Source organism: Geodermatophilus sp. SYSU D00525, from assembly GCF_054050475.1.
Genome location: NZ_JBJGZK010000012.1, coordinates 56,490 through 111,185 on the forward strand (window position 1 = coordinate 56,490; position 54,696 = coordinate 111,185).

Sequence of the window (54,696 nt, forward strand, 5' to 3'; positions counted from 1 at the left end):
CAAGGCCGACATCCTCAGCTGCAACCGGTCCTACACGCAGCGGCACCTGGGCGGGCAGGCCGAGCAGCGCTGGTGCCTGCACTGCGACAAGTGCCTGTTCACCTTCCTCTGCTTCGCCGTCTTCCTGACCCCCGCCGAGGCGCAGGACGTGTTCGGCGGCAACCCGCTGGCCGACGTCGCGCTCGCCGACGGGTTCCGCAGGCTGTGGGCCACGGAGAAGCCGTTCGACTGCGTGGGCGAGCGGGCCGAGAGCGCGGCCGCGATGGCGCACCTGGCCGCCAGCCGGTCGTGGGGGGACGCGCCGGTCGTGCGGGCACTCGGTGCCGAGGCCGCGGCCGCCGCGGAGGTGACCGGCGCGACCGTCGCGCGGTTCCTCCCGCCCCGCGGCGAGCACGCCATCCCGGAGCGGTTCCTGGCGTCGCTGCAGCGCGTGCTCGCGGACGCCCGGTCCGCCGTCGCGTAGCCCGGCCGCAACTAGGCTCGTCGGCGTGACGACCGAGCACGGTCCCGCGCCGCTGGCCGAGCGGCTGCGGGCACAGGGGCTGCGGCTGACCCCGCAGCGCCAGCAGGTGCTGGCCGCTGTCGCCGCGCTCGACCACGCCACCCCCGAGGCCATCGGGGCCCGGCTGCGCGAGGAGGCCGGGCCCGGCGGCGCGGCGCCGGACACCTCGACCGTCTACCGCACGCTGGAGCTGCTCGAGCGGCTCGGCCTGGTCTGGCACACCCACGTCGCCAAGGGCGCGCCGGTCTACCACGCCTCCGAGCACCCGCACCTGCACGTGGTCTGCGCCACCTGCGGGGAGATCTCCTCGGCCGACCCGGCGCTGCTGGAGCAGGCCGCGGAACGTCTGGCCGCCGACCTGGGTTTCACCCTGGACGTGGGGCACGTCGCGCTGTCGGGCACGTGCCGCCGATGCAGGGACGCCGGGACGGAGAACGCATGACCACCACCTCACCGCTGGCCGCACGGGCGGGCGCCGTCGTCGCCGAGGGCGCGACCGTGGCCACCCACTTCGGCGACCCGCTGCGCGAGCAGCGGCTGCTCGCCGAGGGCGCCGGGCTCGTCGACCGCAGCGACCGCGACGTGCTCACCGTCCCCGGCGCCGACCGGCTCACCTGGCTGCACAGCCTCACCAGCCAGCACCTCGAGCGGCTGGCCGACGGCACCGGCACCGAGGCCCTGGTCCTCTCGCCGCACGGCCACGTCGAGCACCACCTGGTCCTCGCCGAGCTCGCCGGCACCACCTGGGCCGACGTCGAGCCGGGCACGGGCGCGGCGCTGCAGACCTTCCTCGACCGCATGCGGTTCATGCTGCGCGTCGAGCCCGCGCTGGTGACCGCCGACCGGGCGCTGCTGTCGCTGGTCGGCCCGCGCTCGCCCGAGGTCCTCGCCGCCGCCGGGCTGCCCGCCCCCGAGACCCCGTACGCCGTCGTCGCGACGCCCGACGGCGGCTGGGTGCGCCGGATGCCGCCCCTCGGCGACGGCGGCGCGACCGCGTTCGACCTGCTCGTCCCGCGCGCCGGGATCGCCGACCGCGCCGACGCGCTGACCGCCGCCGGTGCCGGGCTCGCCGGCCTGGACGCCTACGAGGCGCTGCGGGTGGAGGCCCGCCGGCCGCGGCTGGGCGTCGACTCCGACCACCGCACCATCCCCAACGAGCTGGAGTGGCTGACCACCGCCGTCCACCTCGAGAAGGGCTGCTACCGCGGGCAGGAGACGGTCGCGCGCGTGCACAACCTCGGCCGCCCGCCGCGGCGGCTGGTCCTGCTGCACCTCGACGGCGTCAGCGAGGACCTGCCCGTCCCAGGGACGCCGGTGACCTCCGGTGCCCGCGAGGTCGGCCGCACCGGCACGGTCGTGCGGCACCACGAGCTCGGCGTCGTCGCGCTGGCGCTGGTCAAGCAGTCGGTGGCCCCCGGGGCCGAGCTCGCCGTCGGCGGGTCGCGCGCCGCGGTGGACCCCGACGACGCCCCGGCCACGGTCGACGACACCCGGGCCGCGGCCCGCGACCGGGTGCGCGCGGTGCGGTCTGCCACCATCGGGCGGTGACCTCCGCAAGCTCTGGCCCGACCCCCGCCGGCGGCGCGGCCGTCGACGCGCTGCTCGACCCCGGCTTCCTCGCGGGCGTGGAGTCCCGCCCGATGGGCGAGGTGCGCGAGCTGCGCCGCCGCGCCGAGCAGGAGGAGGTCAACCTCTCCTACACGCGGCGGCTGCTGCAGGGCCGGCTCGACATCGTCCGCCGCGAGCTGCAGCGCCGCGCCGAGCACGACGGGCGCTCGCTGGTCGACCTGCTGCCCGAGATCCTCGCCGAGAAGGGCCGCGGCCCCGCTCACGGTCTCGGCCGGCACCAGACGGTGCAGCCGGCCGCGCCCGAGGAGTACGAGTCCTGGGTCACCGCGCTGACCCCCGACGTCGACCTCTCCGCCGTCCCCGACCTCGACGACGCCGACCTCGAGCGGGCCGCCCGCGCGCTGGCCGCCGCCGAGGGGTCGCTGTCCGAGCGGCGCCGCGGCGTGCAGCAGGTGATGGACGCCCTCGCCGGCGAGCTGGCCCGCCGGTACCGCAACGGCGAGGCCGACGTCGCCGCGCTGCTCGCCAGCGAGGGCCGCCACTGATGGAGGACGCCTCCACCCCGTCCTGGCCGGACGCGCCGGTCCTCGTGGAGGTCTGGCGCTCGGGGTTCCTGGAGTCCGTCCACCGCGGCGCGGTCGTCGTCGTCGGTCCCGACGGCGGGGTGCGCTGGTCGGCCGGTGACGTCGCCCGCCCGGTCCTGCCCCGCTCGTCGAACAAGCCGGTGCAGGCGACGGCCTACCTCGCGGCCGGCTGGCGGCCGCGCTCGGGCGAGGAGCTGGCCATCGCCGCCGGCTCGCACGCCGGCGAGGACGGCCACCGCGACCTCGCCGCCTCGGTCCTCGCCGCCGCCGGCCTCGGCCCGGACGCGCTGGGCTGCCCGGCGGCGCTGCCCGGGCACGAGCCGACCCGCGCCGCCTGGCTGGTCGCCGGCCGCGAGCCGGAGCGGCTGGCGTTCAACTGCTCGGGCAAGCACGCCGCGATGCTGGCCTCCTGCGTCGCCGCCGGCTGGCCGACCGAGGGCTACCTCGACCCCGGGCACCCGCTGCAGCAGGCCGTCGAGGCGCGCCTGTCCGACGCGGCCGGCGAGCAGGTGGCCGCCGTCGTCGTCGACGGGTGCGGCGCGCCGCAGCACGGGCTGTCCCTGACCGGGCTGGCGCGCGGCGTCGCCTCGCTGGTGGAGGCGCCGTCGGGCAGCCCGGAGCGGGCGGTGGCCGACGCGATGCGGGCGCACCCCTGGTACGTCGCCGGCACCGGCCGGGACGACACCGACCTCATGACCGCCGTCCCCGGGCTGCTGGTCAAGGGCGGGGCCGACGGCGTGCACGTCGCCGCGGTGCCCGGTCGCGGTGCGGTCGCGTTCAAGCTCGACGACGGCGGCGACCGCGGGCGCACGCCTGTCCTCGCCGCCGCGCTGCGCCGGCTCGGGGTGGACGCCGGGGCGCTCGCCCGGTGGTCGGTCACGCCCGTGACCGGCGGCGACGGCGTCGTCGGCGAGATCCGGTCCGCGGCGGTGCTCGCCGCCTGACGGCGACACGCCGGGTGTGAGGGGACTCACGCCCCGGTGCTTGCTCCTGCGCTTGCAGCTGCTAGCACCCGTGGTTAGCGTCGGAGATGTGCAGACCCCTGGCGAGTTCGTGAGCGGTCAGGTGAGGTCGGTCCGCGAGAAGGTGGACCAGCTCGCCGGCAGCGTCGCGGAGACCGTCGCGGCCGAGGCCCAGCAGGTCTCGGCGGTGCGCTCGCAGGTCGGGGAGTACATCCGGGAGCAGCGCAGCGCCGCCCGGGTGTCCCTGCGCGAGCTCGCCCGCACCGCGGGGGTGAGCAACCCCTACCTCTCGCAGGTGGAACGGGGGCTGCGCAAGCCGTCGGCGGAGATCCTCGCCGCCATCGCCAAGGGTCTGCGGATCTCCGCCGAGTCGCTCTACGAGCAGGCGGGGATCCTCGACCGGCGGGCCGGCAACCCCGACACGGTCGCGGCCATCCGGTCCGACGACCAGCTCTCCGAGCGGCACAAGGCCGTGCTCGTCGAGCTGTACGAGACCTACGTCCGCGAGTACGCGGCGTCGCACACCAGCACGCGCACCACCAGCCCGAGCACCGCCCCGGGTGCCACGCCCGGGTCCGACCCGACCCCCTCCAAGGAGTCCGCATGACCACCGCCACCACCCTGCTGGAGCAGGTCGCCGAGCGCGGCCGCCGTCAGTTCCTCGTCGCCGTCGGCGCCGGTGACCTCGCCGTCGAGCAGGCCCGCACCGTCCTCGCCTCGCTGCGCACCCTCCCCGGTGAGGCCCAGGTCCAGGTCGACCTGGCCACCAAGGAGGCCCGCACCCGCGCCGAGCAGGCCGCCGACCGCGCCCGCGAGGCCGTGTCCCAGGCCCGCGCCAACAGCCGTCAGCTGGCCACCGCCGTCCGTCCGGACGCGGTCGTGAGCACCGTCTCGACCCTGGTCGAGCAGGCCCGCACCCAGGCCGCCGCCACCGTCGAGCAGCTGGCCGAGCGCGGCGCCGACGTGCTGCAGGAGCTGCGCCGCCAGCCCGGCTTCCGCCGCTTCGTGGTCCGCGCCGAGCAGGCCGTCGACGTCGTCGAGGACGCCGTCGAGGAGGTCATCGAGGAGACCGCCGAGGCCGTGAACGAGGCCTCCGACGAGGTCACCTCGCTGGTCCAGAAGGCCGCCTCGAAGACCACCAAGGCCGCCGCCAAGGCCGAGGAGGCCGTCGACCAGGCCGCCGACCAGGCCAAGGCCGCCATCGAGGAGGGCGCCGAGGCCGCCGACGAGGCGACCGCCAAGGCCGCCCGCAAGCCGGCCAAGCGCACCACTGCCGCCCGCGGCAAGGCCACCGGCACCTCGACCCGCGTGACCCGCACCGGCAAGACCACCGACTGAGGAAGGCCCTCCTGCCCCCCGCCGCCCGCACGCCCGCGGCGGGCCCTGCAGGAGGTCCACGCGAGACCAGGGCCCCGGAGCTGCCACCGCGCTCCGGGGCCCTGTCGCGTCTCCGGGGGGAGACGTCCCCCGCGGAGGAGGCCGTGACCGCGTCCCGGCGGGTACCCTGCGGGCATGGGGTTCGACTGGGCCGTTCTCGAGGGCCTGCGGCTGGTCCTGCTGGCCGTCGCGGCCTGGGCGTTCGTCGACGCCGTCATCCGCCCGGCCGCCGGCTACGTCGCCGCCGGCAAGCTGAGCAAGCCGGCCTGGGCGGCGATCACGGCGCTCGCCGCGGTGGTGATCTACCTGCAGGGGCCGATGACCTTCCTGGGCCTGCCCGCGGTGATCGCCACCGTCGTCTACCTGGTCGACGTGCGGCCCGCGGTCCGCGGCGTGCAGCGCGGCAACAGCAGCTGGTGAGCCGGCCCGCCGGGACGGCGGGTCACCAGCGGTCGTCCGCGGGCATCAGCACCCACAGGACGAGGTACGCGATGAACTGCGGCCCCGGCAGGATGCACGAGACCACGAACGCCAGCCGCAGGGCGCCGACGGAGATGCCGTAGCGGCGGGCGATCCCGGCGCACACGCCGGCGATCATCTTGTTGCGGGTGTCGCGGGCGAGACGGCGCGGAGCCGGTGCGGGGTACGTCATGACCCGACACTAGGCGCGGCCGGCCGTCCCGGGCATCGGGGAAGACCCTGGTCAGCGGCCGAAGACCCCTGGGGGAGGCTCCGGTGAGGGGACGGCGCCGTCGTCGTGCACCGGCTGCGCCTTCCCGGTGAACCGGGCGAGGTCGGCGCCGGCCACCACCCGCGCCGGCATCGGGTCGCCCGCGCAGCGCCGGGTCAGCCCGGCCACCGGCAGCTCCGCGTCGGAGGCCACCGCCACCAGGTTGCCGAACCGGCGCCCGCGCAGCGTGCCCGGCTCGGCCAGGAGGGCGACGGAGCCGAAGACGGCGCACAGCGTGGCCACCTGACCGCGGGCGAAGCGCAGCGGCGGGCCGTCGGCGACGTTGGCCGCCAGCACCCCGCCCGGCCGCAGCACCCGGTGCGCCTCGGCGGCGTACCCGACCGTCGTCAGGTGCGCGGGGGTGCGGGCGCCGGCGAACACGTCGCTGACCACGACGTCGGCGCTCGCCGTCGGCAGGGCCGCCAGGCCGGCGCGGGCGTCGGCGGCACGGACCCGCACGCGGGCGCCGCGGGGCAGCGGCAGGTGGGCGCGGACCAGGTCGGTGAGCCGCTGGTCGAGCTCCACGACCCGCTGCCGCGACCCGGGGCGGGTCACCGCGACGTAGCGGGCCAGCGTCAGCGCGCCCCCGCCGAGGTGGACGACGTCGAGCGGCTCGCCGTCCGGCGCGGCGAGGTCGAGCACGTGACCCATCCGGCGCACGTACTCGAACTCCAGGTGCGCGGGGTCGTCGAGGTCGACGTGCGACTGCGGCGTGCCGTCGACCATCAGCACCCAGGAGCCGTCGCGGTCGGCGTCGCCGAGCAGCTCGGCGGTGCCGCCGTCGACCTCGGTGGGGCCGGGCGGGAGCACCTCCGGCCGGGGACGCCTCACCGGGGCGCCACCGCGGACCAGCGGACGGTGAGCTCGCCGTGCCGCCAGCGCCGGGTGCTCCCGACCAGCGGCCAGCCGTCGTCGGCCAGGGCCTGCACCGCGGCGAGCCAGCGCTGCCGCGGGCCGAACGTCGACAGGCCGGCCGCCGACGCCCACGCGGCGTCCAGGGCACGCAGCAGGTCGTGCACCGGCCGGCCGGGGACGTTGTGGTGGATGAGCGCCTTGGGCAGCCGCTCGGCGAGGTCGGAGGGGCGGTCCAGGTCCGCGACCCGCGCGGCCAGCGTGAGCGTCAGCGGCCCGTCGGCGTCCAGGGCCACCCAGGTCGCCCGCCGTCCCCACTCGTCGCAGGTGCCCTCGACCAGCAGCCCGCCGGGCCCCAGGGCGGCGCACATCGTCTCCCACGCCCGGGCGGCCGACGCCTCGTCGTACTGGCGCAGCACGTTGAACGCCCGCACCAGGACCGGCTGCAGCCCGGCGAGCTCGAACCCGCCGACCCGGAAGTCGACCCGCGGCGGTTCGCGGTCCCCGGCGACGGCGGCGACGCGGGCCGGGTCGATCTCCAGGCCGACCACCTCGAGCCCGGGGACCTCCGGGCCCAGCCGGTCGGCCAGCTCCAGCGTGGTGACCGCCGAGGAGCCGTAGCCGAGGTCGACCACCAGCGGACGGGCCGCGTCGCGCAACCGCGGCACCTGGGTGGCGGCCAGCCAGCGGTCGACCCGGCGCAGCCGGTTGGCGTTCGTGGTGCCCCGCGTGGGCAGGCCCAGCGCCCGCGCGCGGCCGGCGGCCAGCCGGGGGTGGGCCTTCCGCGGCGCCAGGTTCGCCCGGCGCTTGTGCTCGCTGCCCCCGTCGCTCACCGGCCCCGAGGGTAGTCGGCCCGCCGGGCGGGCCGGACCGCGCGGCTACCGTGGACGGGTGCTCGCCCGTTCCGACGCCCGTCTCGCCGACCTGACCACCCTGGGGGTCGGCGGCCCCGTCGAGCGGCTCGTCGAGGTCACCGACGCCGCCGAGCTGGTCGCCGCCGTGCGGGAGGCCGACGAGGCCGGGCGGCCGCTGCTGGTCCTCGGCGGGGGGTCGAACCTGGTCGCGCCCGACGAGGGGTGGGCCGGCGACGTCGTCGCGGTGCGCAGCCGCGGGGTCGAGCGGCGCGGCGAGGTCCTCGAGGTGCAGGCCGGCGAGGACTGGGACGACCTGGTCGCGCTCACCGTGGCGCAGGAGCTGGCCGGCATGGAGGCGCTGTCGGGCATCCCCGGCTCGACCGGCGCCACCCCGGTGCAGAACGTCGGCGCCTACGGCCAGGAGGTCGCGCAGACGATCACCGAGGTCCGGGTGTACGACCGCGCCGAGAAGCGCGAGCGCACGCTGACCAACGCCGAGTGCGCCTTCGCCTACCGCGACAGCCGGCTCAAGCGCGAGCCCGGCCGGTTCGTCGTCCTCACCGTGACCTTCGCGCTGGACCCCGGGCCGCTGTCCCGTCCGGTGGGCTACGCCGAGCTGGCCCGGCGGCTGGGCGTGGACCTCGGCGACCGCGCGCCGCTGGCCGACGTCCGCGCGACGGTGCTCGAGCTGCGCCGCGGCAAGGGGATGGTCGTCGACCCGGCCGACCCCGACACCCGCAGCGCCGGGTCGTTCTTCACCAACCCGATCGTCCCCGCCGGGCAGGCGGTGCCCGGCTGCCCGAGCTGGCCGGCCGGCGACGGGCTGGTCAAGCTCAGCGCCGCGTGGCTGGTGCAGTCGGCCGGCTTCGGCCGCGGCACGCGGGAGGGGCGGGTCGGGACGTCGTCGCGGCACAGCCTCGCCCTGACCACCGAGCCCGGCGCCACGGCGGCCGAGCTCATGGCCTTCGCCGACCGCGTCGTCGCGGCGGTCCGCGAGCGCTTCGGCGTCACCCTGGTCCCGGAGCCCACCCGGCTGTGAGGCAGGGCCGGTCTGGCCGGTGGTCCTGGTCGGCGACCGGGGCCGGGTCCGGACGCGGCTGGGTCAACCGCGCGGCTGCGGGGTAGTCGTCGCCCGGAGGTCCCCGTGGACGGCGACTTCCCGTCAGTTGCGGTCGGGGCCCCACCGTGCGGTGCCCGACCTCACCGCACAGGGCGGGGCCGGGCACCGCGAGGTGAGGTCGGCTGCGGGGAGCCGGCGGGCTCAGTCCTCCTCGCGGTGCACCTTGTGCTGCGCGGCCTGCGCGCGCGGGCGGACGACGAGCAGGTCGACGTTGACGTGGTGCGGGCGGGTGAGCGCCCAGGCGATGCAGTCGGCGACGTCCTCGGCCACCAGCGGCTCGCGCACCCCGCGGTAGACGGCGTCCGCCCTCTCCCGGTCGCCGACCCGGTTGAGGGTGAACTCCTCGGTCCTGACCATCCCCGGCGCGATCTCGATCACCCGCACCGGCTCGGCGACCAGCTCCAGCCGCATCGTCTCGGCCAGCGTGTGCACGGCGTGCTTGGCCGCGGTGTAGCTGGCGCCGCCCTCGTAGCTGACCAGCCCCGCCGTCGAGCCCACGAACAGCACGTCCCCGGCGCCGGACGCGCGCAGCGCGGGCAGCAGCGCCTTGGTCAGCCGGACGGTGCCGAGCACGTTGACGTCGTAGGTCCGCGCCCACGAGTCCAGGTCGGCCTCGGCCACCGGCGCGGCGTCGAACGCCCCGCCGGCGTTGTTGACCAGCACGTCGACCTGCGGCAGCGCGGCCGCGAACGCCTCGACCGACGCCGGGTCGGTGACGTCCAGCGGCAGCGCGCGGGCGCCGATCCGCTCGGCCAGCCCGGTGAGCCGGTCCAGCCGCCGGGCCCCGACGACGACGTCGAAGCCCTCGGCCGCCAGCCGGGCCGCGGTGGCCGCGCCGATCCCGCTCGAGGCGCCCGTGACGACGGCGGTGCGGCCGCTCCCCGGCAGCTGGCGCGGGCCGGAGGAGGAGATCTCGGCAACACCGGTCATGTGGTCATCCTGACCCTGTTGCAGGATGGAGAGCCGACAGGGGTGCCGCACCGGCGCCCGGGGCGGCGAGGCGGGAGGTCGTGGGTGCCTGCTCGCCGCCTCCTCCCTCCGCGCGCGCCGCGGCGGGTGGCGACCATCTCGGTGCACACCAGCCCGCTCGACCAGCCCGGCGCCGGCGACGCCGGCGGCATGAACGTCTACATCGTCGAGGTCTCCCGCCGGCTGGCCGCCCGCGGCATCGCCGTCGACGTGTTCACCCGCGCCACCTCCAGCGACCTGCCGCCGGTGGTCGAGATGAGCCCGGGCGTGACCGTGCGGCACGTCAGCGCCGGCCCGTTCGAGGGCCTGGGCAAGGAGGAGCTGCCCGGCCAGCTGTGCGCCTTCACCGCGGGCGTGCTGCGCGAGGAGGCCCAGCACGAGCCGGGCCACTACGACGTCGTCCACTCGCACTACTGGCTCTCGGGCCAGGTGGGCTGGCTGGCGCGCGACCGGTGGAGCGTGCCGCTGATCCACACCGCGCACACCCTCGCCAAGGTGAAGAACGCCGCGCTGGCCGACGGCGACCGGCCCGAGCCGCGCGCCCGCGTGATCGGCGAGGAGCAGGTGGTCGCCGAGGCCGACCGGCTGGTGGCCAACACCGACGAGGAGGCCGACCAGCTCGTCGAGCACTACGGGGCCGACCCGCGCCGCACCCTCGTCGTCCCGCCGGGCGTGGACCTCGACCGGTTCACCCCCGGCGACCGCACCGCCGCCCGCCGCGCGCTGGGCGTGCCCGCCGACGCCGTCGTGCTCACCTTCGTCGGCCGCATCCAGCCGCTCAAGGCGCCCGACCTGCTGCTGGCCACCGCCGCCCGGATGCTCGAGGACGACCCCGCGCTGCGCTCGCGGCTGCGGGTGCACGTCGTCGGGGCGCCGAGCGGGTCGGGTCTGGAGGCGCCGCGGCAGCTCGAGGAGCTCGCCGCGCACCTGGGCATCGCCGACCTGGTGCGCTTCCTCCCGCCGCAGCCGCCGGACCGGCTGGCCCTGCACTACCGCGCCGCCGACGTCGCCGTCGTCCCCAGCCACAACGAGTCCTTCGGCCTGGTCGCGCTCGAGGCCCAGGCCTGCGGGACGCCGGTGGTCGCCGCGTCGGTCGGCGGCCTGCGGACGGCGGTCCGCGACGGCGTGTCCGGCGTCCTGGTCGACGGGCGGGACCCGGGTGCCTACGCCGCGGCGGTCCGCGCGGTCCTCGAGCGCCGGCAGCTGATGGGGGCCGGCGCCCGCCGGCACGCCGCCGCGTTCTCCTGGGACCGCACCGCCGACGCGCTGGTGGCCGCCTACTCCTCGGCGGCCGCGGAGATGGCCGCCGTCGCCCGGCGCGGCCGCGCCCTCGGCGCGCTGCGGCCGGTCGCCGGGACGCAGGTGGCCTGGTGAACGAGGAGGCGCGGTGAGCGAGGGGACCGGGGAGGCGCCCTCCGCCCGCGCCGAGGTCGTCACCGCGCTGGACGCGGTCATCGACCGGACCCTGCGCGACGCCGACCTGGTGCACGAGCACCCGGCGCCCGGCCGCTGGCTGGTCGACCTCCCGGGCACCAAGAAGCTCAAGACGGTCTGCGGGCTCATCGTCGGCGAGCACGCGCTGCGCATCGAGGCGTTCGTCTGCCGGCAGCCCGACGAGAACCGCGAGCAGCTGTGGACCTACCTGCTGCAGCACAACGCACGCATGTACGGCGTCGCCTACTCCGTCGACCGGGTCGGCGACGTCTACCTCACCGGCCGGGTCCCGCACGCCGCGGTGACCCCGGAGGAGCTCGACCGGCTGCTCGGCGCGGTCCTCAGCTACGCCGACGACCACTTCAACACCATGCTCGAGATCGGCTTCGGCACCTCGATCCGCCGGGAGTGGGAGTGGCGGGTCAAGCGCGGGGAGTCGCTGCGCAACCTGGAGGCCTTCGCCGCGTTCGCGCAGCAGGGCCGGACGGAGGCCCCGGCCGACGGCGGGGGAGCGTCCTCCGCGGACGGGGGATGACCACCACCGGGCGGGCCGCGGCGGCGCCGGCCGCCGAGGAGCGCCCCGGCCACGCCCGGCGGTGGTGGGTGCTGGGCACGATGACCGTCTGCCTGCTCGTGGTGATCACGGGCAACACGACGCTCAACGTCGCCATCCCGACGCTGCAGCGGGAGCTCGGCGCCACCCAGGGCGAGCTGCAGTGGGCCGTCGACGCCTACATCGTGGTCTTCGCCGGGCTGCTGTTCTCCTGGGGCGTCATCGGCGACCGCATCGGCCGCCGGCGGGTGCTGCTCATCGGCCTCACCGTCTTCGCCGGCGGCTCGGTGCTGGCCGCCTTCTCCGACAGCCCGCTGGAGCTCATCGCCTGGCGGGCGGTCATGGGCGTCGGCGGGGCCGCGGTGCAGCCGACGACGCTCGCCGTCATCACCAACGTCTTCCCGCCGGGCGAGCGCGGCCGCGCCATCGGCATCTGGGCGGCCACCGCCGGGCTCGCCGTCGCCGGCGGCCCGCTGGCCAGCGGCCTGGTGCTGACGCACTTCTGGTGGGGCGCGATCTTCCTCATCGGCGTGCCGGTCGCCCTGGTCGGCGTCCTCGGCACGCTGGCGTTCGTGCCCGAGTCGCGGGACCCCGACCCCGGCCGGCTCGACGTCCCGGGCGTGCTGCTGTCGATCGCCGCCCTGGCCGGGCTGGTGTACGGGATCATCCACGGCGGCTCGGGCGTGGGCTGGGGGACGCCGGGGGTGCTCGTCCCGCTGGTCGGCGGCGCGCTGCTCATGGTGCTGTTCGTCTGGCTGCAGCGGCGCTCGACGCACCCGGCCCTCGACGTCTCGCTGTTCCGCAACCCGGCGTTCTCCGCCGCGGCCGCCGCGCTGGGCTTGAACTTCTTCGCCCTGATGGGCGCCACGTTCTACCTCGTCTACTACCTGCAGGGCGCCCGCGGCTACGACCCGCTGCAGTCGGGTGCCGCGCTCATCCCGGTGGCGCTGGGGATGGCGGTGATGGCGCCGCGCAGCTCCCGGCTGGCCGAGCGGTTCGGCGCGAAGGCCGTCTGCGCGACCGGGTTCGGGCTCATCACGCTGTCGTTCCTGGGGTTCCAGCTGCTCGACCAGGCCGCGCCGCTGTGGCTGTTGCTCACCACGCTGACCGTGCAGGGCCTGGGCATGGGCGCGGTCATGGCCCCGGCCACCGAGTCGATCATGTCGGTGGTGCCGCGGGAGAAGGCCGGCGCGGGCGCGGCGGTCAACAACACGGTGCGCCAGGTGGGCGGGGCGCTCGGCGTCGCCATCCTCGGCTCGGTGCTGGCGACCGCGTACGCGGCCAACGTCCGCGGCGCCGTCGACGTGCTGCCGGCCGCGCTGCGCGACGAGGCGAGCACCTCGATCGCCGCGACCCTCGAGGCGGCCGGGGCGACGGCGGAGGAGGCGCGGGCCGCCGGGGAGACCGAGGCCGCCGCGGCCGCCGAGGCGCTCGCCGACACCGCCCGCGACGCGTTCGTCGCGGCGATGCACCTGACCGCCGTCGGCACCGCGGCGGCCGCGGCGGTCGCCGCCGTCGTCGTCCTGGTCTGGCTGCCCGGGCGGCGCGAGACGGGCACACGGGCGACCTGACGGGCCTAGCGTGGGTGCGTGCAGGAGCCGCCCGCCGCGCAGGAACGGCTGGGCCGCGCGCTGATCGGCGTGGTCGTTGCGTCCGGCCTGGTCTACCCGCTGCTGCTGTGCGCGGTGCAGCTGGTGCTGGCTCAGCTGTACGTCGTCGACGTCGCCGCCACCGCGCTGTGGCTGGCGTTCGCGCTGACCTGCAGCGTGGCGCTGGTGGCCGCCGTCCGCTGGGGTGCCGCCCGCCGGGTGCGCAGCCCGTGGCTGCTGCTCGGGCTGGCCCCGCCGGTGCTCTACGAGGCCTGGGTGGTCTGGCCGCTGCTGGCAGGATGAGCGGTGTGACGACGCCTGCGGGACACGAGCCCGGCACCCTGGTCCTGCTCCGCCACGGCGAGAGCGAGTGGAACAAGGCCAACCTGTTCACCGGCTGGGTGGACGTCGAGCTGTCGGAGAAGGGCCGGGCCGAGGCCACCCGCGGCGGGCAGCTGCTGGCCGAGCACGGCCTGCTGCCCGACGTGCTGCACACCTCGCTGCTGCGGCGGGCGATCACCACCGCGGAGCTGGCGCTGGCCGCCGCCGACCGGCAGTGGATCCCGGTGCGCCGCTCGTGGCGGCTCAACGAGCGGCACTACGGCGCGCTGCAGGGCAAGGACAAGGCGGCCACCCTCGCGGAGTACGGCGAGGAGCAGTTCATGACGTGGCGGCGCTCGTACAGCACCCCGCCGCCGCCGATCGCGCCCGACAGCGAGTACTCGCAGGACGCCGACCCGCGCTACGCCTCCCTGCCGCCGGAGGTCCGCCCGGCCACCGAGTGCCTGGCCGACGTCGTCGTCCGGATGCTCCCGTACTGGTACGACGCGATCGTCCCGGACCTGCGCAGCGGCGGGACCGTGCTGGTGGCCGCGCACGGCAACAGCCTGCGGGCGCTGGTGAAGCACCTCGACGGCATGGGCGAGGACGAGGTGGTCGGGCTCAACATCCCCACCGGCGTCCCGCTGCGCTACGACCTGGACGCCGACCTGCGGCCGGTGAAGCCGGGCGGGGAGTACCTCGACCCCGAGGCCGCCGCGGCCGCGATCGAGGCGGTCAAGAACCAGGGCAGGAAGTAGCCCCCACGACGCACGAGGGCCTCCCCACCGCGGTGGGGAGGCCCTCGTGCGTTCGTGCGGCGGTCAGACCGCCTGCATGTCCCGCTCGCCGGTGACGAGGAAGACCACCCGGCGGGCGACGCTGACGGCGTGGTCGGCGAAGCGCTCGTAGTAGCGGCCGAGCAGGGTGATGTCGATGGCCGACTCCATGCCGTGCGTCCAGCCGGGGCTGAGCAGCTCGGTGAACAGCTGGCGGTGCAGCTGGTCCATGAGGTCGTCGTCCTTCTCGAGCTGCGCGGCGCCCTCGACGTCGAGCTTGGCGATGACGGCGCCGACCTGCGTGACCAGGCTCTGCGCGACGTGACCGGCCTCGAGGAAGATCGGCCGCACCTCCGGCGGGACGGCGGACTCCGGGAAACGCATCCGCGCGAGCTTGGCCACGTGGACGGCGAGGTCGCCCATGCGCTCGAGGTCGCCGACGATGCGCATCGCGGTGGTGACCGTGCGCAGGTCGGTGGCGACCGGCTGCTGGCGGGCCAGCAGGGTGAAGCAGCGCTCCTCGATGCTCTCGCGGACGGCGTCGATGTGCTGGTCGCCGGCGATCACCAGGTCGGCGAGTGCGACGTCGGCGTCGAGGAGTGCGGTGGTGGCCTTGCTCATGGCAGAGCCGACCGAGTTGGCCATCTCCACCAGGCAGTGGTTGATGTCCTCGAGCTCTTCGCGGTAGTGCTCGCGCACGGGTCCTCCTCGTCGGCCGGCCGTCCACCGGGTGCCGCCGTCCGGACACCATCTGCTCGGTGCGCCGTCCTGACGATCCCGAGGGTAGGTGCTGACGGGACACCGGACGGGCCGGGTCGGTGAACGAGGGGGCACGCGGGCGTGAACAGTCCTCCTACCCGGTCGCGGCACCACTCACACGGGGGATGACCGGGTCCGGACGCGGCCTAGCATCGGCCCCGTGAGCACGCTGGTCGCCCTCGTGGCCGGCTTCGTCGTCGGCGCCGTCGTGGCGGCCGTCGTCGTGCTGCTCTCCAGGCGCCGCGCCGACGGGACCGAGCGCCCGGGGGACGAGGACGACCGGGGTGCGCCGTCCGAGGCGCTGCTCGCCCGCCGGCTGCTCGACCTCATGGACCCCGCGGTCCTCCTGCTGGACAAGGACGACGCCGTCGTCGTGGCCAACCCCACCGCGCGCGGGCTCGGCATCGTCCGCGAGCGCCGGCTCGTCGTCCCCGCGCTGCAGGACCTCGTGAAGGAGGTCCGCCGCCGCGGGCACCGGCGCGCGGACGTCACGCTCCCCGGCGAGGTCGTCGGCGCCGGCGCGCGGCTGGTCGGCGCGCACGGCGTCCGGCTGGACACCCCGCCCGGCGAGGTCGCGCCCTCGGCCGTCCCCGGCCCCGTGGCGCTGGTCCTCCAGGACGTGACCGAGGCCCGCCGGGTCGAGGCGGTCCGGCGCGACTTCGTCGCCAACGTCGGGCACGAGCTCAAGACCCCCGTCGGGGCGCTGGGCCTGCTCGCCGAGGCCATGCAGGGCGCCGCCGACGACCCGGAGACCGTGCAGCGCTTCGCCGCGCGGATGGCGCACGAGGCCGACCGGCTGGCCCGGCTCGTGCGCGAGCTGATCGACCTGTCCCGCCTGCAGGGCGCCGAGCCGCTGCCCGAGCTCGTGCCCGTCGACGTCGACACGGTGCTCGCCGAGGCCGTCGACCGCACCGGCCTGGCCGCGGCGGCGAAGGGCATCACGATCGCCGTCGGCGGCGCCCACGGGCTGGTCGTGCGGGGCGTCGAGGCCCAGCTGACGACGGCGGTCACGAACCTGCTGGCCAACGCGGTCGCCTACAGCCCCGAGAACACGAAGATCGCCGTCGGGGCGCGGGCGCGCGGCGGGTTCGCCGAGGTCGCCGTCACCGACAGCGGCATCGGCATCCCGCGGGCCGACCGGGAGCGGGTCTTCGAGCGCTTCTACCGCGTCGACCAGTCGCGGGCCAGCAGCACCGGCGGCACCGGGCTGGGCCTGGCGATCGTCAAGCACGTGGCCAGCAACCACGGCGGTTCGGTCAGCGTGTGGAGCGAAGAGGGCCTCGGCTCCACCTTCACGCTGCGCATCCCCCTGGCGGTCGAGGACCGCCGGGAAGCTCCCGGCGCGGCCACTGACGCCGCGCGGGTCCTCCAGGAAGGACGGTCATGACCCGAGTGCTCGTGGTGGAGGACGAGGAGTCCTTCTCCGACGCGCTGTCCTACATGCTCGGGCGGGAGGGGTTCGAGGCGGTCGTCGCCGCCACCGGCCCCGACGCCCTCGCCGAGTTCGACCGCGCGGGCGCCGACGTCGTCCTGCTCGACCTCATGCTCCCCGGCCTGCCGGGCACCGAGGTGTGCCGGGCACTGCGTTCCCGCAGCAACGTCCCGATCATCATGCTCACGGCCAAGGACTCCGAGGTCGACAAGGTCGTCGGCCTGGAGCTCGGCGCCGACGACTACGTGACCAAGCCGTACTCGGCGCGGGAGCTGGTCGCCCGGATCCGGGCGGTGCTGCGCCGCGGCGGCGACGTCGACGCCCCGGCCGACGGCGCGCTGGAGGCCGGCCCGGTGCGGATGGACGTCGAGCGGCACGTGGTCGCCGTCGACGGCGAGCCGGTGGCGCTGCCGCTCAAGGAGTTCGACCTGCTCGAGCTGCTGCTGCGCAACGCCGGCCGCGTGCTGACCCGCGGCCAGCTCATCGACCGCGTGTGGGGCTCGGACTACGTGGGCGACACCAAGACCCTCGACGTCCACGTCAAGCGGCTGCGCGCCAAGATCGAGCCCGACCCGGCCAACCCGAAGCACCTCGTGACGGTGCGGGGCCTGGGCTACAAGTTCGAGCAGTGACCGGAGGACCGGCACCTCGCCGGGCCGGGGCCGGCCGGGGTCACTGACCCCGGCCGGTCTCCTCCTGGAGCTCGTCGATCCGCCGGGACGCGTCGGCCTTGGTGATGTCCTCCGGCACGTCCTCGCCGGCCGGGCGGGCCAGCGTGTGCAGATAGCTCTTCTGCGCCCCGGTGGCGGGCTCGTCGCCGGTCACCCAGTCCGACGGGTCCTTCTCGGCCGTCGGGTCGCCGGCCTGGCCGCTGTTCACGTTCGATTCGCTCATGTGTTCGATGCTAGGCGCGGGTGAGCTCCGCCGCAGGTCGAGCGGCCTGCCCGGCCCGGGCGGCCTGCGCGGCCTCCCAGCGCCGGCCGGTGCGGTAGACGTGCACGCTCCCGCAGGAGGGGCACTCGACCGACAGCGCGATGTGGGTCGGGTGGTTGACGACCGACCGGATCCGCCGTTCGGCGACCAGCTCGTCGGTCCGGGTCACGGGGCAGGTGATCAGCAACATGGGACGAGCGTGCTCCGCGGCCACTGCCGGGACGAGTGGCAGGGGTGACATGGATCGCGTCTTTCCTGCCATCATGTCCCCGTGACCGGATCCGACCGCCCGCTCGTCGTCAGCCTGCTCGCCGGGGACGGCGTCCTCGGCGCCTTCGGCCTGGGCGTCGCCGCCGAGGTCTTCGGCTACGACTACCGCCGCTTCGGCATGCCGCGCTTCGACTTCGCGATCGTCACCGACCACCCGGGCGTCGTCCGCACCGACACCGGGCTGTCGCTGTACGTCGAGCACGGCCTCGAGCGGCTGGCCGTCTCCGACATCGTGCTGGTGACCGCGTGGGAGAAGCTCTCGGCGCCCGTCCCGCCGGCGGTGGTCGACGCGCTGCGTGCCGTGCACGCCCGCGGCGCCCAGATCGTCAGCCACTGCACCGGCGCCTTCGTCGTCGCGGCGGCCGGGCTGCTCGACGGCAGGCGGGCCACCACGCACTGGCGCTACGCCGGCGAGCTGGCCGCCCGGTACCCGTCGGTCGACGTCGACCCGCGGGTCCTCTACGTCGACGAGGGCCGGATCATCACCGGCGCCGGGACGGCGAGCGGCGTGGACGCGCTGCTGCACCTGGTCCGCCGGGAGTGGGGCGCCGCGGCGGCCAACGCCCTGGCCCGCGAGATGGTCGTGCCGCCGCACCGCGACGGCGGGCAGGCCCAGTACATCGACGAGCCGGTCGCGCGCTGCGAGGACGACCTGCTCGGCGTCGTCCTGGACTGGGCGCGGGCGCACCTGGCCGAGGACATCAGCGTCGAGGCGCTGGCCCGGCGCGCGCTCATGAGCCCGCGCAGCTTCGCCCGCCGGTTCAAGGCCACGACCGGCACGACGCCGCACGCCTGGCTGCTGTCCCAGCGGCTGGCCGCGGCCGAGGCGCTGCTCGAGGAGAGCGACGCCCCGGTCGAGGAGATCGCGCGGCTGGTCGGCTTCGGCACCGCCGCCGGCTTCCGCGAGCAGTTCAGCCGCCGCCGCGGCGTCTCGCCGCGGGCGTACCGGCAGACCTTCCGCACCGGCGGTGCCCGGGTCGAGCTGGTGCCGGCGGGCGAGGACCCCGCCGCCTAGCACCCCGCCCGTGCGGCGAGGCGGGCGGCGAGCCACGCGTCCCGGCCGGCCAGCGCGGCCCGCGCCATGCCGGTCGGGTGGTGGGTGAACCCGTGCGGGGACTCCGGGTGGACGCGGACGTCGACGTCGTTGCCCGCCGCGGCGAGCCGGGCCGCCATGACCAGGTTGTCCTCGAGCAGGACGTCCCGCGCCCCGACGACCGCCAGGACCGGCGGGAGGCCGCGCAGGTCGCCGAAGACGGGCGACACGTCGGGCAGGGTGCGGTCGGCGACGTGCCCGACGTAGGCCTCGAGGAACCACTCGCCGGCGATGCGCCGGCCCGCCGGGGTGCGCCCGCTCAGGTCGTAGGTCCCGAACTGCAGGACGGCGCCGGCGACGCGGTCCGCGAGGCCCCGGTCCCGGAGCCGGAGCAGCGTGGTCACGGCGAGCGTGGCGCCGGCCGAGCTCCCGCCGATCGCCAGGACACCGGTGCCGAACCGGTCGCGGGCGTGCTCGACGAGCCACAGCGCGGCGGCCTCGCAGTCGTCCGGAGCGGCCGGCCAGGGGTCCTCGGGCGCGAGCCGGTAGCCGACGCTGACCACCGCGATCCCCAGCGCCGCGGCCAGGGCCTCGCCGCGCGCGTGCCCGCCCGCGGTCTGCCCGAGACAGAAGCCGCCACCGGGCACGTCGAGGTACACGCCGCGCACCGCCGCCGACGACGGCACGGTGACCCGCAGCGGGATCCGCCGACCGGCGGCGTCCACCACGTGCTCGACGGTCCCCGCTGCCGGAGGTGGGGGAGGGACGTGCGCGGCACGGGCCTCCCGCAGCTCCTCCGCGGACGCGGGGCCGCGCCGCTCGCCCCGCGCGGCGTAGAAGGCGCGGCTCTCCGGGACGTGCCTCGCCAGGTCGGCTGGCACCAGCCCGGCCAGGCCGGCCCGCACGCGCGCGTCAGCCCAGGGGGACGGGGCGCGCGACGCCGACGAGGGAGTCCAGCCGGCCGGCGTTGCTCGGCGCGAGCGGGCTGCGCACCACCTGGGTCAGCGCGAACCCGGCCCGGGCCAGCAGCACCGCGTGCGTGCGCGGGGTGAAGTGCCAGATGTGCTCGGCGGGCTTGAGCGTCCACCAGCGGGTGCCGAGCAGCCGCGCCGGCAGCGACGAGACGTAGGGCGTGGAGAACAGCACCACGCCGTCGTCGGCCACCAGGGAGCGGGCGGTGCGCCAGAAGTCGAGCGGGTCGGGCACGTGCTCGACGGTGTCCCACGCGCAGACGACGTCGAACCCGGGCTCCAGCGGCGCCTCGGCGAGCTGGCCGCAGAACACGTCGAGCCCGAGCACCTCGGCGGCGTGCTTCGCGCCGGTGCGGGACAGCTCCACCCCGCTGGTCTGCCAGCCGGCCCGGCGCGCGGCGTCGAGGAACAGGCCGTAGCCGGCGCCGACCTCGAGCAGCCGGCCGCCGGCGGCGCGGCCGCGGACCCGGTCGAGCAGCGCGAGCCGGCCGGCGGTCCAGGTGCGCTGCAGCAGCATCGCGGGGTCGAACCGGCGGGGCTCCTGCGCCGCCCCGCCCTCGACGGCACCGCCGTACACGCCGCCCTCGAAGTAGCCGACGTCGTCGTAGAGCCGCTGCAGCGCCTCCGGCCGCAGCCGGGGGCTGATGAACACCAGGCCGCAGGACGGGCAGCGGACGACACCGAACGGGGAGAGGTCGTGCACGAGCCGGCCGGGGACGCCGCAGAGGCAGCACTCGACCGCCTCGGTGTCCTCGGGGGTCCAGGTCACCGGGCCGGGGGTCACCGGGGCGCTCACGCCGGTCAGCCTACGGAGCCTCCGGCGATCCCCCCGGGACCGGTCCGCGCCGCGCCGACCGGCGGGTCGGCCGCGCCGGCGGCGCCGTCGGCGAGCTCGCCGTGCTCGGGGTAGCGCTGGGTGATCAGCGCGGTGAGCTTCCGCCGCACCGCCGCCGACACCAGCCCGGCGCCGTCCGGGCCCCCGTCGGCGCCGAGCAGTTCGCCCGGCACGACGACGTAGCGGTCGGGCGCGGCGTCGGCCTGGGAGAGGAAGGCCGCCCGCACCGCGTCGGCGTCGGCGCCCGCGGGACCGGCGGTGACGGGGGAGTCGACGACCACGGTGAGGTCGGGCAGCAGCCCGCGGGTGGCCCACAGCGAGGTGCGGAAGATGCGGTCGGCGTCCAGGCCCTGTCCCGCGCCGTGGAAGGCGATCGAGGTGTCCACGTAGTGGGTGCACACCACGACCTCGCGCCGCTGCAGCGCCGGGCGGATGACCGTGGCCACGTGCTCGGCGCGGTCGGCGGCGGCCAGCAGCGCCGCGGTGTAGGCGGCGACCGGGTGGCCCTCGCCGTCGGTCGCGCCGGCCGCCTGGGGCGCCGGCGGGTAGAGCAGCGTGCGGACCTGCCGGCCCAGCGCCGTGTCGCTCGGCTCGTGCGTGGCCACCACCGGGCAGCCGGAGTCGCGCAGCACCTGGGTGAGCTCGGCGGTGTAGCGGCGGGTGAGGTCGCGGTCGGCGCCCTCGACGACCACGAACAGGCCGGTGCCGCTGGCCGAGGCCGACAGGATGTCCGAGCTGCCCCACAGCAGCCGGAACACGTCGCGGGGGCGGGTGCCCGGCCGGCCGCGGGGGACGACCTGGCGGACGGCGTAGGCGCTGACCAGCAGCGCGAGGACGCCGCCGATCAACAGCGTGAGGCCGGGCCCGGTGAGGCTGAGCATCAGCTCGCCCACGCGCAGGTCGTGGTTGCCGAGCAGGCCGGCCAGGCCCGGGCCGACGGCGACCGACAGCAGCAGGACGATGCGCACCGACGACACGACGAAGGCGAACACCCGCCCGCGCAGCCGGTCCTCGACCTCGAAGCCGATGAGCGTGTAGCCGATGATCCAGGAGATCCCCGCGAACAGGCCGACGAGGAACGCCGCCATGGTGGCGAGGACGAAGTCCTGCAGGAGGGACATCGCCAGCAGGGCGGTCCCGGCCAGGCCGATGGAGCGGGCGAACAGGCTGCGCCGCGGGATCGTGGGCAGGATCCGCGGCCCGACCAGCATGCCGAGGGCCAGGCCGGTGAAGACGATGCCGAAGACCACGCCGTAACCGGCGGCACCGGCGTCGAGCGTGGCGATGTAGAGCTGCGCGACGCCGATGATCAGCCCGCCCGCCCCGAACGCCCCGATGACGCCGACGTACAGCGCGCGCATCAGCGGCTGCCCGCGCAGGAACGAGACGCCCTCGACGACGAGGGAGAACACGTTGGCCGCCGTCTCGCGGTCGGTCGCGGTGGGCGGGATGAGCCGCCGGGACAGGAACACGGTCGTGGCGGAGATCGCGAAGCTCACCGAGTTGAACAGCAGGGCGACGACGATCGCCGTCCGCGCGTCGCCGGCCCCGCCGCTGCCGGGGAACACGCGCGCGACCGTGGACAGCAGGGCGAACAGCAGCGACGCCACCGGCACCGCGCCGTAGACGCTGAACAGCGACACCTGGTTGGCCACGGCCAGCCGCTCGCGCGGCACGATCGCCACCCAGATCGCCTGCTTGGCCGGGTTGGTGAACAGCCCGACCGCCTCGACGAGGAACTGGGCGACGTAGAGCCAGGTCAGCTCGTAGCTGAACGCGATCGACAGGTACAGCGAGCAGGCGAGCAGGTCGCCGACGACGACGGTGGTGCGGCGGTCGAGCCGGTCGGCCAGGGCGCCGGCGATCGGGCCGAGGAGCAGGTCGGGCAGCAGCCGGGTGAGGATGACGCCGGAGATCGCCGCGCCCTGGACGCCCAGCGACTGGTCGCGGGTGAGCTGCTGGGCCATCGCGGTGGTGGCCAGCAGGCCCAGCCAGTCGCCGAGGCTCGAGACGGCGATCGCCGCCCACATGCGGCGGAACACCGGGATGCGCAGGAGGACGAGCAGCGCGTTCTCCTGCGCCCGCCCACTGGCCGACGACCCCGCCGGGCGCGCGCGGGGGCTCGCCGCCTGTCCGTCGCTCACAGTCCTCGCCGTCCGGTCGTCGCGGTCGTCCCCAGCAGGGTAGTGGCGGGGGGTGTCGATCCGGCCCCTGCCGCACCCGGACGGGCGAGTGCCGCTCAGCCGCCGGGCCGCAGCCGGGGCAGCGGGAGGGGCACCGGCGCCGGGCTGGCCGGGTGCGGGGCGACCAGGCCGAGGTCCAGCCGGGCCTCGGTGAGCCGGCGCAGCTCGGCGTAGGCGGCCGGGCCGAGCAGGGCGGTGAGCTCGGCGGCGTAGGTGGCCACCAGCGGCTCGGGGGAGACGTGCGCGGCCGGCGAGCCGGTGCACCACCAGTGCAGGTCGGCGCCGCCCGGGCCCCAGCCGCGGCGGTCGAACTCGCCGATCGTGCTGACCAGCACCGTCGTCCCGTCGGGCCGCTGGACCTCCTCCTGCTCGCGGCGCACCGGCAGCTGCCAGCAGACGTCGGGCTTGGTGAGCAGCGGGTGCAGCTCCTCGCGCAGCGCCATCCGGTGCAGCGCGCAGCCGGTGCCGCCCGGGAAGCCGGGGCGGTTGAGGAAGACGCAGGCGCCGTCGACCAGGCGGGTGCGCAGCGAGCGGACGCCGCCCTCCTCGGGGGTCACGTCGTCCGCGCTGTCCTCCTCGGTCCAGGCGCCGCGGCCGAGCGGCGCCAACTGCCAGTCCTCGTCGGTGAGGTCGGCGACGGCGGCGGTGACCCGGGCGAGGTCGTCCTCGTCGCTGAAGAACGCGCCGTGGCTGCAGCAGCCGTCGTCGGCCCGGCCTTCGACGACGCCGGCGCAGCCGCGGCCGAACACGCAGGTCCAGGCCGAGGACAGCCAGGTCAGGTCGGCGCGGACGACGTGCCGAGGGTCGGCCGGGTCCGGGAACTCGATCCACTCGCGGGCGAAGTCGGGGTCGACCTCCGGTGGCACGTCCTGCACGCCCCCAGGCTAGTGAGAGGACCCCCTCCCCCTCGTACCTCGCTCCGCTCGGCACGAGCCTCCGGAGGGGGCCAGGCAGACTGGGCGCATGCGGCTCGGGGTGCTGGACGTCGGCTCGAACACGGTCCACCTGCTCGTGGTGGACGCCCACCGCGGCGGCCACCCCACCCCGACCTACGACGACCGCGCGGTCCTGCGCCTGGCCGAGCACGTCGGCAAGGACGACGTCCTCTCCAAGACGGGGGAGAAGGCACTGGTCACCGCCGTGCGCAAGGCCTGCCGGCGGGCCGAGGAGCAGGGCTGCGACGAGGTCCTCGCCCTGGTCACCTCGGCCATCCGCGAGGCGGTCAACGGCATGGAGGTGCTCGACCGGGTCCGCGCCCAGACCGGCGTCGAGCTGCAGGTGACCAGCGGCGAGGAGGAGGCCCGGCTGACCTTCCTCGCCGTCCGCCGCTGGTACGGGTGGAGCGCGGGCCGGCTGCTCGTCCTCGACATCGGCGGCGGCTCGCTGGAGCTGGCCAGCGGCGTCGACGAGGACCCCGACGTCGCGCTGTCGGTGCCGCTGGGCGCCGGCCGGATGACCCGCCGCTTCCTGCAGGACGCCGCCGAGGGCGGCCGGCCCGACCTCGCGGCCCTGGAGGCGCTGGGCGAGCACGCGGCCGACGTGCTCAAGCCGGCGGCGAAGAAGCTGCGCGGCGCCGGCGAACCGGACCTCGTGGCGGCGACGAGCAAGACCTTCCGCACGCTGGCCCGGCTGACCGGCGCGGCGCCCTACTCGGCCGGCCTGCGGGTCCCCCGCGAGCTCACCCTCGACGGCCTCGGCCAGCTGATCGGCTTCGTGTCCCGCATCGAGGCGCGCAGCCTGGCCGAGCTGCGCGGCGTGTCGCCCGACCGCGCCCACCAGGTGCCGGCCGGTGCCGTGGTGGCGCAGGCGGCCATGCAGGCGCTGGAACTACCCTCCGTCAAGATCTGTCCGTGGGCGCTGCGCGAGGGCGTCATCCTCCGGCGACTGGACTCCTTGGGAGACGCGTGATGGCACAGCCCCGCAGGGACCCCGACTCCGGGCGCGGCCCGGAGACCGGCGGCCGGCCGCTGGCCGACATCCTGCGCGAGGCCGGCATCGAGGCACCGCGCAGCGTGCGCCGGCGCCGCGGCGACACCGGCGACATCCCGATCAAGCAGCGCCGCCGCGACCCCGACACCGAGGACGCGCCCAACCCCGGCCGCCGCGCCGGCGACACCGGCCGGGTCTCCGAGACCGGCCGGCTGTCCCGCGACACGGGGCCGGTCGCCGACACCGGCCGCCAGGCGCGGGACCGGGCCGCGGAGAAGGCGGCCGCCAGGGTCGAGAAGGCGGGCCGGGCCGAGAAGACGGGCAGGGCGGAGAAGGCCGCCGAGAAGGCCAGGAGGACCCGGGACACCGGTCGCGTCGCGGGGGCGCCGGCCGAGGACGGGCGCGGACCGGCCGAGCCGTCGACCGCGGCCATCCCCGGCATCCGGCCCTCCCGCAAGCCCGGCGTCCCCGGCGCCTCGGCGGCGGAGTCCACCCCGGCCACCGGCCCGATCCCGGTCACCCGCGCCGGGGAGACCGAGGTCCTCGACGAGCCGCTGGGCGCCCGGGAAGGCGCGCTGGCCTGGCTGCGCTTCGCCGGCGAGCTGGTCCTGGCGCTGGCCGCCGGCGTCGGCATCTACTTCCTGGCCACCGTCGTCTGGGAGCAGGTGCCGCAGGTCGCGGTCGTCCTCGCCCCGCTCGCGGTGACCGGCCTGGTCGCCGGCGTGGGCGCCTGGCGGCAGCGCACCGGGCGCGAGCCCACCGGGCTGCGCCTGGTCGCCGTCCTCGTGTTCGCCGGGACGCTGCTCACCATCGCCCCGGCCGCCGGGCTGCTCGCCGGCACCTGAGGCGCCGGCGGGCAGCCCGGCGGCACCTCACTCGTCCTCGTCGTCCTCCTCGGCGCCGGTCTGGGCGAACTGCTCGACGATCGCCGCGTTGAACGCGTCGAGGTCGTCGGGCTTGCGGCTGGTGACGAGGTTGCCGTCGACGACGACCTCCTCGTCGACCCACTTCGCACCCGCGTTGCGCAGGTCGGTCTGCAGCGACGGCCACGACGTCATCCGCCGGCCCCGGACGACGTCGGCCTCCGCCAGCACCCACGGGGCGTGGCAGATCGCCGCGACCGGCTTGTCCGCGTCGAAGAACGCCTTCACGAAGGCGACGGCGTCGGCGTCGGCCCGGACGAAGTCGCCGTTGATGACGCCGCCGGGCAGGACCAGCGCCGCGTAGTCCTCGGGATCGGCCGAGGCGACCGTCGTGTCCACCTTCCTCGTGTCGCCCTTGTCGACGTGCTGGTACATCGTGATGCTGCCGCCGTCCAGCGACACCAGCTCCGGCTCGGCCCCGGCGTCCTCCAGCGCCTGCCACGGCCGCTCCAGCTCGACCTGCTCGACGCCGTCGGTCGCGAGCACGGCCACCTTCATCCCGTCCAGTTCTCCTGCCATGCGGCCGCGGCTACCCGGCGCCGGGAGACGGCACACCCGCGCGCACTACCGTCCGGCGCAGGGGCGATGCGGCGTCCGGCGCAGGGACGATGCGGCGTCCGGCGCACACCGAGGACTGGGAGGACGGGATGGCACAGCGGCAGGGCCTGGCGGTCTACGGCGGCGGCAAGATGGGCGAGGCGCTGCTGGCCGGGCTGGTGAAGAGGCAGGGGGCCGACGGCGTCGTCGTCTGCGAGCGGCACCCGGAGAGGGGCCGCGAGCTCGCCACCCGCTACGGGATCGACGTCGTCGGGATCGAGGAGGCGGCCGCCCGCGCGCGGGTGCTGCTGCTGGCGGTCAAGCCGCAGGACCTGCCGGCGCTGCTGGAGCGGCTCGCGCCGTCGGTGGACGGCGGGCACCTGGTGGTCAGCATCGCCGCCGGCATCTCCACCGCCACGATCGAGGCGGCGCTGCCGGCCGGCGTGCCGGTGGTGCGGGTCATGCCCAACACCCCGGCGCTGGTCGACGAGGGGATGAGCGTGCTGTCGGCCGGGGCGTCCGCGGGCGAGGCCGAGCTGGACGAGGCCGAGGCCCTGCTGTCCACCGTCGGGCGGGTGGCGCGGGTGCCCGAGTACCAGCAGGACGCGGTGACGGCGCTGTCCGGCAGCGGGCCCGCCTACTTCTTCTACCTCGTCGAGGCCATGGTCGACGCCGGGGTGCTGCTCGGCCTGCCGCGGGCGCTGACCACCGAGCTGGTGGTGCAGACGGCGCTGGGGTCAGCGGTGATGCTGCGCGAGTCGGGGGAGCACCCGGCGCAGCTGCGGGACGCGGTGAGCAGCCCCGGTGGCACGACCATCGCCGGCATCCGGGAGCTGGAGCGGCACTCGGTGCGCTCGGCACTCATCGCGGCCATCGAGGCGGCCGCCCGGCGCTCGGTGGAGCTCGGCCGGGCCGACGGGAGCCGGTGACGGTAACCCGGTCGCGACCGGTGCAGTGGGACGCTGCGTGACCGTGTCGACACGTCCATGTGGAGACGCGCCGACACGGCTGTGAAGCGAGTTGCATAGGTGTAGTTCTGACAGGGACGGACCGTTCCCCGTGTTCGTTTCTTCCATCGCTTCTGTCACGCGGGTCCCCCTACTCTCTGTGTCAGCACGTGCGTGTCCCGTAGTCGGTGGGGAAGCCGACGCCCGACGCGTGCTAGGTCCGGAGAGCTGATCATGACCATGCCCCAGCGCACCAACGCCGCCTACGTCCGCCCGGCCGTCCCCGGCCCGCGGCCCATGGCCCGCCCGATGCCGGCCGCCGCTGCCGTCGCGCGCCCCGTCGGCCCGGCCCACCCCGCCGCCATGCCCGTCGGTCGCCCGTCCGTCCCGCAGCCGCGCGCCGCGGTCACCTTCCTGACCGTCGCCGAGGTCGCCAGCATGATGCGCGTCTCCAAGATGACCGTGTACCGCCTCGTGCACGCCGGCGAGCTGTCCGCCGTCCGCGTCGGCCGCTCCTTCCGCGTCCCCGAGCGCGCCGTCCAGGACTACCTGCGCGACGCCTACACCGACATCGCCTGAGCGGCCGGCCCCACGGGGCTCCGTTCCAGCACGTCGGCACCACCGTCACCCGCCGTTCCGGGTGAGATCCGTCCGGCCCGGTTCCCGCGGCAGCGTCGCCGCGGGGGCGCCGGGTAGGCTCGGGCGCCGAGCGACACCCCGGCCCCGGCCGGAGCCGTCGCACACGAGCTGATCCACACTCGCGTGGCGTCCGGTTCCGAGTCCTGCGGTCACCGGCACGACACGCGGCCACGACCTCGGGAGCAGGACATGGGTTCGGTCATCAAGAAGCGCCGCAAGCGGATGGCGAAGAAGAAGCACCGCAAGCTGCTGAAGAAGACCCGCGTGCAGCGTCGCAACAAGAAGTGAGCTGACGCTCGTGCCGCCTGCCGTCGTCCTCGTCACCGGTGTCAGCCGGTGGCTCGGGGGTGCGCTGGCGGCCGAGCTCGCTCGCGACCCGTCCATCGACCGGGTCATCGGGGTCGACACCGTCCCCCCGTCGGCGGAGTCGCTCCGCCGCCTCGGCCGCACCGAGTTCGTGCGCGCCGACATCCGCAACCCGCTGATCGGCAAGGTCATCAGCACCGCGGCGGTCGACACCGTCGTGCACATGAACATCAGCTCCACGCCCGCCGGCTCCGGCGGGCGGGGGCCGATGAAGGAGCTCAACGTCATCGGGACGATGCAGCTCCTCGCCGCCTGCCAGCGCGCGCCCTCGGTGCGCCGGCTGGTGCTCAAGTCGACCAGCGCCGTCTACGGCGCCTCCCCGCGCGACCCCGCCGTCTTCACCGAGGCGATGCAGGCGCGCCGGGTGCCCTCCGGCGGGTTCGCCAAGGACAGCCTCGACATCGAGGGCTACGTGCGGTCCTTCGCGCGCCGCCGTCCCGACGTCGGGGTCGCCGTCCTGCGGTTCACCAACTTCATCGGCCCGCGCATCGACTCGGTGCTCACCGGGTTCCTGCGCATGCCCGTCGTCCCCACCGCCCTCGGCTACGACGCCCGCGTCCAGCTGCTGCACGAGGACGACGCCCTCGGTGTCCTCACCCGCGCCACGACCGGGGACTTCGCCGGGACGGTGAACGTCGGGGGAGAGGGCACGTTGCTGCTGTCCCAGGTCATCCGCCGGCTGGGCCGGCTGCAGCTGCCGGTGCCCTCGCCGGCGCTGGGCTCCCTCGGCCGGCTCACCCGCCGCTTCGGCTACGTCGACTACTCCCCGGAGCAGATGCGCTTCCTCAACTTCGGCCGGGTCGTGGACACGACCGTGCTGCGCACCGAGTTCGGCTACACCCCGCGCTACACCACCGCCGAGGCGCTGGCCGACTACGCGCGGACCGTGCCGCCCGTGGTCCCGCCGACCCTCGTCGGCGAGGTGACCGACCAGGCCCGCGGGCTCGTCGCGCGGGCCGGGTCGGTCGCCTCCTCCGTGGGGACGACGGTCCAGGGCCGGCTGCGGCCGGCGCCGGCCCCGCCGGGACTGCGGGCGGTGCGCGATGCCTGAGGCCCGCGTCATCCGGCTGCGCCCCGACGACGACGGCGGGCCGCACGTCCCGCCGCCGTCGGACCCGAGCTGGGACGAGCAGGTCGCCGGCGGCCTGGAGTTCCTCCGCCGCCGCCTGACCGGTGAGTACGAGACGGACGAGTTCGGCCTCGACACCGACCTCACCGACCACGTGCTCCTGCCGGTCCTGCGGCCGCTGTTCAACCGGTGGTTCCGCGTCGAGACCCACGGCATCGAGAACGTGCCCACCGACGGCGGGGCCCTGGTGGTGGCCAACCACTCCGGCACGCTGCCGGTCGACGCGCTCATGGCCACCGTGGCGCTGCACGACGACCACCCGGCGCAGCGGCGGTTCCGGCTGCTCGGCGCCGACCTGGTCTTCGACCTGCCCTTCGTCGGCTCGCTGGCCCGCAAGTTCGGCGCCACCCTGGCCTGCAGCGAGGACGCCGAGCGGCTGCTGTGCGGCGACGAGCTGGTCGGCGTCTTCCCCGAGGGGTTCAAGGGCATCGGCAAGCCGTTCCGCGACCGCTACACCCTGCAGCGGTTCGGCCGGGGCGGTTTCGTCACGGCGGCCCTGCGCACCGGCAAGCCGATCGTCCCGTGCGCCATCGTCGGCGCGGAGGAGATCTACCCGATGGTCGGCAACGCGAAGACCCTCGCGCGGCTGCTGGGGCTGCCGTACTTCCCGGTGACGCCGACGTTCCCGGCGCTCGGCCCGCTCGGGCTGGTGCCGCTGCCGTCCAAGTGGCTGATCGCCTTCGGCGAGCCGATCGAGACGGCGCACCACGGCCCGGCCGCCGCCGAGGACCCGATGCTGGTGTTCAACCTGACCGACCAGGTCCGCGAGACCATCCAGCACTCGATCTACCAGCTGCTGTTGCAGCGCAAGTCCGTCTTCTCGTGACACTGTCGGCCTCCGGCCGACACCGCGGCCACGTGCCGTCCCCCTGCTGCGTGGAGCCCTTCCTGCCGCTCGGTCGCGGGAGCCTCCGGCCCCCACTCCTCACGGCACCTCGCAGGGCGCGTCACGTCGGCATCCGCGAGCGCGTGCCGTCCCCGCCCGGCGGTCGCGGCCGCGAGTCCTTCGTCGGGGGACCCTCCGGGCCCCCGCTCCTCAGAACGGCCAGGCGTTGCGGCGGCGGAGGGCGACCGCGCCGCCGACGACCCCGCCGGTGAGGGCGGCGGCCGCGACCGTGGGGACGCCGATCCGGGCGGCCTTCCGGCCGGTGCGGAAGTCGCGGACGGTCCAGTCGCGGGAGCGGGCGACCGCGCGCAGCTCGGTGTCGGGGTTCACCGCCACCGCCGTCCCGGTCAGGGTGAGCATCGGCAGGTCGTTGGCCGAGTCGCTGTACGCGGTGCAGCGGGCGAGGTCGAGGCCCTCCCGCTCGGCCAGCGCCCGCACGGCCTCCGCCTTGGCCTCCCCGTGCATGAGCTCGCCGACCAGCCGGCCGGTGTAGCGGCCGTGGACCACCTCGGCGACCGTGCCCAGGGCGCCGGTGAGCCCCAGCCGGTGGGCGATGATCCGCGCCAGCTCCACCGGCGTCGCGGTGACCAGCCACACCCGCTGGCCGGCGTCGAGGTGCTGCTGGGCGAGGTTGCGGGTGCCCGACCAGATCCGGTCGGCCATCAGCTCGTCGTAGATCTCCTCGCCGGCGGCGACGATCTCCGCCACCTCCCGGCCGGCCACGAAGGCCAGCGCGGTCTCGCGGATGGTGTGCATGTCGCCGGCGCTCTCGTTGCCCGCGACGCGGAACTTGGCCTGCTGCCAGGCGAACCGGGCGACGTCGCGCGAGGTGAGGTACTTGCGGGAGGCCAGGCCGCGGGCGAACCAGAAGAGTGAGGCGCCCATCATCATCGTGTTGTCGACGTCGAAGAAGGCGGCGGCGGTGCGGTCGGCCACCACGGCCGGGACCGGCTCGACCTCCGCGGCAGCCGCGGACGCCGCGCCGGCGACGTGCGCGCGGATCTCCTCCTCGGACGGCGCCCCGCCGTCCTGCCTGCGGCGGCCGCGGAACGGCAGACCCGGCACGGGCTCCCTCCCTGGGGTGGTCCTCCCGCCTGTGGCGGTACCGGACCGACCCTATCGGCCTCCCGCCGGCGTCCCCGACCCGGACCGGGACCTCAGCAGATGACCGGCCAGAGGCAGATCGGCAGCGGCGTGTCCAGGACCGGGGGCGGCGTGGTGGTCGACGGCGCGGACGGCTGACCGCCGCCCCCGGGCAGCGGGAGCGGCGGCAGGGGCAGGCCGCCACCGGGCGCCGGCGGGGCCGTCGTCGGCACGGGACCGCCGCCGGTCGGGGTGCTCCCGCCCCCGGGGCCGGTGGGCGCCGCCGGGCCGCTGCCCGTGGACGGCGCGGGAGGCGCGCTCGAGGGCGCCGGGACGGACGACGGGGCGGGCTGGGACGACGGCGCGGCCGGCTGGTCGGGGGTCGGGGTGCCGGGGTCGGCGGGTGCGGGGGCCGGGGTCCCGGAGCCGGCCTGCGGGGGGGCGGCGGCGTCGCAGGCGACGGGGAGCGGGCCGAACCGGTCGGCGCCGGCGACGGCGGGGCCGGCGGGGCAGTCCAGCGCGGTCTGCAGGGCCGCGGCCCGGCCGGCGACCTCGGAGACCACCCCGAGCGAGCGGGTGGCGGCGGTGCCGGCGTCCGCGGGCAGCGCGCCCTGCAGGCCGGCCAGCCCGGACCCCTGGTCCTCGGCCCAGCCGGAGAGCACCGTCAGGGGGGCGGCGTCGCGGCCGGCGACGGCCTGGGTGAGCACCAGGGCGGCGCCCTCGGTGGTCTGGGCGTCCATGGTGGCGAGGGTGTCGACGACCAGGTCGGCCGGCGGCGTACCCCCGCCGTCCTCGACGAGGTCGCCGAGCTCCTGCAGCCGGGTGGTGGCGAACTCCAGCAGCGTCAGGCCCCGCTCGTCGCCGGCCAGCGCGAGCTGGGTCTGCTCGGTGCCCCGCTTGAGGGCGTAGAGCGCGTCGCCGGGCTCGGCGTCGGTGGACAGCGCGACCAGGGAGCCGAGCGCGGTGACCGCCAGCGCCGCGCTGGCGACCCCGGCGGTCAGCCGGGACCGCCACGCCGGGCGGGCGGCCGGCCGGGCGGCCCGCAGCCGGGCCAGGCCGCGGCGCGGCTCCGGCTCCGGCGAGCGGACGGCGGCCATCGCGACCAGCCGGGCGCGGGTGGCCGCACGGAAGTCGGGCGCGGGCTCGTCGTCGAGGTCCAGGGCGAGCGCGCGGAGCCGGTCCTCGACGGCCGCCTCCCGCTGCTGCACGGACGCACGGCGGGTCGCTCCCGCGGCGTCGTGCTCGGCGCTCACCTGGGTCCTCCGGTCGCTCGGTCGGGAGTCGGTCGACGGGAGCAACGACGCAGGTCGGGGGCCGTTACGGCGTACCCGCGGGTAACAACGGCGGGTCCCCCGCCCGGGGTCCTGCGGGTCACCGCAGCCCCTCCGGCAGCAGGCTCGCCAGCCGCCGCACCGCCCGGTGCTGCAGCGCCTTGACCGCGCCGTCCTTCTTGCCCATGACCGCCGCGGTCTCCGACACCGACAGCCCCTGGAGGAACCGCAGCGAGATGCACTCCTGCTGCTCGCTGCCCAGCTGGCGGATGCAGGCCAGCAGCTGCTCGTTGGTCAGCCGGGAGACGACGGCGTCCTCGGGGCCGTCGGTGGCCTGGTCGGCGTCGCGCATGTCCGCGGTGGTGACCTCCAGCCGGAACCGGCTGCTCTTCACGTGGTCGCGGATGATGTTGCGGGCGATCGTCACCAGCCAGGCGCCGACGTCGCGGCCCTGGAACGACAGCGAGTCGATGCGCCGCAGCGCGCGGACGAAGGTCTCGCTGGTGAAGTCCTCGGCCTGGGCGCGGTCGCCCACCCGGTGCAGCACGTACCGGTAGACCAGCGTCACGTAGTGGTCGTAGAGCCGGCCGAACGCCTCGGCGTCGCCGGCCTGCGCCTGCCGGACCAGCTCCCAGACGTCGACCCGGTCGCCGGGCAGGTCCTCCTCGAGCGCCGCGAGCTCCTCGGCGAGCGCGCCCTCGTCCTCCCCGGGCTCCGCGACGAGCTCCGGGGCGACGACCTCAGGGGCGACGACCTCGGGGGTGACGACCTCGGGGGTGACGACCTCGGGGGCGACGGCGTCGGGAGCCGGGCCGTCGGGCGCGGCCGCCGCGGGGTCGACGACGACGTTCGGCTCCGCCGGAGCGCCCTCCACGCTGGCGCGCGGGTAGGGCGTCGGCCGGGGGCGCGGACTCGGCCGACGCCCCGCCGGGGCTGCGGACGACCGCTCGTCCACCGGGCGCGACTGCGGCATGCGGGACGTCGACCTCCTCGTCGGCCCGCCGAGCCGCGACGGCTCGCCCGACGGGAGTCCTCCCCGGCTCGGCGGTGTCCCGCTCTCCTGCGGGTCCTGCCCCATGGTGACAACATGACTGCGAACCGTCCACGTCGGCAGGCCGTGCGGTACGTCTCGGTACCTCGCCGGGGGGAGCCGCCGCCCCGCAGGAGGTGCCCCGTGACCGAGACCCCCGTGCGGCTGGAGCTGCTCACCCGGGCCAGCTGCCACCTGTGCGTGACGGCGGCCGAGACCCTGGCGCGGATCGCCGCGGAGGCCGGCGTCGGCACCCGCGAGGTCGACGTCGACGCCGACCCGGGGCTGCAGGCCGAGTACGGCGACCGGGTGCCGGTGGTGCTGCTCGACGGCCGGGAGCACTCCTACTTCACCGTCGACGTCCCCCGGCTGCGCCACGACCTCGGGATCGGCTGAACGGCCCACTCGGACGGGTCCGGAGACGCCCGGGCGGGTATGGTGTCGGACACAGCCGCGGGCATCCGCGCTGGCCCGGGGCCCGTGGCCGTCCCCGGGACTTTGTTCCTGCGTTCACAAGCGGTTACCGTGGCTGTCGCCGGGTGGGTGTACCGCCCGGGTCCCCGATGTCGTCCGCCCCCGCAGGCTCCCGCCGGCGCCCGGGCGCGACCGCTGTGGAGTAGGCCCGTGATGCAGTCGCGGCCCCGGATCCCGGAGGCCACCGTCGCCCGGCTGGCCGTGTACCTGCGGGTGCTCACCGGACTCGCCGACAGCGGCCGCGGCACCGTGTCCTCCGGCGAGCTGGCCTCGGCGGCCGGCGTCAACCCCGCCGGGCTGCGCAAGGACCTCTCGCACCTCGGCCCCTGCGGCGTCCGCGGGGTCGGTTACGAGGTGGCGACCCTGCGCGACCGCATCGCGGCCGTGCTCGGGATGGAGACCGCGCACGCGTGCGTGCTCGTCGGGATCGGGAACCTCGGGTCGGCGCTGGCCGGGTACGGCGGCTTCGGCAACCGCGGCTTCGAGTTCGTCGGCCTGTTCGACGCCTCGCCGGCCCGCGTGGGGCAGCGGATCGGCGACCTGCCGGTCCGGCCGATGGAGGAGCTCGACGAGGTCGTCGCCGCCACGCGGGCGACGATCGGGGTCATCGCGACACCGGCCGAGGTGGCGCAGCGGGTCTGCGACCGGCTGACCACGGCCGGGGTGAGGAGCATCTTGAACTTCGCGCCGGTGGCGCTCACCGCGCCCGCAGGGGTCGGCGTCCGCCAGGTCGACCTCTCCGTCGAGCTGCAGGTCCTCGCGTTCCTCGACAAGCAGCGGGGCACCGCCCCGGTGGCCGGGCTGGCGCCCGCCGGGGGGATGGCATGAGCCTGCTCGCCGTCGGCATCAGCCACCAGACCGCGCCGGTCGCGCTGCTCGAGCAGGTCGCGATGAGCGCGGACGACAAGGTCAAGGCGCTGCACGAGCTGGTCGGGAGCGACCACGTCAGCGAGGCGCTGGTGCTGGCCACCTGCAACCGGGTCGAGGTCTTCGCCGAGGTGGACCGCTTCCACGGCGGCGTCGCCGAGGTCAGCCGGGTGCTGGCCCGCCACGCCGGTGCCGCCGTCGAGGAGCTCTCGCCCTACGTCACCGTCCACTACGAGGACCAGGCCGTCGCGCACCTGTTCACCGTGGCGGCGGGCCTGGACTCGATGGTGGTCGGCGAGACCCAGGTCCTCGGCCAGCTGCGCGCCGCCTACGCCCTCGCCCAGGAGGAGGGCACGGTCGGCCGCTCGCTGCACCCGGTCGCCCAGCACGCGCTGCGGGTGGGCAAGCGGGTGCACTCCGAGACCGGCATCGACCGCGCCGGCGCCAACCTGGTCACCGTCTCCCTCGACCACGCCGAGCAGCGGGTCGGCCCGCTCGCCGGCCGGCCGGCGCTGGTCGTCGGCGCCGGGTCGATGGGCGCGCTGGCCGCCACCACGCTGTCCCGCCGCGGCGCGCTGGTCACCGTGGCCAGCCGCTCGCCCGAGTCGGCCGCCCGCCTGGCCGCCGCGGTCGACGGCGGCACCGCCGAGCTCGCCGACCTGCGCGCGGCGATCGCCGACGCCGACGTCGTCGTCACCTGCACCGGCGCCACCGGCCTGGTGGTCAGCACCGACGCCGTCGCCGGCGCCATGGCCGACCGGGGCCGTCGCCCGCTGGCCGTCGTCGACCTGGCCCTGCCCCGCGACGTCGACCCGGGCGTGGCCGCGCTGCCCGGCGTGCACCTGGTGGACCTGGCCCTCCTGCAGGGCGAGCGCTCGGCCGCCGGGGGCGCCGGCCCGGTCGCCGCCGACGACGTCTCCGCCGCGCACGCGCTCATCGAGGCCGAGACCGCGCTGCTGCGCGCCGAGCAGCAGGCCGCCGCCGTCGCCCCCACCGTGTCCGCGCTGCGCAGCCAGGCCGCCGAGGTCGTCGACGCCGAGCTGCTGCGGCTGTCCACCCGGCTGCCCGACCTCGACGCCCGCGCCCGCAGCGAGATCGCCCGCACCGTGCGGCGGGTCGTCGACAAGCTGCTGCACGAGCCGACCGTGCGGGTCAAGGAGCTGGCCGCCGCCCCCGGCGGCGTCGACTACGCCGACGCGCTGCGGGCGCTGTTCGGCCTCGGCATCGACACGGAGATGCCCGAGGACGGCACCCGGCTGGCCGAGGCGGTCACCGTGGACCCCGACGACCTGCGCCCCGGCGGTGTGGCATGACCACGCCGTCGACCAGCACCGCCACCCGCACGCTGCGCCTGGGCACCCGCGCCAGCCAGCTGGCCCGCACCCAGTCGCAGACCGTCGCCGACGCGATCACCGCGGCCAGCGGCGTGCCGGTGGAGCTGGTGCACATCAGCACCGAGGGCGACCGGTCGGCCGCGGCCATCGCCCAGCTCGGCGGCACCGGCGTCTTCGTCACCGCGATCCGGAAGGCGCTGCTGGAGGGCACCGTCGACGTCGCCGTGCACAGCTACAAGGACCTGCCCACCGCGCCCGAGCCCGGCCTGGTGCTCGCCGCCGTCCCGCCGCGGGAGGACCCCCGGGACGCGCTGGTCGCCCGCGACGGCCTGACCCTCGGCGAGCTGCCGGCCGGCGCCCGCGTCGGCACCGGCGCCCCGCGGCGGGTCGCCCAGCTGCGCGCGCTCGGCCTGGGCCTGGAGGTCGTGCCGATCCGCGGCAACGTCGACACCCGCATGGCCCGCGTCGTGCCGGGTGACCTCGACGCCGTCGTCCTCGCCCGGGCCGGGCTCGCCCGCCTGGGCCGGCTGGCCGCGGTCACCGAGACCCTCGACCCGCTGCAGGTGCTGCCCGCCCCCGCGCAGGGCGCCCTGGCCGTCGAGTGCCGGGCCGGTGACGAGCGGACGCTGGAGCTGCTCGCCCCCCTCGACGACGCCGGCACCCGCGCCTGCGTGCTCGCCGAGCGCACCACGCTCGCCGCGCTCGAGGCCGGCTGCAGCGCCCCGGTCGCCGCGTACGCCGAGCTGGCCGAGGGCGAGGACGGCGCCGAGCTGTACCTGCGTGCCTCGGTCACCGCGATCGACGGCAGCGACGGCGTCCGCGGCTCGGTCACCGGGCCGGTCGGCGAGGCCGAGCGGCTGGGCCGCGACCTCGCCGCCGACCTGCTCGACCGCGGCGCCGCGGAGCTCGTGGCGGCCGCCCGGTGACCCCCGGGCCCCGTCCCCCAGCCGGGCAGACCGCTCCGGCACCCCAGACCCCCACCCACGCCCTCCCCAGGGCCTCGACACCAACAAGGACCAGGAGCTCGTGATGACGCGCTTCCGCAAGACCCCCGGCCGCGTCGTCTTCGTCGGCGCCGGCCCCGGTGACCCCGGCATGCTCACCGCCCGGGCCACGGCCGCGATCGCCGAGGCCGCGGTGCTGCACGTCGACCCCGACGTGCCCGCCGCCCTCCTCGACGCCGTGCGCGCGAGCCGCCCCGGCGTCGAGCCGACCGTCGTCAGCGGCGAGCCGGCCGACGTCGCCAAGGGCGCCGTCGCGGCCGCGAAGACCGGCGACGTCGTCGTCCGGCTGGTCGCCGGCGACCCGTTCACCTCCGACGCCGTGGTGAAGGAGGTGCTCGCCGTCGGCCGCACCTCCGTGCCCTTCGACGTCGTCCCCGGCGTCGCCCCCGCCACCGCCGTCCCGGCCTTCGCCGGCGTCGCGCTCGGCGGCACCTCGCTGACCGCCGACCTGCGCGACGGCGGCGTCGACCTGCCCGCGCTGGCCGGCGCCGCGCACGCCCTCGGCGCCCCGGTGGTGCTGCAGGGCGGCGCCGAGCAGCTGCCCGACGCCGCCGCGCGGCTGGTCGAGGGCGGCCTGTCCGGCAGCACGCCGGTCGTCGTCACCACCGGCGGCTCGGGCACCGGCCAGAAGAGCGTGACCGCGAAGCTGTCGGCCGTCGCCGAGAAGACCGCCGACCTCGGCGCCGTCAGCGGGCCGGTCGTGGCCACCGTCGGCGCGGCCGTCGACAAGCGCGGCAAGCTCTCGTGGTGGGAGAGCCGCCCGCTGTTCGGCTGGCGGGTGCTGGTGCCGCGCACCAAGGACCAGGCCGGCGAGATGAGCGACCGGCTGCGGGCCTACGGCGCGGTGCCGGTCGAGGTGCCGACCATCGCCGTCGAGCCGCCGCGCAGCCCCGCGCAGATGGACCGCGCGATCAAGGGCCTGGTCACCGGCCGCTACGGCTGGATCGTGTTCACCTCGGCCAACGCGGTGCGCGCGGTCCGGGAGAAGTTCACCGAGCTGGGCCTGGACGCCCGCGCCTTCGCCGGCGTGAAGGTCGCCTGCGTCGGCGAGCAGACCGCCGAGGCGGTCCGCGCGTTCGGCATCGTGCCCGAGCTGGTGCCCACCGGGCAGCAGTCCAGCGAGGGCCTGCTGGCCGACTTCCCCGAGTACGACGACGTGCTGGACCCGATCAACCGGGTGCTGCTGCCCCGCGCCGACATCGCCACCGAGACCCTCGCCGCGGGCCTGCAGGAGCGCGGCTGGGAGATCGACGACGTGACCGCCTACCGCACCGTGCGCGCCGCCCCGCCGGCCGCCGCGGTCCGCGAGGCGATCAAGGGCGGCGGCTTCGACGCGGTGTGCTTCACCTCCTCGAGCACCGTGCGCAACCTGGTCGGGATCGCCGGCAAGCCGCACGCGAAGACCGTCGTCGCCGTCATCGGCCCCGCGACCGCGGCCACCGCGCAGGAGTTCGGCCTGCGGGTCGACGTCCAGCCCGAGACCGCCGCGGTGCTCCCGCTGGTCGACGCGCTGGCCGAGTACGCCGAGGCGCAGCGGGAGGGTGAGGGCGAGTGACCTCCCCGCGGGGCGGGGCGAACCCGGGCTTCGCGCGCGGGCGCCGGCTGCGGTCGACGCCCGCGCTGCGGCGGCTCACCGCGCAGACCCGGGTGGCCCCGGCCGACCTGGTGCTGCCGGTGTTCGTCAAGGAGGGCCTCGACCGGCCACAGCCGATCGGCGCGATGCCCGGCGTCGTGCAGCACACGCTGGACTCGCTGCGGAAGGCCGCGCACGAGGCGGCCGAGGCCGGCATCGGCGGTCTGATCCTGTTCGGCGTCCCCGCCGAGAAGGACGAGGTCGGCTCGCAGGCCGACGCCGCCGACGGGATCGTCAACGTCGCGCTGCGCCAGCTGCGGGCCGACCTCGGCGACGAGCTGGTGCTCGTGGCCGACCTGTGCCTGTGCGAGTACACCTCGCACGGGCACTGCGGCCTGGTCACCCCGGCCGGCGTGGTGGACAACGACCCGACGCTGGACCGGTACGCCGCCGTGGCCATCGCGCAGGCGCAGGCCGGCGCCCACGTCATCGCCCCCAGCGGGATGATGGACGGGCAGGTCGCGGCGATCCGCCGGGCCCTCGACGGCGCCGCCTCCACCGAGACGCCGATCCTCGCCTACGCCGCCAAGTACGCCTCGGGCTTCTACGGGCCCTTCCGCGAGGCGGCCGAGGGCGCGCCGCAGTTCGGCGACCGCTCGACCTACCAGATGGACCCGCCCAACGCCGACGAGGCGCTGCGCGAGGTGGCGCAGGACCTCGCCGAGGGCGCCGACGCCGTCATGGTCAAGCCGGCGCTGCCCTACCTGGACGTCGTGGCCCGGGTCGCCGACGCCGTCGACGTCCCGGTCAGCGCCTACCAGGTGTCCGGCGAGTACGCGATGGTCGAGGCGGCCGCGGCCAACGGCTGGATCGACCGGGAGCGGGCGATCCTCGAGACGATCACCGCCATCCGCCGCGCGGGTGCCGGCCAGGTGCTGACCTACTGGGCGGTCGAGGCCGCGCGCCTGCTGAGCCGCTGACCGGCAGCTGGTGTCCTACGTCGAGCCCGGGGGCTCCTGGCGGCCGTTCTGGCTGGTCGCCGGGGTCCTCGGGCTCCTCGCCGTCCTGGACGTGGTGCTGTCCGGCCCGGACGTGCCGCCGCTGCTGTGGGTGCTCGCCGTCGTCGCGGTGCTGGGCATCGTCGCCTTCGGCTGCACGGCGGCCCGGCGGGTGTGGACGGTGCGGGTCACCGGGGCCGGCCCCGACGGCGCGCTGTCGGTGGGCCGCGAGCGGGTGCCCCTGGCCGACGTCGACGCCGCCCACCTGCGCGCCGCGCGCGAGGGGACGGCGGGCGTGGACGCCGGCGCCCCCGTCCTCGGCGGCGGCTGGTCGGTGCCGCGCGGGCGCACCGGGCTGCCGCTGCGGCTGACCGACGGGCGGACCGTGCTGGTGCCCACCCGCGACCCCGCCGCGCTCGCCGGCGCGCTGCTGGCCGCGGTCCCGGCGAGCGCTGCACCGGGGAGCCCGACGTCACACGACGCGGGCCCCGACACCCCCGACGGGCGTCCGGGCGGCAGGGGGACACTGGGCCGGTGACCTCGCTGGACACGACCCGGTACGACTACGACGCACCGGTCTCCGCCGACCTGTTCGCCCGCGGGCAGCGCGTGACCCCGGGCGGGGTGAACTCGCCGGTGCGCGCCTTCCGCGCCGTCGGCGGCACCCCGCGGTTCATCGCGCGGGCCCAGGGCCCCTGGCTGACCGACGCCGACGGCCGCCGCTACGTCGACCTCGTCGCGTCGTGGGGGCCGATGATCCTCGGCCACGCGCACCCGGCCGTCGTCGAGGCGGTGACCGCCGCCGCCCGCCGCGGGCTGTCCTTCGGCGCGCCCACCGAGGGCGAGCTCGAGCTCGCGGAGGAGATCATCGCCCGCGTGCGCCCGGTCGAGCGGGTGCGGCTGGTCAACTCCGGCACCGAGGCGGTGCTGTCCGCGCTGCGCCTGGCCCGCGGCGCCACCGGCCGGCCGCTGGTGGTCAAGTTCGCCGGCAACTACCACGGCCACGTCGACGCGCTGCTGGCCTCGGCCGGGTCCGGCGTCGCCACCCTCGGCCTGCCCGACACCCCCGGCGTCACCACCGGCGCGGCCGCCGACACGATCGTGCTGCCCTACAACGACGTCGCCGCCGTCGAGGCCGTCTTCGCCGAGCGCGGGTCCGACATCGCCGTCGTCGTCTCCGAGGCGGCGCCGGGCAACATGGGCGTCGTCCCGCCGCTGGACGGCTTCAACGCGCAGCTGCGCCGGATCACCGCCGAGCACGGCGCGCTGCTGCTGCTCGACGAGGTCATGACCGGCTTCCGGGTGTCCCGCTCCGGCTGGTACGGGCTCGACCCCGTCGACGCCGACCTGTTCACCTTCGGCAAGGTCATGGGCGGCGGGCTGCCGGCCGCGGCCTTCGGCGGGCGCGCCGACCTCATGGAGCAGCTGGCCCCGACCGGGCCGGTGTACCAGGCCGGCACGCTGTCGGGGAACCCGGTCGCCGTCGCCGCCGGGCTCACCACGCTGCGGCACTGCACCGACGAGGTCTACGCCCGCTGCGACCGGGTCGCGGTCACCCTGCGCGGCGCGGCCAGCGCGGCCCTGTTCGCCGCCGGCGTCCCGCACCGGGTGCAGCAGGCCGGCTCGATGTTCTCGGTCTTCTTCGTGCCCGACGAGCGCCGGGTGCGCGACTACGACGACGCCCGGACCCAGGACACCGCGGCGCACCGCGCGTTCTTCCACGAGATGCTCGCCCGCGGCGTGTACCTGCCGCCGTCGGCGTTCGAGGCCTGGTTCGTCAGCGCCGCGCTCGACGACGAGGCCGTGGAGCGGGTGCTCGACGCGCTGCCCGCCGCCGCCCGCGCCGCCGCGGCCGCCGACCCCGCCGACGCGCCGTCCGACGAGGACGCCAAGGACGCCCAGGAGCTGCAGCCCTGATGGAGACGACCGTCGTCCACCTGCTCCGGCACGGGGAGGTCCGCAACCCCGGGAGGGTGCTCTACGGCCGGCTGCCAGGGTTCCGGCTGTCGGAGGCCGGCGAGGCGATGGCCCGGCGCGCCGCCGAGTGGCTCGTCGGGCGCGGCGTCACCCACCTGGTGTCCAGCCCGCTGGAGCGGGCGCGGCAGACCGCCGCGCCGGTCGCCGAGGCGCTGGACCTGCCGGTCGCCGTCGACGAGCGGCTCATCGAGGCCGGCAACGCCTTCGAGGGGATGCCGGTCGCGGGCGGGCAGGGGCTGGTCCGCCGGCCGCGGGACTGGTGGAAGCTGCGCAACCCGGTGCGGCCCTCCTGGGGCGAGCCCTACGTGGAGATCGCCGCGCGGATGCTGCTCGCCGTCGAGGCCGCCCGCGACGCCGCCCGCGGCGGCGCCGCCGTCTGCGTCAGCCACCAGCTGCCCATCTGGACGCTGCGGCTGCACCTGGAGGGGAAGCGGTACGCGCACGACCCCCGCCGGCGGCAGTGCGGGCTGGCCAGCGTCACGTCGGTGACCTACGAGGGCGACCGGGTCGCCGGCATTGCCTACGCCGAGCCGGCCGGAGCCACCGACCCCGACGCGGTGCCCGGAGCATGAGGCGCGCCCTGACCGCCGCTCTGGCGTCGGTCGCCCTGCTGGCCGGCTGCTCCACGGGCTCGGACGCCGTCGACGTGGGCAACGGCGGCGAGTTCCGCTTCGTCGCGGCCACCCCGGCCGGCGAGGTGATCCCCGAGGTCGAGCGGGACGCGGCGCCCGAGTTCGGCGGCACCCTGGTCGGCGGTGGCGACTGGTCCTCCGACGAGCTGGCCGGGCAGATCGCCGTCCTCAACTTCTGGGGCTCCTGGTGCGCGCCCTGCCGGGTGGAGACGCCGGCGTTCCAGGAGGTCTACGCCGACGTCCGCGACCGGGGCGTGGCCTTCCTGGGACTCAACGTCAAGGAGGCCGACGAGCAGTTCGCGCAGGCGTTCGTCGACAGCCAGGGCATCGAGTTCCCCTCGCTCTACGACCCCGCCGGCGAGGTCGCCCTGGCTTTCCGGGACTACCCGGCGAACGCGATCCCGTCCACGATCGTGCTGGACCGGGACGGCCGGGTCGCCGCCGTGTACACGGGCGAGGTGGCGCAGGAGGACCTGCGCGCCGTCCTCGACCGGCTGCTCGGGGAGGAGAGCTGAGTGGACGGCGTGCGTGAGCTCGTGACCGACGGCCCCCTGCTGGTGGCCGCCGCCGTCGCCACGCTGGCCGGGCTGGTCAGCTTCGCCTCACCCTGCGTGCTGCCGCTGGTGCCCGGCTACCTGTCCTACGTCACCGGGCTGGTCGGCACCGGTGCCCGCCCCGCGCCGGCGCCCGTCCCCGCCGGCCCGGGCGCCACCGCCACCACCGTGCGCACCGACCAGCGCACGCCGCGCGGGCGGATGGTGCTCGGCGCGCTGCTGTTCGTCCTCGGCTTCACCGTCGTGTTCGTCGCCGCCGGCGCCGCGTTCGGCGGGCTGGGCCGGCTGCTGGTCCAGTACGACGACGTCATCACCCGGGTGATGGGCGCGGTCGTCATCGTGGTCGGGCTCGGCTTCCTCGGCTGGCTGCCGTTCCTGCAGCGCACCGCGCGGCTGTCGGTGCGCCCGGCGGCCGGGCTGGCCGGCGCCCCGCTGCTCGGCGTCGTCTTCGGGCTGGGCTGGACGCCGTGCCTGGGCCCGACGCTGTCGGCGGTCTACTCGCTGGCCTACACCGAGGCCACCGCCGGCCGCGGCGCGCTGCTGTCGGTCGCCTACTGCCTCGGCCTGGGCGTGCCGTTCGTGCTGGTGGCGCTCGGCGCCCGCTGGGCGGTCGGGGCGACGGCGTTCCTGCGCCGGCACGCCCGCGGGGTCACCCGCTTCGGCGGCGCGGTGCTGGTGCTCGTCGGCCTGCTCCTGGTCACCGGCGCGTGGACGGAGATGATGGCCTGGCTGCGGTCGTGGCTGGCCGTCACCGGGCTGGGGGAGTCGGCGCCGTTGTGACTGGGCTCGCGAAGTCACCGATGAGCAGAGCACGACTCGACACAGCGCCGACGAGCGCCGGCGGGGAGGTGCTGTGACGACGACCGCTCCTCCCCGGACGCCCGCGGCGCCCCCGCCGCCGGCCCGGCCCTCCGGGCTCCGCCGCGCGGGCGGCTTCCTCCTGCGCCAGTGGCGCCGGCTCACCGCCATGCGCACGGCGATCGTGCTGCTGTTCCTGCTGGCGCTGGCCGCCATCCCCGGCTCGCTGCTGCCGCAGCGGTCGCTGTCGCAGAGCAACGTCACGCAGTACTTCGCCGACCACCCGACGCTCGCGCCGCTGCTCGACCGGCTCTACCTGTTCGACGTCTTCAGCTCGCCGTGGTTCGCCGCGGTGTACCTGCTGCTGTTCGTCTCGCTCATCGGCTGCGTGCTGCCCCGGGCGCTCGAGCACGCCCGCGCGCTGCGCACCCCGCCGCCGCCCGCGCCGCGGCGGCTGACCCGGCTCCCCGACGCCGCCGCGCTGCCCACCGCGCTGCCGGCCGCCGGCGCCCTCGACGTCGTCGAGGAGGAGCTGCGGGTCCGCCGCTACCGCGTGGTCCGGCGCGAGCGGGACGGCGTCGCCGAGCTGTCGGCCGAGAAGGGCCTGCTCAAGGAGACCGGCAACCTGGTCTTCCACCTGGCGCTGGTCGGCCTGCTGCTCGCGCTGGCCGGCGGCAAGCTGTGGGGCTACGAGGGCAGCATCCTGGTCACCGAGGGCCAGCGGTTCTGCAACTCGTTCCAGCAGTACGACACCCACTCCTCCGGCGCGCTGGTGGAGGGCAGCGACCTGACGCCGGTCTGCGTCGGGCTCGACGACTTCCGCGCCACCTACGAGCAGGACCTCACCGCCTCCTCGTTCACCGCCGACATCACCTACGGCGCCCCCGGCGAGGAGGGCCGGCCGACGACGATCGGCGTCAACGACCCCCTGCGGGTCGACGGCGACCGGGTCTACGTCACCGGCCACGGGTTCAGCCCGACGTTCACCGTCACCCGGCCCGACGGGTTCAGCATCGACGACGTCTCGGCGCCGTTCCTGCCCAGCGACCAGCGCACGATGGGCAGCCAGGGCGCGCTCAAGCTGCCCGACCTGGGCGCCGGCGCCGAGGACCAGTTCGCGCTCGAGGGCTTCTTCGCGCCGACCGGCCTGACGCAGGGCGGGATCCTCACCTCGATCGACCCGCGCCCGCTGGCGCCGCAGGTCGCGGTCGTGGCCTACGAGGGGTACCTCGGCCTGGACTCCGGCCTGCCGCAGTCGGTCTACTCGCTCGACGCCTCGCAGATCGAGCGCGGCCGGCTCACCGAGGTCGGCCGGGGCAACCTGTCGGTCGGGGAGTCGCTCACCCTGCCCGACGGGACGACGGTGACCTTCACCGGCTACAAGGAGTTCGCCGCCCTGCAGTTCTCGCACGACCCGGGGCAGGTGTGGGTGCTCGCCGCGGCGATCGCGGTGCTCGCCGGCCTGCTCGGGATGCTGCTGCTGCGCCGGGAGCGGGTCTTCGCCCGCGCCACCGGGCCCTCCGCCGACGGCGGTACCGTGCTCGAGGTCGGTGGACTGACTCGAGGCAGCGGCGACAGCGCACCGCGCTTCACGGCGTTGACCGACGACCTGCGGGCGGCCCTCGCCGCCCGCGCCGCGACCCGCGCCCCGTCCGGGGGCGCACCCGAGACCGGAGGCACACCCGCGTGACCGCCGACCAGCTGTCCGGCCTGTCGGACACCCTGTTCTCCGTCAGCGTCGGCCTGTACTCGCTCGCCGTCGTCGCCTTCGCCGCCCAGCTGGCCTTCGGTCGCCGGCCCGCCCGCGCCCGCGTGCTGGTCGGCGCCGGCGCCCCGGTCGACGAGCCGGTGTCCCCCGAGGCGGCTCCGGCCGGCACGGACGACCCGCCGGCGGTGCGCCGCTGGGGCCTGGTGGCGATGCTGCTCACCGCCCTCGGGGTGCTCACGCACGCCGGGGTCCTCGTCGCCCGCGGCCTGGCCGTCGACCGGCTGCCCTGGGGCAACATGTACGAGTTCGCCACCGCGGTCGTGCTGGTCGCCGTCGTGGCGTTCCTCGTCCTCGCCGTCCGATCGCCGGGCCTGCGGCACCTGGGGTTGTTCGTCCTCGCCCCCGTCGTGGTCAGCCTGGTCGCGATCGGGCTGTTCCTCTACGTCGAGGGCGCCCCGCTCGTGGCGGCGCTGCGGTCGAGCTGGCTGGCCGTGCACGTGACGACGGCGATCCTCGGCTTCGGCGTCTTCTTCGTCAGCGGCATCGCCAGCGTGCTCTACCTGGTCCGCAGCCGGTTCGAGGCCCGCGGCGGCGACCCGTCGTCGTCGCGGCTGGTGGCGCGCATCCCGTCGGCCGCCACCCTGGACCGGGTCGCGCACCGCACCGCCGTCTTCGGCTTCCCCATCTGGACCTTCGCGGTCATCGCCGGCGCCATCTGGGCCGAGAGCGCCTGGGGCCGGTTCTGGGGCTGGGACCCGAAGGAGACCTGGGCCTTCATCGCCTGGGTCGTGTACGCCGCCTACCTGCACGCCCGGACGACGGCGGGCTGGCGCGGCCGGCCCGCGGCGTGGGTCAACGTGGTCGGCCTGGGCGTCATGGTCTTCAACCTGCTGTACGTGAACATGGTGTCGTCCGGGTTGCACAGCTACGGCGGTGTCAACTGACCTGCGCCCCGTCCGTCCCACCCGCCCCGCCCGTCACTCCAGCGAGGGGGTCCGGGCGCAGGTTCCCGGCCCGGCGTGTTGCGATGGGCGCATGACTGCACGTGCGGGGGGACGCCGTGGGTAGGCACGCAGCCGCCGACGGCGCCGGCACCGACCCGATCGTGGCGGCCGCGCTGGCCACCGGGACCCCGGCGACCCGGCACGCGCCCGGCGCCACCGGGCAGGGGACCGAGGGCGAGCTGGGCTGGCCGGGGGACACCACCACCGGCGGCGGGCTCGGCTGGCCGGGCTCGCTGGACCGGGCGGACGACGCCGGTGAGGCGGCCGGGACCGAGGTGGCCGGGACCGAGGTGGTGGTGACCGAGGCGGCGGTGACCGGCGCGACCGAGGGGCCCGAGGCGACCCTGCGCATCGACGTCGTCCCCGCCGTGCCGGGGACCGGGCCGGACGGCGAGCCCGAGCCGCCGGGCCCGCGCGGCTGGCGCCGCCTGTTCGGCGGCCGCGCCGCCTGAACCCGGCACCCGCCGCGCACCTCCGCGGAGGTGTCCCGTGCACGTCCGCGGACGTGCACCGAGGGCGGGTGCGCTAGGCGGGGGAGCCGTCGTCGCGGCGGACGCGGCGGGCGAGCTCGCGGAGGAACTCCGGGTCGTCGTCGGGGGCGACGGGGCGGGACGCGCGGGAGGGCCGCGGACGACGGGCCCGCCGTTCCCGGCGCAGCTCGCTCCCGGCGACGGCCGTGGCCCGGACGACGAGCACGACCACGAGCAACGCGACCACCAGCAGCACGACCGGCACCCGGCCTCCCCTCGAGAGAAACGTCCCTGCCGCCCAACGTACGCGCGCGGGATACTGGGACGAGCGGTCCGTGACCGCCTCCACACACGACCCGGACGGAGCCTCCCCATCGACGCCGTCGACCGGCAGCTGATCGACCTGCTGCGCGCCAACGGCCGCGCCAGCATCGCCGAGCTGGCCCGGCAGGTCGGGCTCTCCGCGCCGGCCGTGCACGAGCGGGTCGGCAAGCTCGAGGCCTCCGGGGTCGTCCTCGGCTACCGCGCCGTCGTCGACCCCGCCGCGCTGGGGCTGGACGTCACCGCGCTGATCGGCGTGATCGAGAGCGACGCCGTCGACGACACCGGCGTGGAGGCCGCGCTGCGGGCGATGCCCGAGGTCGAGGACTGCTGGCGGGTCGCGGGCAGCGAGGGCTACGTGCTCAAGGTCCGGGTGACCGACATCCCGGCACTCGAGGCCGCCATCAACGCGTTGAACAGGATCGAGGGCGTCGCCCGCACCCGCACCACCGTCGTGCTCTCCACCAAGTGGGAGGGCCGGACGGGATGACGCCCGACCGCACGCAGGAGGACAGCAGCATGGCCGAGAGCACCACCCCGGGCGCGCCCACCGGCGGTCCCGCGACCCCGCCGCGGATCGCGCCGTGGCTGCTGCTCTACACGCTCGGCCGGCTGGTCATCGCCGTCGCGCTCATCGCGCTGATCTGGCTGGTGGGCCTGCCCGGGTTCCCGGCGCTGCTGTTCGGCCTGCTGCTGTCGATGCCGGTGGCGCTGGTGCTGCTGCGCCCGGTCCGCGACAGGCTGACCGAGGGCCTGGCCGCCCGCAGCGTCGCCCGGCGCACCCGCAAGGAGCAGCTGCGCGCCCGGCTGTCGGGCGACGCCGCCGCCTGACCCGGCTCAGCCCGACAGGGCGAGCCCGGCGCCGAGCAACACGCCGGTGGCCAGGGTGAGCAGGCCGGTGGCCTGCAGCGCGGCGATCAGCGCCGGCCCGCGCCCGCCGGAGAGCACCACCCGCGACGGCGGCACGGCCAGCGGCGCGGCGGCCAGCGCGAGCAGCGCCCACGGCCGCGCCACCCCGATCGCGACGACGACGGCGAACGCGACGACGAGCAGGCCGACGTAGAACCGCCGGGTCGCGCGGTCGCCGAGCAGCACCGCGAGCGTGCGCTTGCCCACCCGGGCGTCGCCCTCGACGTCGCGCAGGTTGTTGACCACCAGCAGCGCCACCGACAGCAGCCCGATCGGCACCGCGGCGGCCAGCGCCAGCCCCTCGACCCGCCCGGTCTGCACGAACGTGGTCCCGGCGACGGCCACCAGGCCGAAGAAGACGAAGACGAACACCTCCCCCAGCGCCCGGTAGCCGTAGGGCAGCGGGCCGCCGGTGTAGGTCCAGGCCGCGACGATGCACACCGCGCCGACGGCGACCAGCCACCAGCTCGACAGGGCCGCCAGCACCAGCCCCGCCACCCCGGCGACGGCGAAGGACAGCAGCGCCGCCGTCAGCACCGCGCGGGGCGAGGCCGCGCCCGAGCCGACCAGCCGCATCGGCCCGACCCGGACGGCGTCGGTGCCGCGCTTCCCGTCGGAGTAGTCGTTGGCGTAGTTGACCGCCACCTGCAGCGCCAACGCCACGAGCAGCGCCAGCAGCGCGGGCACGAGCCGGAAGCCGTCGAGCGCGGCCGCGGCGCCGGTGCCCACCAGCACCGGCGCGAGCGCGGCGGGCAGCGTGCGGGGGCGGGCGCCGGCCACCCACTGCGCGGGGCCGGCCATCACGAAGGACCCCCCTGCTCCCCGCCACTCGCGGGCTCGCGGCGGGACCCTGCAGGCGGGCCGTTCCGGTCCGTCACCGCGGCGGCCACGCCGCGGCGGTCGGGTTTGCCGGTGTGCAGGGTCGGCACCGATCCGATCAGGTGCAGCTCGCGCGGCGCGGACGGCCCGCCCAGCCGGTCGGCCACCCACGGCCGCAGGGCCGCGAGGTCGGGTGCGGTGCCCGGCGCCGGGACGACGGCGGCGACCACCCGCTGCCCCCACTCCTCGTCGGGCCGGCCGAACACCACGGCGTCGGCGACGGCGGGGTGCTCCCGCAGCGCCCCCTCGACCGCCTGCGGAGCCACGTTCACGCCGCCGGTGACGACGACGTCGTCGAGCCGCCCGGCCACGGTCAGCCGCCCGTCGGGACCGATCGAGCCGGCGTCGCGGGTGCGGAACTCCCCGCCCGCGAACGCCGCCGCGGTGCCGTCCGGGTCGCGCCGGTAGCCGAGCGCCAGCACCGGGCCGGCCACCGCGATGGCTCCTCCGCCGGGTCCTGCGGCACTCCCGCCGGCGTCCACGCGCACCCGGACGCCGTCGAGCGGGACGCCGTCGTAGACGCAGCCGCCGGCGGTCTCGGTCATGCCGTACGTGGTCACCACCGCGACGCCGCCCTCGCGGGCCCGGGCCAGCAGGCCCGGGTCGGTGGCCGCGCCGCCGACCAGCACCGCGTCGAACGCGCGCAGCGCCTCCGGCTCGCGCTCCAGGTACCGGCGCAGCTGGGTGGGCACCAGCGCGGTGTACCGCCGGCCGGCGGGCATCCGCGCGACCGCGGCGGCCAGGTCCTCCCCGGCCGCGAGCGCGGTGGGCGCCGTGCCGCCGAGCACCGACCGCACCAGCACCTGCAGGCCGGCGATCGCCGACGCCGGCAGCGCGAGCAGCCAGGCGCCGGGCCCGCCGAGCCGGTCGAGGGTCGCCGTCGCCGAGGCCCGCAGCGCCGCCGCCGGGAGCAGCACGCCGCGCGGGCCGCCGGTGGACCCGGAGGTGACGACGACGAGGTCGGCGCCGTCCTCCAGCGGCTCGTCCGGCGCGAGGACCGCCCGCGCGGCCGCCGCGGGCGGCCCGGCCGGGAGGACGGCGAGCGGCGCGGCGCCCTCCAGGCAGGCGCGGACGGCGGGCAGCACGGTGCCGAGGACGGCGTCGGGGGAGTCCGGCGCGGGGAGGACGGTCAGCTGCCGGATCACGGGTCCCGAGGGTACGTCGCGTGCGACATAGGCTTGCGGGCGTGATCACCCCCGCCGGCCTCCCCGAGGGGATCGACCGGCTGGCGGTGTGGTCGGTGCCGATGCGCACCCGCTTCCGCGGCATCGACGTCCGCGACGGCGTGCTCGTGCACGGCCCGGCCGGCTGGGGCGAGTTCTCCCCGTTCTGGGACTACGGCGTGCCCGAGAGCCGCCGCTGGTGGGCGGCCGCCGCCGAGGCCGCGGTGCGGGGCTGGCCCGCACCGGTGCGCGACGCGGTGCCGGTCAACGTCACCGTCCCCGCGGTGGGGCCCGAGCGGGCGCACGCGATCGTGACCGCGTCGGGCTGCCGGACGGCGAAGGTGAAGGTGGCCGAGCCGGGCCAGACCGCCGGCGACGACCTCGCCCGTGTGGAGGCCGTCCGCGATGCGCTCGGCCCCTCCGGCGCGGTCCGGGTCGACGCCAACGCGGCGTGGGACGTCGACACCGCCGTCGCCCGGATCCGGGAGCTGGACCGGGTGGGCCTCGAGTACGTCGAGCAGCCCTGCGCCACGCTCGCCGAGCTCGCCGCGCTGCGCCGCCGGGTGGACGTCCGGGTCGCCGTCGACGAGGGCGTGCGCCGCGCCGACGACCCGCTGGGGGTCGACCTGCGGGAGGCCGCCGACGTCGTCGTCCTCAAGGTGCAGCCGCTCGGCGGCGTGCGGGCCGCGCTGCGCGTGGCCGAGGCGCACGGGCTGCCGTGCGTGGTCTCCTCCGCGCTGGAGTCCTCGGTGGGCATCGCCGCGGGGGTCGCGCTGGCCGCCGCGCTGCCGGAGCTGCCCTTCGCCTGCGGCCTGGCCACCGTCGCCCTCCTCGACGGCGACGTCACCGACACCCCGCTGCTGCCGGTGGACGGCGCGCTGCCGGTCACCCGGCCCGACCCCGGCCGGCTGGACGCCGTGACCGCACCCGGCGACGTGACCGCCCGCTGGACCGAGCGGCTGGGCGCGGTGCTGGCCGCGTGAACCCCTCCACCGCGCTGGCCCGCGTGCTGGTCGACGAGCTGGTCCGCGGCGGGGTCCGCGACGCCGTCGTCGCGCCCGGCTCGCGCTCGGCGCCGGTCGCGCTGGCGCTGGCCGCCGCCGAGCGGGCCGGCGTCCTGCGGCTGCACGTGCGCATCGACGAGCGGACCGCGTCCTTCCTCGCCCTGGGCCTGGCCCGCGCGTCCGGCCGGCCGGTGCCGGTGCTCACCACCTCCGGGACGGCGACCGCGCACCTGCACGCCGCCGTCCTCGAGGCCGACGTCAGCGGGGTGCCGCTGCTGGCACTCACCGCCGACCGGCCGCCGGAGCTGCGGGCCACCGGCGCCAACCAGACGATCGAGCAGCCCGGCCTGTACGGCGGCGCGGCGCGCTGGGCGGCCGACGTCGGCGTGCCCGAGGCCGGCCGGGAGGCCGCGCAGAACCGCTACTGGCGCTCGGTGGTGTCCCGGGCGCTGCTCGCGGCCACCGGCGTCCTGTCCGGCGACCCCGGGCCGGTGCAGCTGAACCTGGCCTTCCGCGACCCGCTGCTGCCCGAGGAGGAGCCCGGCCCGCCGGCGGGCCCGTGGGCCGGCCGGGACGGCGGGGCGCCGTGGACCGCCGGGGCGCCTTCGCCCGTCGCGACCGTCCCGGTCGGGGACGGCCCGCGCACGCTCGTCGTCGCCGGGGACGGGCCGGACGCCGTCGGCCGGGCGTGGGCGGGCGGCGCCAGCGCGGCGGGCTGGCCGGTGGTCGCCGAGCCGAGCGGCGGGGCGTGGACCGACGGCGCGGTGCGCGGCGGGGCGCTGCTGCTCGGCGTGCCCGGCTGGCTGGACGCGCACCGGCCCGACCGCGTGGTCGTCGTCGGCCGGCCGACGCTGTCCCGGCCGGTCTCGGCGCTGCTGGCCGATCCGCGGGTGCGCGTGGAGACGGTGGTCGCCGGGCCGCGCTGGCCCGACGCCGGCCGCTCGGCGGCCCTGGTCACCCGCGCCGCCCCGCCGGCCGGCCCGCCGTCGGAGCCGGGCTGGGCGGCCGCCTGGCGCTCGGCCGCGGACCGGGTCGGGGGCGCGGTCGACGCCGCCCTGGACGCCGCGCCCGGGCTGACCGCCGCCCGGCTGGCCCGCGACGTCGTCGCCGCGCTGCCGTCCGGGGCGCTGCTGGTCCTCGGGTCCTCGACACCGGTGCGCGACGTCGACCGGCTCGCCGTCCCCCGCGGCGACGTCAGCGTGCTCGCCAACCGCGGCGTCGCCGGCATCGACGGCACGGTGTCCACCGCCGTCGGCGCGGCGTTGGCGCACGGCGGGCCGGCGGTGGCGCTCATGGGCGACCTGACGTTCCTGCACGACCTGCAGGGCCTGCTCGCCGGCGAGGGCGAGCCGCGCCCGGACCTCACCGTGGTCGTGCCCGACAACGACGGCGGCGGGATCTTCGCCCAGCTGGAGCCCGGCCGGCCGGCGTACGCCCGCGACTACCGGCGGGTGTTCGGCACGCCGCACGGGCGCGACCTGGTCGCGGTCGCGGCGTCCCTGGGCTGGGCGGCGACGGCGGTGGCCACGCCGGAGGAGCTCGCCGCCGCGCTGGTGCGCGGCGGGCCTCGGGTGGTCATCGCCCGCACCGACCAGCGCGCGGAGGCCGACCTCGCGGTCGCCCTGCGGGAGGCCGCGGGCCGCGCCCTGGCCTGAGCGGCCTCGGGAGCGTCGGGTCTCCTGCAGCGACCAGCCGGTCCCGCCGGGCTCACCGGAGAGTGAGACGCACGGCTCCGGAGCCCCTTCCGGACGCCCGTGACGAGCCGGTCCGTCACTCCGTGGCGGTGGCCTTCGTCACGGGATCCGGGCGGTCGCGGCGAGGGCGGCCGCGGGGGCGGGGGCGTGCTCGCCGGGCCGGATCGCGCACCGTGAACAGCGGGTTCCGTTTCTCGGCGCGGCCCGATCCGGTGGTCACGCCGGCGTCACGCCGTACCCCACGAGCCCCAGCCGAACCGCACTGTGACCGCCGTCACGACGACAGTCGACATGACGACACGTAGCGTTTTGGCTGCGCTCAGCGAAGACGGAGCGCGGCGCCGGTCCGCCAAACCCTGCCCACCGGTCGCCCACGCCAACTCCCAGGGCAGGGGTGGGGGACCCACTCTTCCGGCGCGCGACGGCCTACGGGGGCCTGTCGGAGCGCGCCTCGGGGTGAAGCCGCGGACCGCGGCCGGGCACCGATCGCCCGAACCCGACAGCTCACCTCGCCGGCGGTGATCGGGAGATCATCACCATGCCCAAGCACCGCGCACCCCGCTACGTCCGCACCAAGAAGGTCATCGCCAAGGCCCCTGTCGCTGCCGGCGCCGCCGCCGTCGGCCTGGGCGTCCTGAGCTCGCCGGCCTCCGCCTCCACCACCCACGACTGGACCGGCGTCGCCCAGTGCGAGTCCAGTGGCAACTGGAGCATCAACACCGGCAACGGCTACTACGGCGGCCTGCAGTTCAGCCAGTCCACCTGGGCCGCCTTCGGTGGCACCGACCTCGCCCCGCGCGCGGACCTGGCCACCCCGGCCCAGCAGGTCCAGATCGCCGAGGCCGTCCTGGCCGGCCAGGGCATCGGCGCCTGGCCGAGCTGCGGCAAGTTCCTGACCGACGGCACCACCCCGGCCGCTGCCGAGGCCCCGGCCGCGCCCGCCGAGCAGGCCGCCCCGGCCGCCGAGGCCCCGGCCGCTCCGGCCGCTCCGGCCGAGCAGCCGGCCGCCGAGCAGGCCGCTCCGGCCGAGCGGGCCGACCGGGCCGAGCGGGCCGAGGTCACCACCGAGGAGTACACCGTCCGCTGGCGGGACACGGTGGCGAAGATCGCCGCCGCCCACGGCCAGAGCTGGCGCGAGCTCTACGAGCGCAACGCCGACGTCATCGGCGGCAACCCGAACCTGATCTACCCCGGTCAGGTGCTGGCGCTCAGCGGCTCCGCCGTCCCGGCCGAGGCCGCCCCGGCCCCCGCCGCCGAGGCCGCTCCCGCTCCGGCCGCCGAGGCCGCCCCCGCTCCGGTCGCCGAGGCCGCCCCGGCCCCGGTCGCCGCCGCCGGTGAGGCGGCGCCCGCCGCCACCCCGCCGATCGCCGAGGCCGCCCCGCAGGTCGCGCAGTCCTCGGTCGTCGCCGAGATCACGAACACCGCCGGCGCGATCCACGAGGCCGTCCAGGCGGCGGCGAACGCCGTCGTCAGCAACGTCCCGGGCGCCGCGGACATCACCCTCGGCGGCACGCGGGCCAGCGCGGTCGACCCGGACGGCCACCCCTCCGGCAAGGCGCTGGACTACATGGTCATGTCCGACGCCGCCCTCGGCGACGCGATCGCCCAGTACCACGTCGACCACTGGGACGAGCTCGGCGTCGAGTACGTCATCTGGCAGCAGCGCATCCTCACCTCGCCGGACGGCGCCTGGAAGGCGATGGCGGACCGCGGCAGCGCGACCGCGAACCACGTGGACCACGTGCACGTCAACTACGTGGGCTGACCTCCAGCACACCCGACGAGGGCCCCGACCGCGTGCAGCGGCCGGGGCCCTCGTCGTCTCCGGGTCGTGTCCGGGGGAGGAGGACGCCGGCCGGGACCGGCCGCCTCAGCCCTCCAGCGCGGCCTGGAAGGCGGCGAACTTCGACTGCGTCTCGGCCAGCTCGGCCGTCGGGTCGGAGGCGCCGACGATGCCGCAGCCGGCGAACAGCCGGGCCGAGCAC

General features: G+C 76.6%; 62 protein-coding genes and 1 riboswitch (2 of these 63 running past the window's edge). Of the genes, 43 read left to right on the plus strand and 19 right to left on the minus strand.

Annotated elements, in window-relative coordinates; genetic code table 11:
* The 8 genes from ACI796_RS12525 to ACI796_RS12560 form a co-directional block, all read left to right on the plus strand.
* A protein-coding gene (locus tag ACI796_RS12525; protein ID WP_456941559.1) for a hypothetical protein crosses the window boundary here: on the plus strand, positions 1-463 show its end. Its footprint begins 884 nt before the window's first position; the window shows 463 of its 1,347 coding nt (coding positions 885-1,347); its start codon lies off the left edge, out of view; the stop codon is at positions 461-463.
* A 25-nt stretch (positions 464-488) separates the two neighbouring features.
* Positions 489-944, plus strand: coding sequence for a Fur family transcriptional regulator (locus ACI796_RS12530; RefSeq protein ID WP_456941560.1), 456 nt, complete (start codon positions 489-491; stop codon positions 942-944).
* A complete protein-coding gene (ygfZ, locus tag ACI796_RS12535) occupies positions 941-2,050 on the plus strand; it encodes a CAF17-like 4Fe-4S cluster assembly/insertion protein YgfZ (protein ID WP_456941561.1) in 1,110 nt (369 codons plus the stop codon). The genes ACI796_RS12530 and ygfZ overlap by 4 nt, the downstream gene beginning before the upstream one ends.
* Entirely contained in the window at positions 2,047-2,616 is a 570-nt protein-coding gene (locus ACI796_RS12540) for an RsiG family protein (RefSeq protein WP_456941562.1), read from the plus strand. The genes ygfZ and ACI796_RS12540 overlap by 4 nt, the downstream gene beginning before the upstream one ends.
* Positions 2,616-3,599 (plus strand): asparaginase, encoded by a 984-nt coding sequence (locus tag ACI796_RS12545; protein WP_456941563.1) that lies wholly within the window; start codon positions 2,616-2,618, stop codon positions 3,597-3,599. The genes ACI796_RS12540 and ACI796_RS12545 overlap by 1 nt, the downstream gene beginning before the upstream one ends.
* Positions 3,600-3,687: 88 nt before the next feature.
* Entirely contained in the window at positions 3,688-4,224 is a 537-nt protein-coding gene (locus ACI796_RS12550; RefSeq protein ID WP_456941564.1) for a helix-turn-helix domain-containing protein, read from the plus strand.
* Complete coding sequence (locus tag ACI796_RS12555) at positions 4,221-4,955, plus strand: hypothetical protein (protein WP_456941565.1); 735 nt, start codon at positions 4,221-4,223, stop codon at positions 4,953-4,955. Before ACI796_RS12550 ends, ACI796_RS12555 begins: the two co-directional genes overlap by 4 nt.
* 174 nt (positions 4,956-5,129) lie before the next feature.
* On the plus strand, positions 5,130-5,414 hold the full coding sequence (locus ACI796_RS12560; protein ID WP_387988361.1) for a DUF2516 family protein: 285 nt from the start codon (positions 5,130-5,132) through the stop codon (positions 5,412-5,414).
* A 22-nt stretch (positions 5,415-5,436) separates the two neighbouring features.
* On the opposite strand, the gene ACI796_RS12565 is transcribed toward ACI796_RS12560, so the two are convergent.
* From ACI796_RS12565 to ACI796_RS12575, 3 genes are read right to left on the minus strand one after another with little or no spacing between them, the layout of a single operon-like run.
* Positions 5,437-5,646 carry a PspC domain-containing protein gene (locus tag ACI796_RS12565; protein ID WP_456941566.1) on the minus strand — a complete coding sequence of 70 codons (210 nt, stop codon included), beginning with the start codon at positions 5,644-5,646 and terminating at the stop codon, positions 5,437-5,439.
* Between the two features lie 51 nt (positions 5,647-5,697).
* Positions 5,698-6,555 (minus strand): spermidine synthase, encoded by an 858-nt coding sequence (locus ACI796_RS12570; protein ID WP_456941567.1) that lies wholly within the window; start codon positions 6,553-6,555, stop codon positions 5,698-5,700.
* Positions 6,552-7,409 carry a class I SAM-dependent methyltransferase gene (locus tag ACI796_RS12575; RefSeq protein ID WP_456941568.1) on the minus strand — a complete coding sequence of 286 codons (858 nt, stop codon included), beginning with the start codon at positions 7,407-7,409 and terminating at the stop codon, positions 6,552-6,554. Before ACI796_RS12575 ends, ACI796_RS12570 begins: the two co-directional genes overlap by 4 nt.
* Positions 7,410-7,467: 58 nt before the next feature.
* On the opposite strand from ACI796_RS12575, the gene ACI796_RS12580 reads away from it, so the two are divergent.
* Entirely contained in the window at positions 7,468-8,469 is a 1,002-nt protein-coding gene (locus ACI796_RS12580) for a UDP-N-acetylmuramate dehydrogenase (RefSeq protein ID WP_456941569.1), read from the plus strand.
* 222 nt (positions 8,470-8,691) lie between these two features.
* Here the strand turns inward: ACI796_RS12580 and ACI796_RS12585 are convergent, their stop codons facing one another.
* Positions 8,692-9,480 carry an SDR family oxidoreductase gene (locus ACI796_RS12585; protein ID WP_456941570.1) on the minus strand — a complete coding sequence of 263 codons (789 nt, stop codon included), beginning with the start codon at positions 9,478-9,480 and terminating at the stop codon, positions 8,692-8,694.
* Positions 9,481-9,564: 84 nt separating this feature from the next.
* Here ACI796_RS12585 and mshA point away from each other — a divergent pair, with 84 nt between their 5' ends.
* The 5 genes from mshA to ACI796_RS12610 are packed head-to-tail and all read left to right on the plus strand — an operon-like array spanning position 9,565 to position 14,174.
* Positions 9,565-10,893, plus strand: a complete 1,329-nt coding sequence (mshA, locus tag ACI796_RS12590; protein WP_456941571.1) for a D-inositol-3-phosphate glycosyltransferase — start codon at positions 9,565-9,567, stop codon at positions 10,891-10,893.
* A 13-nt stretch (positions 10,894-10,906) separates the two neighbouring features.
* Positions 10,907-11,488 (plus strand): YbjN domain-containing protein, encoded by a 582-nt coding sequence (locus tag ACI796_RS12595; protein WP_456941572.1) that lies wholly within the window; start codon positions 10,907-10,909, stop codon positions 11,486-11,488.
* Positions 11,485-13,077, plus strand: a complete 1,593-nt coding sequence (locus ACI796_RS12600) for an MFS transporter (RefSeq protein ID WP_456941573.1) — start codon at positions 11,485-11,487, stop codon at positions 13,075-13,077. The genes ACI796_RS12595 and ACI796_RS12600 overlap by 4 nt, the downstream gene beginning before the upstream one ends.
* Positions 13,078-13,095: 18 nt before the next feature.
* Entirely contained in the window at positions 13,096-13,398 is a 303-nt protein-coding gene (locus ACI796_RS12605) for a hypothetical protein (RefSeq protein WP_456941574.1), read from the plus strand.
* A gap of 5 nt (positions 13,399-13,403) precedes the next feature.
* Positions 13,404-14,174, plus strand: coding sequence for a phosphoglyceromutase (locus tag ACI796_RS12610; protein ID WP_456941575.1), 771 nt, complete (start codon positions 13,404-13,406; stop codon positions 14,172-14,174).
* Between the two features lie 63 nt (positions 14,175-14,237).
* Here the strand turns inward: ACI796_RS12610 and phoU are convergent, their stop codons facing one another.
* The gene (phoU, locus tag ACI796_RS12615) at positions 14,238-14,891 is read right to left on the minus strand and encodes a phosphate signaling complex protein PhoU (protein ID WP_456941576.1); all 654 of its coding nucleotides are present in this window, start codon (positions 14,889-14,891) and stop codon (positions 14,238-14,240) included.
* Positions 14,892-15,111: 220 nt separating this feature from the next.
* Between phoU and ACI796_RS12620 the strand changes: the two genes are divergently transcribed.
* Entirely contained in the window at positions 15,112-16,338 is a 1,227-nt protein-coding gene (locus ACI796_RS12620; protein ID WP_456941577.1) for a sensor histidine kinase, read from the plus strand.
* Positions 16,335-17,015: a winged helix-turn-helix domain-containing protein gene (locus ACI796_RS12625; RefSeq protein WP_456941578.1), complete on the plus strand. Its 681-nt coding sequence runs from the start codon at positions 16,335-16,337 to the stop codon at positions 17,013-17,015. The genes ACI796_RS12620 and ACI796_RS12625 overlap by 4 nt, the downstream gene beginning before the upstream one ends.
* Positions 17,016-17,055: 40 nt before the next feature.
* On the opposite strand, the gene ACI796_RS12630 is transcribed toward ACI796_RS12625, so the two are convergent.
* Positions 17,056-17,277, minus strand: coding sequence for a DUF3072 domain-containing protein (locus ACI796_RS12630; protein WP_456941579.1), 222 nt, complete (start codon positions 17,275-17,277; stop codon positions 17,056-17,058).
* A 10-nt stretch (positions 17,278-17,287) separates the two neighbouring features.
* Entirely contained in the window at positions 17,288-17,506 is a 219-nt protein-coding gene (locus ACI796_RS12635) for a hypothetical protein (protein WP_456941580.1), read from the minus strand.
* A gap of 81 nt (positions 17,507-17,587) precedes the next feature.
* On the opposite strand from ACI796_RS12635, the gene ACI796_RS12640 reads away from it, so the two are divergent.
* On the plus strand, positions 17,588-18,601 hold the full coding sequence (locus ACI796_RS12640; RefSeq protein ID WP_456941581.1) for a helix-turn-helix domain-containing protein: 1,014 nt from the start codon (positions 17,588-17,590) through the stop codon (positions 18,599-18,601).
* Here the strand turns inward: ACI796_RS12640 and ACI796_RS12645 are convergent.
* The 4 genes from ACI796_RS12645 to ACI796_RS12660 all read right to left on the minus strand — a co-directional run bounded on the left by ACI796_RS12645 (position 18,598) and on the right by ACI796_RS12660 (position 23,483).
* Positions 18,598-19,524, minus strand: a complete 927-nt coding sequence (locus ACI796_RS12645; protein WP_456941582.1) for an alpha/beta hydrolase — start codon at positions 19,522-19,524, stop codon at positions 18,598-18,600. The genes ACI796_RS12640 and ACI796_RS12645 overlap by 4 nt on opposite strands.
* Before the next feature lie 7 nt (positions 19,525-19,531).
* Complete coding sequence (locus ACI796_RS12650; protein ID WP_456941583.1) at positions 19,532-20,386, minus strand: class I SAM-dependent methyltransferase; 855 nt, start codon at positions 20,384-20,386, stop codon at positions 19,532-19,534.
* 5 nt (positions 20,387-20,391) lie between these two features.
* Complete coding sequence (locus ACI796_RS12655) at positions 20,392-22,569, minus strand: bifunctional MFS transporter/dTMP kinase (RefSeq protein WP_456941584.1); 2,178 nt, start codon at positions 22,567-22,569, stop codon at positions 20,392-20,394.
* A 95-nt stretch (positions 22,570-22,664) separates the two neighbouring features.
* Positions 22,665-23,483 carry a hypothetical protein gene (locus ACI796_RS12660; RefSeq protein ID WP_456941585.1) on the minus strand — a complete coding sequence of 273 codons (819 nt, stop codon included), beginning with the start codon at positions 23,481-23,483 and terminating at the stop codon, positions 22,665-22,667.
* 88 nt (positions 23,484-23,571) lie between these two features.
* Here ACI796_RS12660 and ACI796_RS12665 point away from each other — a divergent pair, with 88 nt between their 5' ends.
* Together ACI796_RS12665 and ACI796_RS12670 are read left to right on the plus strand one after the other, a co-directional pair.
* Entirely contained in the window at positions 23,572-24,516 is a 945-nt protein-coding gene (locus ACI796_RS12665) for a Ppx/GppA phosphatase family protein (protein ID WP_456941586.1), read from the plus strand.
* Positions 24,516-25,382, plus strand: coding sequence for a hypothetical protein (locus ACI796_RS12670; RefSeq protein ID WP_456941587.1), 867 nt, complete (start codon positions 24,516-24,518; stop codon positions 25,380-25,382). Before ACI796_RS12665 ends, ACI796_RS12670 begins: the two co-directional genes overlap by 1 nt.
* Positions 25,383-25,409: 27 nt before the next feature.
* Here ACI796_RS12670 and ACI796_RS12675 read toward each other — a convergent pair whose 3' ends face one another.
* Positions 25,410-25,979, minus strand: coding sequence for a type 1 glutamine amidotransferase domain-containing protein (locus ACI796_RS12675; RefSeq protein WP_456941588.1), 570 nt, complete (start codon positions 25,977-25,979; stop codon positions 25,410-25,412).
* A gap of 128 nt (positions 25,980-26,107) precedes the next feature.
* Between ACI796_RS12675 and proC the strand changes: the two genes are divergently transcribed.
* From proC to ACI796_RS12700, 5 genes are all read left to right on the plus strand, one after another.
* The gene (proC, locus tag ACI796_RS12680; protein WP_456941589.1) at positions 26,108-26,926 is read left to right on the plus strand and encodes a pyrroline-5-carboxylate reductase; all 819 of its coding nucleotides are present in this window, start codon (positions 26,108-26,110) and stop codon (positions 26,924-26,926) included.
* 252 nt (positions 26,927-27,178) lie between these two features.
* Entirely contained in the window at positions 27,179-27,523 is a 345-nt protein-coding gene (locus tag ACI796_RS12685) for a helix-turn-helix domain-containing protein (protein ID WP_456938194.1), read from the plus strand.
* A gap of 249 nt (positions 27,524-27,772) precedes the next feature.
* Complete coding sequence (locus tag ACI796_RS12690) at positions 27,773-27,871, plus strand: 30S ribosomal protein bS22 (protein WP_012854759.1); 99 nt, start codon at positions 27,773-27,775, stop codon at positions 27,869-27,871.
* 10 nt (positions 27,872-27,881) lie between these two features.
* Complete coding sequence (locus ACI796_RS12695) at positions 27,882-29,000, plus strand: NAD-dependent epimerase/dehydratase family protein (protein WP_456941590.1); 1,119 nt, start codon at positions 27,882-27,884, stop codon at positions 28,998-29,000.
* Positions 28,993-29,904, plus strand: a complete 912-nt coding sequence (locus ACI796_RS12700; protein ID WP_456941591.1) for a lysophospholipid acyltransferase family protein — start codon at positions 28,993-28,995, stop codon at positions 29,902-29,904. Before ACI796_RS12695 ends, ACI796_RS12700 begins: the two co-directional genes overlap by 8 nt.
* Positions 29,905-30,114: 210 nt before the next feature.
* Here ACI796_RS12700 and ACI796_RS12705 read toward each other — a convergent pair whose 3' ends face one another.
* The 3 genes from ACI796_RS12705 to ACI796_RS12715 all read right to left on the minus strand — a co-directional run bounded on the left by ACI796_RS12705 (position 30,115) and on the right by ACI796_RS12715 (position 33,192).
* The gene (locus tag ACI796_RS12705; RefSeq protein ID WP_456941592.1) at positions 30,115-31,029 is read right to left on the minus strand and encodes an HAD family hydrolase; all 915 of its coding nucleotides are present in this window, start codon (positions 31,027-31,029) and stop codon (positions 30,115-30,117) included.
* Positions 31,030-31,121: 92 nt separating this feature from the next.
* The gene (locus tag ACI796_RS12710; protein ID WP_456941593.1) at positions 31,122-32,300 is read right to left on the minus strand and encodes a DUF5667 domain-containing protein; all 1,179 of its coding nucleotides are present in this window, start codon (positions 32,298-32,300) and stop codon (positions 31,122-31,124) included.
* Between the two features lie 118 nt (positions 32,301-32,418).
* On the minus strand, positions 32,419-33,192 hold the full coding sequence (locus ACI796_RS12715) for a sigma-70 family RNA polymerase sigma factor (RefSeq protein WP_456941594.1): 774 nt from the start codon (positions 33,190-33,192) through the stop codon (positions 32,419-32,421).
* A 300-nt stretch (positions 33,193-33,492) separates the two neighbouring features.
* Between ACI796_RS12715 and ACI796_RS12720 the strand changes: the two genes are divergently transcribed.
* From ACI796_RS12720 to ACI796_RS12785, 14 genes are all read left to right on the plus strand, one after another.
* Positions 33,493-33,744, plus strand: coding sequence for a glutaredoxin family protein (locus tag ACI796_RS12720; protein WP_456941595.1), 252 nt, complete (start codon positions 33,493-33,495; stop codon positions 33,742-33,744).
* A gap of 231 nt (positions 33,745-33,975) precedes the next feature.
* Positions 33,976-34,650 carry a redox-sensing transcriptional repressor Rex gene (locus ACI796_RS12725; protein ID WP_456941596.1) on the plus strand — a complete coding sequence of 225 codons (675 nt, stop codon included), beginning with the start codon at positions 33,976-33,978 and terminating at the stop codon, positions 34,648-34,650.
* The gene (locus ACI796_RS12730; protein WP_456941597.1) at positions 34,647-36,002 is read left to right on the plus strand and encodes a glutamyl-tRNA reductase; all 1,356 of its coding nucleotides are present in this window, start codon (positions 34,647-34,649) and stop codon (positions 36,000-36,002) included. Before ACI796_RS12725 ends, ACI796_RS12730 begins: the two co-directional genes overlap by 4 nt.
* Positions 35,999-36,949 carry a hydroxymethylbilane synthase gene (gene hemC / locus ACI796_RS12735; protein WP_456941598.1) on the plus strand — a complete coding sequence of 317 codons (951 nt, stop codon included), beginning with the start codon at positions 35,999-36,001 and terminating at the stop codon, positions 36,947-36,949. Before ACI796_RS12730 ends, hemC begins: the two co-directional genes overlap by 4 nt.
* Positions 36,950-37,052: 103 nt before the next feature.
* The gene (locus ACI796_RS12740; protein WP_456941599.1) at positions 37,053-38,582 is read left to right on the plus strand and encodes a uroporphyrinogen-III synthase; all 1,530 of its coding nucleotides are present in this window, start codon (positions 37,053-37,055) and stop codon (positions 38,580-38,582) included.
* On the plus strand, positions 38,579-39,580 hold the full coding sequence (hemB, locus tag ACI796_RS12745) for a porphobilinogen synthase (protein WP_456941600.1): 1,002 nt from the start codon (positions 38,579-38,581) through the stop codon (positions 39,578-39,580). Before ACI796_RS12740 ends, hemB begins: the two co-directional genes overlap by 4 nt.
* Positions 39,581-39,590: 10 nt before the next feature.
* Positions 39,591-40,136: a hypothetical protein gene (locus ACI796_RS12750; RefSeq protein ID WP_456941601.1), complete on the plus strand. Its 546-nt coding sequence runs from the start codon at positions 39,591-39,593 to the stop codon at positions 40,134-40,136.
* A complete protein-coding gene (gene hemL, locus ACI796_RS12755; RefSeq protein ID WP_456941602.1) occupies positions 40,133-41,515 on the plus strand; it encodes a glutamate-1-semialdehyde 2,1-aminomutase in 1,383 nt (460 codons plus the stop codon). Before ACI796_RS12750 ends, hemL begins: the two co-directional genes overlap by 4 nt.
* Positions 41,515-42,147, plus strand: a complete 633-nt coding sequence (locus ACI796_RS12760) for a histidine phosphatase family protein (protein ID WP_456941603.1) — start codon at positions 41,515-41,517, stop codon at positions 42,145-42,147. Before hemL ends, ACI796_RS12760 begins: the two co-directional genes overlap by 1 nt.
* Complete coding sequence (locus tag ACI796_RS12765) at positions 42,144-42,722, plus strand: TlpA family protein disulfide reductase (protein WP_456941604.1); 579 nt, start codon at positions 42,144-42,146, stop codon at positions 42,720-42,722. The genes ACI796_RS12760 and ACI796_RS12765 overlap by 4 nt, the downstream gene beginning before the upstream one ends.
* Positions 42,723-43,541 carry a cytochrome c biogenesis CcdA family protein gene (locus ACI796_RS12770; RefSeq protein ID WP_456941605.1) on the plus strand — a complete coding sequence of 273 codons (819 nt, stop codon included), beginning with the start codon at positions 42,723-42,725 and terminating at the stop codon, positions 43,539-43,541.
* 73 nt (positions 43,542-43,614) lie between these two features.
* Complete coding sequence (resB, locus tag ACI796_RS12775; protein WP_456941606.1) at positions 43,615-45,249, plus strand: cytochrome c biogenesis protein ResB; 1,635 nt, start codon at positions 43,615-43,617, stop codon at positions 45,247-45,249.
* On the plus strand, positions 45,246-46,211 hold the full coding sequence (gene ccsB / locus ACI796_RS12780) for a c-type cytochrome biogenesis protein CcsB (RefSeq protein WP_456941607.1): 966 nt from the start codon (positions 45,246-45,248) through the stop codon (positions 46,209-46,211). The genes resB and ccsB overlap by 4 nt, the downstream gene beginning before the upstream one ends.
* A gap of 116 nt (positions 46,212-46,327) precedes the next feature.
* Positions 46,328-46,723 (plus strand): hypothetical protein, encoded by a 396-nt coding sequence (locus ACI796_RS12785; protein WP_456941608.1) that lies wholly within the window; start codon positions 46,328-46,330, stop codon positions 46,721-46,723.
* A gap of 73 nt (positions 46,724-46,796) precedes the next feature.
* On the opposite strand, the gene ACI796_RS12790 is transcribed toward ACI796_RS12785, so the two are convergent.
* Complete coding sequence (locus ACI796_RS12790) at positions 46,797-47,006, minus strand: hypothetical protein (RefSeq protein WP_456941636.1); 210 nt, start codon at positions 47,004-47,006, stop codon at positions 46,797-46,799.
* Between the two features lie 108 nt (positions 47,007-47,114).
* Between ACI796_RS12790 and ACI796_RS12795 the strand changes: the two genes are divergently transcribed.
* Complete coding sequence (locus ACI796_RS12795) at positions 47,115-47,552, plus strand: Lrp/AsnC family transcriptional regulator (protein WP_387988414.1); 438 nt, start codon at positions 47,115-47,117, stop codon at positions 47,550-47,552.
* Between the two features lie 29 nt (positions 47,553-47,581).
* Positions 47,582-47,893, plus strand: a complete 312-nt coding sequence (locus ACI796_RS12800) for a DUF4229 domain-containing protein (protein ID WP_456941609.1) — start codon at positions 47,582-47,584, stop codon at positions 47,891-47,893.
* Between the two features lie 6 nt (positions 47,894-47,899).
* On the opposite strand, the gene ACI796_RS12805 is transcribed toward ACI796_RS12800, so the two are convergent.
* Both ACI796_RS12805 and menE read right to left on the minus strand, forming a co-directional pair.
* A complete protein-coding gene (locus tag ACI796_RS12805) occupies positions 47,900-48,772 on the minus strand; it encodes a 1,4-dihydroxy-2-naphthoate polyprenyltransferase (RefSeq protein ID WP_456941610.1) in 873 nt (290 codons plus the stop codon).
* Positions 48,772-49,995, minus strand: a complete 1,224-nt coding sequence (menE, locus tag ACI796_RS12810) for an o-succinylbenzoate--CoA ligase (protein WP_456941611.1) — start codon at positions 49,993-49,995, stop codon at positions 48,772-48,774. The genes ACI796_RS12805 and menE overlap by 1 nt, the downstream gene beginning before the upstream one ends.
* Before the next feature lie 41 nt (positions 49,996-50,036).
* On the opposite strand from menE, the gene ACI796_RS12815 reads away from it, so the two are divergent.
* From ACI796_RS12815 to ACI796_RS12825, 3 genes are all read left to right on the plus strand, one after another.
* Complete coding sequence (locus ACI796_RS12815; protein WP_456941612.1) at positions 50,037-50,996, plus strand: o-succinylbenzoate synthase; 960 nt, start codon at positions 50,037-50,039, stop codon at positions 50,994-50,996.
* Positions 50,993-52,672 carry a 2-succinyl-5-enolpyruvyl-6-hydroxy-3-cyclohexene-1-carboxylic-acid synthase gene (gene menD, locus ACI796_RS12820; protein WP_456941613.1) on the plus strand — a complete coding sequence of 560 codons (1,680 nt, stop codon included), beginning with the start codon at positions 50,993-50,995 and terminating at the stop codon, positions 52,670-52,672. Before ACI796_RS12815 ends, menD begins: the two co-directional genes overlap by 4 nt.
* 403 nt (positions 52,673-53,075) lie before the next feature.
* Positions 53,076-53,245, plus strand: a riboswitch (cyclic di-AMP (ydaO/yuaA leader).
* A 4-nt stretch (positions 53,246-53,249) separates the two neighbouring features.
* Complete coding sequence (locus ACI796_RS12825) at positions 53,250-54,476, plus strand: transglycosylase family protein (protein WP_456941614.1); 1,227 nt, start codon at positions 53,250-53,252, stop codon at positions 54,474-54,476.
* 105 nt (positions 54,477-54,581) lie between these two features.
* On the opposite strand, the gene ACI796_RS12830 is transcribed toward ACI796_RS12825, so the two are convergent.
* Positions 54,582-54,696, minus strand: the final stretch of a protein-coding gene (locus ACI796_RS12830) for an isochorismate synthase (RefSeq protein WP_456941615.1). Its footprint extends 1,160 nt past the window's final position; the window shows 115 of its 1,275 coding nt (coding positions 1,161-1,275); its start codon lies beyond the right edge, outside the window; its stop codon occupies positions 54,582-54,584.

Excerpts from the sequence above, each read along its gene's own strand:
- ygfZ (WP_456941561.1), top strand. The coding sequence starts at position 941 with ATGACCACCACCTCACCGCTGGCCGCACGGGCGGGCGCCGTCGTCGCC.
- ACI796_RS12545 (WP_456941563.1), top strand. The coding sequence starts at position 2,616 with ATGGAGGACGCCTCCACCCCGTCCTGGCCGGACGCGCCGGTCCTCGTG.
- ACI796_RS12555 (WP_456941565.1), top strand. The coding sequence starts at position 4,221 with ATGACCACCGCCACCACCCTGCTGGAGCAGGTCGCCGAGCGCGGCCGC.
- ACI796_RS12560 (WP_387988361.1), top strand. The coding sequence starts at position 5,130 with ATGGGGTTCGACTGGGCCGTTCTCGAGGGCCTGCGGCTGGTCCTGCTG.
- ACI796_RS12565 (WP_456941566.1), bottom strand. The coding sequence starts at position 5,646 with ATGACGTACCCCGCACCGGCTCCGCGCCGTCTCGCCCGCGACACCCGC.
- ACI796_RS12585 (WP_456941570.1), bottom strand. The coding sequence starts at position 9,480 with ATGACCGGTGTTGCCGAGATCTCCTCCTCCGGCCCGCGCCAGCTGCCG.
- ACI796_RS12600 (WP_456941573.1), top strand. The coding sequence starts at position 11,485 with ATGACCACCACCGGGCGGGCCGCGGCGGCGCCGGCCGCCGAGGAGCGC.
- ACI796_RS12625 (WP_456941578.1), top strand. The coding sequence starts at position 16,335 with ATGACCCGAGTGCTCGTGGTGGAGGACGAGGAGTCCTTCTCCGACGCG.
- ACI796_RS12630 (WP_456941579.1), bottom strand. The coding sequence starts at position 17,277 with ATGAGCGAATCGAACGTGAACAGCGGCCAGGCCGGCGACCCGACGGCC.
- ACI796_RS12635 (WP_456941580.1), bottom strand. The coding sequence starts at position 17,506 with ATGTTGCTGATCACCTGCCCCGTGACCCGGACCGACGAGCTGGTCGCC.
- ACI796_RS12665 (WP_456941586.1), top strand. The coding sequence starts at position 23,572 with ATGCGGCTCGGGGTGCTGGACGTCGGCTCGAACACGGTCCACCTGCTC.
- ACI796_RS12670 (WP_456941587.1), top strand. The coding sequence starts at position 24,516 with ATGGCACAGCCCCGCAGGGACCCCGACTCCGGGCGCGGCCCGGAGACC.
- ACI796_RS12675 (WP_456941588.1), bottom strand. The coding sequence starts at position 25,979 with ATGGCAGGAGAACTGGACGGGATGAAGGTGGCCGTGCTCGCGACCGAC.
- proC (WP_456941589.1), top strand. The coding sequence starts at position 26,108 with ATGGCACAGCGGCAGGGCCTGGCGGTCTACGGCGGCGGCAAGATGGGC.
- ACI796_RS12685 (WP_456938194.1), top strand. The coding sequence starts at position 27,179 with ATGACCATGCCCCAGCGCACCAACGCCGCCTACGTCCGCCCGGCCGTC.
- ACI796_RS12690 (WP_012854759.1), top strand. The coding sequence starts at position 27,773 with ATGGGTTCGGTCATCAAGAAGCGCCGCAAGCGGATGGCGAAGAAGAAG.
- ACI796_RS12700 (WP_456941591.1), top strand. The coding sequence starts at position 28,993 with ATGCCTGAGGCCCGCGTCATCCGGCTGCGCCCCGACGACGACGGCGGG.
- ACI796_RS12725 (WP_456941596.1), top strand. The coding sequence starts at position 33,976 with ATGCAGTCGCGGCCCCGGATCCCGGAGGCCACCGTCGCCCGGCTGGCC.
- ACI796_RS12730 (WP_456941597.1), top strand. The coding sequence starts at position 34,647 with ATGAGCCTGCTCGCCGTCGGCATCAGCCACCAGACCGCGCCGGTCGCG.
- hemC (WP_456941598.1), top strand. The coding sequence starts at position 35,999 with ATGACCACGCCGTCGACCAGCACCGCCACCCGCACGCTGCGCCTGGGC.
- ACI796_RS12740 (WP_456941599.1), top strand. The coding sequence starts at position 37,053 with ATGACGCGCTTCCGCAAGACCCCCGGCCGCGTCGTCTTCGTCGGCGCC.
- ACI796_RS12760 (WP_456941603.1), top strand. The coding sequence starts at position 41,515 with ATGGAGACGACCGTCGTCCACCTGCTCCGGCACGGGGAGGTCCGCAAC.
- ACI796_RS12765 (WP_456941604.1), top strand. The coding sequence starts at position 42,144 with ATGAGGCGCGCCCTGACCGCCGCTCTGGCGTCGGTCGCCCTGCTGGCC.
- ACI796_RS12800 (WP_456941609.1), top strand. The coding sequence starts at position 47,582 with ATGGCCGAGAGCACCACCCCGGGCGCGCCCACCGGCGGTCCCGCGACC.
- ACI796_RS12805 (WP_456941610.1), bottom strand. The coding sequence starts at position 48,772 with ATGGCCGGCCCCGCGCAGTGGGTGGCCGGCGCCCGCCCCCGCACGCTG.
- ACI796_RS12825 (WP_456941614.1), top strand. The coding sequence starts at position 53,250 with ATGCCCAAGCACCGCGCACCCCGCTACGTCCGCACCAAGAAGGTCATC.